The sequence below is a fragment of the Devosia sp. LjRoot16 genome, from assembly GCF_964252795.1.
GTDB lineage: Bacteria > Pseudomonadota > Alphaproteobacteria > Rhizobiales > Devosiaceae > Devosia_A.
Genome location: NZ_CAXUPH020000004.1, coordinates 613,626 through 671,296, shown reverse-complemented (window position 1 = coordinate 671,296; position 57,671 = coordinate 613,626). Strand labels below are relative to the sequence as shown.

The 57,671-nt window shown below is 65.6% G+C and carries 47 protein-coding genes (2 of these 47 cut by a window edge); 20 read left to right on the top strand and 27 right to left on the bottom strand.

Annotated features, from left to right (window positions below; translation table 11 throughout):
- Together ACSQ23_RS21215 and ACSQ23_RS21210 are read left to right on the top strand one after the other, a co-directional pair.
- A protein-coding gene (locus tag ACSQ23_RS21215; protein ID WP_436091783.1) for a type I secretion system permease/ATPase crosses the window boundary here: on the top strand, positions 1-748 show its 3' end. 956 nt of this gene lie to the left of the window's left edge; only the last 748 of its 1,704 coding nucleotides appear in the window; its start codon lies off the left edge, out of view; it ends in the stop codon at positions 746-748.
- Positions 745-2,079, top strand: coding sequence for an HlyD family type I secretion periplasmic adaptor subunit (locus tag ACSQ23_RS21210; RefSeq protein WP_436091782.1), 1,335 nt, complete (start codon positions 745-747; stop codon positions 2,077-2,079). Before ACSQ23_RS21215 ends, ACSQ23_RS21210 begins: the two co-directional genes overlap by 4 nt.
- A gap of 39 nt (positions 2,080-2,118) precedes the next feature.
- Here ACSQ23_RS21210 and dgoD read toward each other — a convergent pair whose 3' ends face one another.
- From dgoD to ACSQ23_RS21195, 3 genes are all read right to left on the bottom strand, one after another.
- Positions 2,119-3,294 carry a galactonate dehydratase gene (gene dgoD / locus ACSQ23_RS21205; protein WP_436091781.1) on the bottom strand — a complete coding sequence of 392 codons (1,176 nt, stop codon included), beginning with the start codon at positions 3,292-3,294 and terminating at the stop codon, positions 2,119-2,121.
- A gap of 222 nt (positions 3,295-3,516) precedes the next feature.
- Positions 3,517-4,665, bottom strand: coding sequence for a mandelate racemase/muconate lactonizing enzyme family protein (locus tag ACSQ23_RS21200; RefSeq protein ID WP_055887400.1), 1,149 nt, complete (start codon positions 4,663-4,665; stop codon positions 3,517-3,519).
- Positions 4,666-4,720: 55 nt separating this feature from the next.
- On the bottom strand, positions 4,721-5,422 hold the full coding sequence (locus ACSQ23_RS21195) for a GntR family transcriptional regulator (protein WP_055887397.1): 702 nt from the start codon (positions 5,420-5,422) through the stop codon (positions 4,721-4,723).
- Between the two features lie 201 nt (positions 5,423-5,623).
- Here ACSQ23_RS21195 and ACSQ23_RS21190 point away from each other — a divergent pair, with 201 nt between their 5' ends.
- The 3 genes from ACSQ23_RS21190 to ACSQ23_RS21180 all read left to right on the top strand — a co-directional run bounded on the left by ACSQ23_RS21190 (position 5,624) and on the right by ACSQ23_RS21180 (position 8,988).
- Positions 5,624-7,105, top strand: a complete 1,482-nt coding sequence (locus tag ACSQ23_RS21190) for an ABC transporter substrate-binding protein (protein WP_055887395.1) — start codon at positions 5,624-5,626, stop codon at positions 7,103-7,105.
- Between the two features lie 112 nt (positions 7,106-7,217).
- Positions 7,218-7,904, top strand: coding sequence for a Type 1 glutamine amidotransferase-like domain-containing protein (locus ACSQ23_RS21185; protein WP_436091780.1), 687 nt, complete (start codon positions 7,218-7,220; stop codon positions 7,902-7,904).
- A gap of 391 nt (positions 7,905-8,295) precedes the next feature.
- Complete coding sequence (locus ACSQ23_RS21180) at positions 8,296-8,988, top strand: L,D-transpeptidase (protein ID WP_436091779.1); 693 nt, start codon at positions 8,296-8,298, stop codon at positions 8,986-8,988.
- A gap of 105 nt (positions 8,989-9,093) precedes the next feature.
- Here the strand turns inward: ACSQ23_RS21180 and ACSQ23_RS21175 are convergent, their stop codons facing one another.
- The 8 genes from ACSQ23_RS21175 to ACSQ23_RS21140 form a co-directional block, all read right to left on the bottom strand.
- Positions 9,094-11,196 (bottom strand): beta-galactosidase, encoded by a 2,103-nt coding sequence (locus tag ACSQ23_RS21175; protein ID WP_436091778.1) that lies wholly within the window; start codon positions 11,194-11,196, stop codon positions 9,094-9,096.
- A gap of 78 nt (positions 11,197-11,274) precedes the next feature.
- The gene (locus ACSQ23_RS21170; RefSeq protein ID WP_436091777.1) at positions 11,275-12,150 is read right to left on the bottom strand and encodes a 2-hydroxy-3-oxopropionate reductase; all 876 of its coding nucleotides are present in this window, start codon (positions 12,148-12,150) and stop codon (positions 11,275-11,277) included.
- The gene (otnI, locus tag ACSQ23_RS21165; RefSeq protein ID WP_436091776.1) at positions 12,150-12,932 is read right to left on the bottom strand and encodes a 2-oxo-tetronate isomerase; all 783 of its coding nucleotides are present in this window, start codon (positions 12,930-12,932) and stop codon (positions 12,150-12,152) included. The genes ACSQ23_RS21170 and otnI overlap by 1 nt, the downstream gene beginning before the upstream one ends.
- A complete protein-coding gene (locus tag ACSQ23_RS21160; protein WP_436091775.1) occupies positions 12,929-14,647 on the bottom strand; it encodes an ABC transporter ATP-binding protein in 1,719 nt (572 codons plus the stop codon). Before ACSQ23_RS21160 ends, otnI begins: the two co-directional genes overlap by 4 nt.
- A gap of 10 nt (positions 14,648-14,657) precedes the next feature.
- Positions 14,658-15,785: an ABC transporter permease gene (locus ACSQ23_RS21155; protein WP_436091797.1), complete on the bottom strand. Its 1,128-nt coding sequence runs from the start codon at positions 15,783-15,785 to the stop codon at positions 14,658-14,660.
- A 47-nt stretch (positions 15,786-15,832) separates the two neighbouring features.
- On the bottom strand, positions 15,833-16,819 hold the full coding sequence (locus tag ACSQ23_RS21150) for an ABC transporter permease (RefSeq protein ID WP_055887373.1): 987 nt from the start codon (positions 16,817-16,819) through the stop codon (positions 15,833-15,835).
- A gap of 9 nt (positions 16,820-16,828) precedes the next feature.
- Entirely contained in the window at positions 16,829-18,937 is a 2,109-nt protein-coding gene (locus ACSQ23_RS21145) for a family 10 glycosylhydrolase (protein ID WP_436091774.1), read from the bottom strand.
- A gap of 83 nt (positions 18,938-19,020) precedes the next feature.
- Entirely contained in the window at positions 19,021-20,958 is a 1,938-nt protein-coding gene (locus ACSQ23_RS21140) for an ABC transporter substrate-binding protein (protein WP_436091773.1), read from the bottom strand.
- 228 nt (positions 20,959-21,186) lie between these two features.
- Between ACSQ23_RS21140 and ACSQ23_RS21135 the strand changes: the two genes are divergently transcribed.
- On the top strand, positions 21,187-22,176 hold the full coding sequence (locus tag ACSQ23_RS21135; protein ID WP_436091772.1) for a LacI family DNA-binding transcriptional regulator: 990 nt from the start codon (positions 21,187-21,189) through the stop codon (positions 22,174-22,176).
- Between the two features lie 439 nt (positions 22,177-22,615).
- Here the strand turns inward: ACSQ23_RS21135 and ACSQ23_RS21130 are convergent, their stop codons facing one another.
- From ACSQ23_RS21130 to ACSQ23_RS21120, 3 genes are all read right to left on the bottom strand, one after another.
- Positions 22,616-23,083, bottom strand: coding sequence for a DUF983 domain-containing protein (locus ACSQ23_RS21130; protein ID WP_436091771.1), 468 nt, complete (start codon positions 23,081-23,083; stop codon positions 22,616-22,618).
- Between the two features lie 517 nt (positions 23,084-23,600).
- A complete protein-coding gene (locus ACSQ23_RS21125) occupies positions 23,601-23,996 on the bottom strand; it encodes a hypothetical protein (protein WP_436091770.1) in 396 nt (131 codons plus the stop codon).
- A 603-nt stretch (positions 23,997-24,599) separates the two neighbouring features.
- Positions 24,600-25,667, bottom strand: a complete 1,068-nt coding sequence (locus tag ACSQ23_RS21120; protein WP_436091769.1) for a nucleoside hydrolase — start codon at positions 25,665-25,667, stop codon at positions 24,600-24,602.
- Between the two features lie 113 nt (positions 25,668-25,780).
- Between ACSQ23_RS21120 and ACSQ23_RS21115 the strand changes: the two genes are divergently transcribed.
- The gene (locus ACSQ23_RS21115; protein ID WP_436091768.1) at positions 25,781-26,722 is read left to right on the top strand and encodes a LysR substrate-binding domain-containing protein; all 942 of its coding nucleotides are present in this window, start codon (positions 25,781-25,783) and stop codon (positions 26,720-26,722) included.
- Between the two features lie 57 nt (positions 26,723-26,779).
- Here the strand turns inward: ACSQ23_RS21115 and ACSQ23_RS21110 are convergent, their stop codons facing one another.
- The 9 genes from ACSQ23_RS21110 to ACSQ23_RS21070 all read right to left on the bottom strand — a co-directional run bounded on the left by ACSQ23_RS21110 (position 26,780) and on the right by ACSQ23_RS21070 (position 37,239).
- On the bottom strand, positions 26,780-28,012 hold the full coding sequence (locus ACSQ23_RS21110) for an amidohydrolase family protein (protein WP_436091767.1): 1,233 nt from the start codon (positions 28,010-28,012) through the stop codon (positions 26,780-26,782).
- A 13-nt stretch (positions 28,013-28,025) separates the two neighbouring features.
- Positions 28,026-28,991, bottom strand: coding sequence for an ABC transporter ATP-binding protein (locus ACSQ23_RS21105; protein ID WP_055887351.1), 966 nt, complete (start codon positions 28,989-28,991; stop codon positions 28,026-28,028).
- Positions 28,984-29,976 (bottom strand): ABC transporter ATP-binding protein, encoded by a 993-nt coding sequence (locus ACSQ23_RS21100; protein WP_436091766.1) that lies wholly within the window; start codon positions 29,974-29,976, stop codon positions 28,984-28,986. The genes ACSQ23_RS21105 and ACSQ23_RS21100 overlap by 8 nt, the downstream gene beginning before the upstream one ends.
- Positions 29,977-29,988: 12 nt before the next feature.
- Positions 29,989-30,936, bottom strand: coding sequence for a succinylglutamate desuccinylase/aspartoacylase family protein (locus ACSQ23_RS21095; protein WP_436091765.1), 948 nt, complete (start codon positions 30,934-30,936; stop codon positions 29,989-29,991).
- Positions 30,937-30,954: 18 nt separating this feature from the next.
- On the bottom strand, positions 30,955-31,797 hold the full coding sequence (locus ACSQ23_RS21090; protein ID WP_436091764.1) for an ABC transporter permease: 843 nt from the start codon (positions 31,795-31,797) through the stop codon (positions 30,955-30,957).
- Between the two features lie 4 nt (positions 31,798-31,801).
- Positions 31,802-32,782, bottom strand: a complete 981-nt coding sequence (locus ACSQ23_RS21085) for an ABC transporter permease (protein WP_436091763.1) — start codon at positions 32,780-32,782, stop codon at positions 31,802-31,804.
- A 325-nt stretch (positions 32,783-33,107) separates the two neighbouring features.
- Positions 33,108-34,280, bottom strand: coding sequence for a M24 family metallopeptidase (locus ACSQ23_RS21080; RefSeq protein ID WP_436091762.1), 1,173 nt, complete (start codon positions 34,278-34,280; stop codon positions 33,108-33,110).
- Positions 34,281-34,567: 287 nt separating this feature from the next.
- Positions 34,568-36,103, bottom strand: coding sequence for an ABC transporter substrate-binding protein (locus ACSQ23_RS21075; RefSeq protein WP_436091761.1), 1,536 nt, complete (start codon positions 36,101-36,103; stop codon positions 34,568-34,570).
- A gap of 95 nt (positions 36,104-36,198) precedes the next feature.
- Positions 36,199-37,239, bottom strand: coding sequence for a GntR family transcriptional regulator (locus ACSQ23_RS21070; protein ID WP_436091760.1), 1,041 nt, complete (start codon positions 37,237-37,239; stop codon positions 36,199-36,201).
- Positions 37,240-37,490: 251 nt separating this feature from the next.
- Between ACSQ23_RS21070 and ACSQ23_RS21065 the strand changes: the two genes are divergently transcribed.
- Both ACSQ23_RS21065 and ACSQ23_RS21060 read left to right on the top strand, forming a co-directional pair.
- Positions 37,491-38,663 (top strand): hypothetical protein, encoded by a 1,173-nt coding sequence (locus tag ACSQ23_RS21065; RefSeq protein ID WP_436091759.1) that lies wholly within the window; start codon positions 37,491-37,493, stop codon positions 38,661-38,663.
- On the top strand, positions 38,663-39,163 hold the full coding sequence (locus ACSQ23_RS21060; protein WP_436091758.1) for a hypothetical protein: 501 nt from the start codon (positions 38,663-38,665) through the stop codon (positions 39,161-39,163). The genes ACSQ23_RS21065 and ACSQ23_RS21060 overlap by 1 nt, the downstream gene beginning before the upstream one ends.
- 201 nt (positions 39,164-39,364) lie before the next feature.
- Here ACSQ23_RS21060 and ACSQ23_RS21055 read toward each other — a convergent pair whose 3' ends face one another.
- Positions 39,365-41,662: a Tex family protein gene (locus tag ACSQ23_RS21055; protein ID WP_056002336.1), complete on the bottom strand. Its 2,298-nt coding sequence runs from the start codon at positions 41,660-41,662 to the stop codon at positions 39,365-39,367.
- Between the two features lie 112 nt (positions 41,663-41,774).
- Positions 41,775-43,766 (bottom strand): family 43 glycosylhydrolase, encoded by a 1,992-nt coding sequence (locus tag ACSQ23_RS21050; protein WP_436091757.1) that lies wholly within the window; start codon positions 43,764-43,766, stop codon positions 41,775-41,777.
- 206 nt (positions 43,767-43,972) lie between these two features.
- Between ACSQ23_RS21050 and ACSQ23_RS21045 the strand changes: the two genes are divergently transcribed.
- The 6 genes from ACSQ23_RS21045 (at position 43,973) to ACSQ23_RS21020 (ending at position 50,929) form a co-directional block, all read left to right on the top strand.
- Positions 43,973-44,593: a hypothetical protein gene (locus ACSQ23_RS21045; RefSeq protein WP_436091756.1), complete on the top strand. Its 621-nt coding sequence runs from the start codon at positions 43,973-43,975 to the stop codon at positions 44,591-44,593.
- A gap of 394 nt (positions 44,594-44,987) precedes the next feature.
- Entirely contained in the window at positions 44,988-46,910 is a 1,923-nt protein-coding gene (locus ACSQ23_RS21040) for an ABC transporter substrate-binding protein (protein WP_056002319.1), read from the top strand.
- 209 nt (positions 46,911-47,119) lie between these two features.
- On the top strand, positions 47,120-48,124 hold the full coding sequence (locus ACSQ23_RS21035; protein WP_055887314.1) for an ABC transporter permease: 1,005 nt from the start codon (positions 47,120-47,122) through the stop codon (positions 48,122-48,124).
- Between the two features lie 6 nt (positions 48,125-48,130).
- Complete coding sequence (locus ACSQ23_RS21030) at positions 48,131-48,988, top strand: ABC transporter permease (protein WP_056002316.1); 858 nt, start codon at positions 48,131-48,133, stop codon at positions 48,986-48,988.
- 4 nt (positions 48,989-48,992) lie between these two features.
- On the top strand, positions 48,993-50,021 hold the full coding sequence (locus ACSQ23_RS21025; protein WP_056002313.1) for an ABC transporter ATP-binding protein: 1,029 nt from the start codon (positions 48,993-48,995) through the stop codon (positions 50,019-50,021).
- Positions 50,018-50,929: an ABC transporter ATP-binding protein gene (locus ACSQ23_RS21020; RefSeq protein WP_055887307.1), complete on the top strand. Its 912-nt coding sequence runs from the start codon at positions 50,018-50,020 to the stop codon at positions 50,927-50,929. Before ACSQ23_RS21025 ends, ACSQ23_RS21020 begins: the two co-directional genes overlap by 4 nt.
- Positions 50,930-50,950: 21 nt before the next feature.
- Here the strand turns inward: ACSQ23_RS21020 and ACSQ23_RS21015 are convergent, their stop codons facing one another.
- Both ACSQ23_RS21015 and ACSQ23_RS21010 read right to left on the bottom strand, forming a co-directional pair.
- Positions 50,951-51,652, bottom strand: a complete 702-nt coding sequence (locus tag ACSQ23_RS21015) for a GntR family transcriptional regulator (protein WP_055887303.1) — start codon at positions 51,650-51,652, stop codon at positions 50,951-50,953.
- Between the two features lie 103 nt (positions 51,653-51,755).
- Complete coding sequence (locus ACSQ23_RS21010) at positions 51,756-52,766, bottom strand: LacI family DNA-binding transcriptional regulator (RefSeq protein WP_436091755.1); 1,011 nt, start codon at positions 52,764-52,766, stop codon at positions 51,756-51,758.
- Between the two features lie 122 nt (positions 52,767-52,888).
- Here ACSQ23_RS21010 and ACSQ23_RS21005 point away from each other — a divergent pair, with 122 nt between their 5' ends.
- The 5 genes from ACSQ23_RS21005 to ACSQ23_RS20985 form a co-directional block, all read left to right on the top strand.
- On the top strand, positions 52,889-53,857 hold the full coding sequence (locus ACSQ23_RS21005; protein ID WP_436091754.1) for a hypothetical protein: 969 nt from the start codon (positions 52,889-52,891) through the stop codon (positions 53,855-53,857).
- Complete coding sequence (locus ACSQ23_RS21000; protein ID WP_436091753.1) at positions 53,854-55,023, top strand: serine hydrolase domain-containing protein; 1,170 nt, start codon at positions 53,854-53,856, stop codon at positions 55,021-55,023. The genes ACSQ23_RS21005 and ACSQ23_RS21000 overlap by 4 nt, the downstream gene beginning before the upstream one ends.
- Positions 55,024-55,118: 95 nt before the next feature.
- Positions 55,119-56,417, top strand: coding sequence for an ABC transporter substrate-binding protein (locus ACSQ23_RS20995; protein WP_436091752.1), 1,299 nt, complete (start codon positions 55,119-55,121; stop codon positions 56,415-56,417).
- A 2-nt stretch (positions 56,418-56,419) separates the two neighbouring features.
- Positions 56,420-57,361, top strand: coding sequence for a carbohydrate ABC transporter permease (locus tag ACSQ23_RS20990; protein WP_436091751.1), 942 nt, complete (start codon positions 56,420-56,422; stop codon positions 57,359-57,361).
- Positions 57,358-57,671: the beginning of a carbohydrate ABC transporter permease gene (locus ACSQ23_RS20985; protein WP_436091750.1), read on the top strand. It continues 511 nt past the right edge of the window; the window shows 314 of its 825 coding nt (coding positions 1-314); its start codon is at positions 57,358-57,360; its stop codon lies off the right edge, out of view. The genes ACSQ23_RS20990 and ACSQ23_RS20985 overlap by 4 nt, the downstream gene beginning before the upstream one ends.

Below are 57,671 nucleotides of genomic sequence, written 5' to 3'. Positions count from 1 at the left end.
CGGCGCGCTGGCGGTCGAGGCGCTGACCTTCGTGCCGCCCAATACGCCGCGGGTCGCCTTGCGCAACGTCAGTTTCCAGCTCGATCCCGGCGACGCGATGGGGCTGATCGGGCCATCGGGGGCCGGCAAATCCACGCTGGTGCGTCACATTGTAGGCGTGCTCCGCCCCACCGGCGGCGCCGTGCGGCTCGATGGCGCCGATGTGCTGACCTGGCCGCGCGAGCAGCTTGGCCAGCATGTCGGCTACCTGCCACAGGATATCGAGCTGTTCTCCGACACCGTTGCGGCCAATATCGGCCGGTTGCGCACCGATGCCGAAGCCGATGCCGAGATCGTCAAGGCGGCGCAGCTCGCTGGTGTGCATGAGATGATCCTCCGCCTGCCCGAAGGCTACAATACGCAGATCGGGGAGGGCGGCGCGGCGCTTTCGGGCGGCTACCGGCAGCGGATCGCCCTGGCGCGCGCCGTGTTCGGCATGCCGAGCCTGGTCGTGCTGGATGAGCCGAGCTCCAACCTCGATTCCGATGGCGATGCGGCGCTGGCCGAGTGCATGGCGCGCCTGCGCGAACTGGGCTCCACGGTGATCATCGTTTCGCACCGACCCTCGACACTCGGCGCGGTCAACAAGATCCTCTATCTGCGCGACGGCGTCATCGAGCTCTTCGGCAAGCGTGACGAGGTGATCGCCGTGCTCAATGACCGAGCCAAGACTGCCGTCATGCCGCGTGGCTCGCAGGTGCCGGCATGAGTGCGTCGCTGACCATCGCCGGGAGTGGCCGCCCACCGGCTCCGGCCGTCTCGGAGTCCGCCGCCGGGCCGATCATTGCCGGCGTGCTGATCCTCGCGCTGTTCTTCGGCGTTCTCGGTGGCTGGGCCGCCCTGGCTCCACTCAACGCCGCGGTCGTCGCCGACGGAATTGTCACCGTCGAGGGCAGCCGCAAGCCCGTGCAGCACCTCGAGGGCGGCATTGTCGGATCCATCGGTATTTCCGACGGCGCCTTCGTTCACGCAGGCGCCACGCTGATGACGCTCGACGACACCACCGCGCGCGCCCAGTACGACATCTACTTCCAGCAACTGGCGCTGGCCCGGGCCATGGAGGCGCGGCTCACCGCCGAGCTGAACGGCAGCAGCGAGATCACGTTTCCGGATGAACTGCTCGCCAGCGACGCGCCCTACGTGCTGCAGACGATCGCCAGCCAGCGCGACGAGTTCAGCGCCCGCAACGACTCGCTGCTCGGCGCGCGGGATATCCTGCTGCGGCGTGTTGATCAGTTGCGGGAACAGGCCAAGGGCAGCACGTCGACCCGGCTGTCCTATGAGGAGCAGCTTGCCTCCCTGACCGCCGAACGCGAACGCCTCGACAAGCTGCTGAAAGATGGGCTGGCCACCCGCGGCCGGGTCAGCGATCTCGAGCGCAGCATGGCCGACGTGCAGGGCCGGCTGGGCGCGGTTGCTGCCGAAGACTCCAGCAACGACCAGAAAATCGCGGAAATCGAGCAGCAGATCAATCAGCTGGGGCGCGACCGGCAGAGCGAAGTGGCCGAAGCGCTGGCGACAACGCAATCCAAGATCCTCGAAATCGTCCCCAGGCTGCAGGATGCGCAGTCCCGCCTGGAGCGATCCATCATTCGAGCGCCGGCGGACGGTCGGATCGTCGGTCTCGCTGTCCATGCCGCCGGCGCCGTGGTCCAACCGGGTCAGGTCTTGCTCGAGATCGTGCCGGAGAAGGCGACGCTGGTCGTCGAAGCGCGGATCCGCGTCGAGGATATCAGCGAGCTGCGGGCGGGGATGCCCGCCGAACTGCGCTTCTCGTCGTTCAAGCAGCACGTATCGCCGCTGATCCGCGGCGCCGTGCTGCAGGTCTCTGCCGATCGCATCACCGACGAGCGGACCCTGGCGGTCTTCTACAAGGCGATGATCGAGGTCGACCCCAAGGACCTGGCCGATCACCCCGAGATTGCGCTCCATGCCGGCATGGGCGCCACCGTGCTGGTCACCACCGAGCAGCGAACCGCCCTCGATTATCTCCTGAGCCCACTGGTCGCCAACTTCGACCGGGCGTTCAAGCAGCGCTGAACACCCCTCGGCCTGGCAGGACGTTTCGCCCGGGATGACCTACCAGTTGGCGATCCGGCCATCGGCGAGCACCGACTCCGTCGCCGGGATCACCTCCTGCGCGAACGGGTAGCGGGCGGCGGCCTTTTCGTCGATCTCGATGCCGAGGCCAGGGGCCTCGGGAATTGGCCAGGCGCCATTCACCAGGTTGAGCGGGTAGCTCGAGCAGATCTCCTCAAACCAGGGGACGATCCCGACCGCCTCTTCCTGGATGACGAAGTTGGTGGTGGCGGCGTCGAACTGCAGCGCTACGGCGCCGGCCACCGGGCCCATCGGGTTGTGCGGGCAGACCCCCATATGCGCCGCCTCGGCGATGGCCGCGATCTTGCGGCCGCCGGTAAAGCCCATGCAGTGGGCGAGGTCGGGCTGGATATAGGCAACGGCGCGAGTCTGGGCCACCTCGAGGAATTCGCGCGGCGTGAACAGCCGCTCGCCGGTGGCCAATGGGCAATCGACCCGGCGAGCGATGTCGGCCATCCCGGCGCTATCGCCGGGCTGGATCACTTCCTCGCAGAACAGCGGTTTGATCGGCTCGATCGCCTTGATGTAGGCGATGGCGGCATCGAGCGAATCCGGGCGGCCGTGGAAATCGGTCATGATCTCGACGCCGTCGCCGACCCGCTCGCGCACCGCCGCAGCCAGCTTTTCGACATGGCGCACGGCGGGCAGGGGAGCATCGTACCCGGTATAGGGGACGAAGCCGAGCTTGATGGCGTTGTAGCCCATCTCGACCGTTTCCTGCACCGCATCGCAGAAGCGCGAGATATCGGTGTTGGGGACGCGCGCCGAGCTGTCGCCGCGCCTCAAATGGGTGTAGACGCGCACGCTGTCGCGCACCCGGCCGCCCAGCAACTGCCACACCGGCACACCCAGCGCCTTGCCCTTGATGTCCCACAGCGCCTGCTCGATGCCGGAGACGGCCGTGAGGCCGATCGAACCGAGCGGCCAGAAGCTGAACCGGGTCATGGTGTTGACCAGGTGCTCGATCCGCATCGGGTCCTCTCCGATCAGGAATGGCAAGAGGTCATCGATGGTGCCCTTCACTGCCCGGGTCTTCCATTCGAGCGTCGCCTCGCCCCAGCCCCACAGGCCCGGCTGGTCGGTCAGCACCTTCACGAAGATCCAGTTGCGGTGCACGGCGTTGACGACGACGGTTTCGATGCCGGTGATTTTCATGGGTGTTTCCTTCGGGGGGATCTGGAACGGCGCTTGTCCTGGAGCGCCGGAAATTTCTCGGATGACTGGACCACCCGCGGTGTCATCCCAGCGAAAGCTGGGATCCAACTCTCCATAGGCGCAGGCTGTGAGATGGGTCCCAGCTTTCGCTGGGATGACAGCCGGCGGGTGAGGTGAGGATCGAGCCCAACTGCTAGGCGGGTTCGATCTATGTGCCCCGTCCTAAGCCGTCTTGATTTCGTTGGCTTCGAGGTAGTCGCGGTTCATTTCGATGCCGAGGCCGGGGACGCGCGGCAGCTTCAGCGCGCCGTTCGAATTGTCGAGCCTTGTGTGCATCAGCTCGTTGTAGCCGGAGAGGTCCCAGCGCGAGGTCTCGAGCCGGTAGAAATTAGGCACCGTCATCATCACATGGGCGCCGGCGAGCACATTGATCGGCCCGCCCGCATCATGCGGCGAGATCGGCACGTAATAGCCCTCGGCGAGGATGGCGATCTTCTTCATCTCGGTGATGCCGCCGGTCCAGGTGACATCGGGCATGATGTAGTCGGCAAGTTTCTGCTCGAGGATCGGCACGAAATCCCACTTGGTGTGGGCGCGCTCGCCCACCGAGATGGCGGCATTCACCTTCTCGCGCACCTGCTGCAGGGCGCCATAGCTCTCGGGCGGCACCGGCTCCTCGAACCAGTCGATCTGGCCGGCCTCCTCGAGCGTGCGGCAGAGCCGGATGGCGGTCGGCACATCGAAGCGGCCATGCGCGTCGATCAGGATTTCGACCTGCGGGCCGGCGGTCTGGCGGATCAGCGCCGTTAGGTCGGCTGCCTTCTTCTCGTCGGCGCGCGACAGCATGCCGTCGAGGTAGCCGTCGCGGCGCTCGCGATCGCCCTGGTAGGGGAAGGGGTCGAACTTCAGCGCCGTGTGGCCGGATTTGACGATATCGGTGATCTCGGCCACCACCGCAGCGTCCGAGGTGAACTTACTTTGGTCAGGGTGGGTATAGAGCGAGATCTCGTCGCGCACCGAGCCGCCGAGCAGCTCATAGACCGGCAGCCCCAGCACCTTGCCGCGGATATCCCAGAGCGCGATGTCGATGGCGCTGACGCATTCGCAAGCGGCGCCGCGGCTGCCCATATAGGTGAAGCTGCGGAACAGCTTGTGCCACAGCCGTTCGATCCGGCTCGGGTCTTCGCCCTCGATCTGGCCGCTCACCTGCTTGAGGATGGCAGCGAGCGCCCGGTTGGCGATCTTGGTGGTCGAGGTGATCTCGCCCCAGCCCGAAATGCCCTCGTCGGTCGTCACTTCGACGAACAGGTACTCGCCCCAGTACGAGCTCGTGGCCTTGACCAACCAAGGCCGCACGCCGGTGATTTTCATGATGAAATGGCTCCCTCAAACCAATTGTGCACGCCGCTCGCGCGCGAAAACTGCCTCAGCCGGCGCGCGCTGAGCTCGCGGCCCGCATCTGCTCGAGCACATGCCGGCCCGCCCCATCGACATGCAGCGCGATCAGCGTCGCGGCGTTCGCCGCATCGCCCGCCTTCACCAGCCGGATCAGTTCGCGGTGGTCGCGGATCACCTGGGCGCGGCGGGAGAGTGTGAAGCTGTAGCGATGTCCGATGGCGCGCAGCACTTCGCGGTGTCGCCACCACAGTTCAGCGGCGAGATGGTTGTAGTGCCGCTCGTACATCACGGTGTGGAACCGCGTGTCGAGCTCGCTGTGGAGGATCGGATCGGCGAAGTTGTTGGCCTCGATCTGGCGCTGGATGTCCTCGAGCTCGGCGATATCGGCGGGGGTTGCCATGTCGACGAACCAGCGCACCATCGAAGGTTCGATCAGGACGCCGATCTCATAAACGTCGCGGACGAAATCCTGGTCGATCGGGCGCACTCGGGCGCTCTTGTTGTGGACGATCAGCACGAAGCCCTGCGAGCGCAATAACTGCAGCGCCTCGCGCACCGCATTGGCCGGTGAGTTGTGCCGTTCCGACAGCTCCGCCACCACGAGCCGGGAGTTCGCTTCCAGCCGGCCCGAGATGATGTCGTCGCGGATCAACTCGTAAACCGCAGCCCCTTCTTCCGACACTCCGGTTGGGTCGATGCCCACGGGTGGCCGGGCCTTGTATGCGCTCATCTCTCAATCGATTCCGACGTTTGGTCTCAGGGGCAGCTTTGCCGGTTTCTCGTAGGATTTCCAGAGAGAGACGCAAGATTTTGCAAAATTCTGATTGCCTGTGTCGAAATCCGGGCGTTAATTCGCGTAACCGGCGGGTTGCCGGGCAGACATTCTCGACCGACGCGAGGGGCGCCGGCCGCGGGTGGAGGGAGGAAATTCATGTCAGAACACGGAATTGGCCGTGCGCTTCTGCGCGGCATGCTGTCGGCCGCGCTGGCGACCAGTCTCATGGCCTCGACGGCCCTGGGGGCAGGCATCGACATCAGCAAGTGGTCGCCCGAATATGTGCGCTCGATCGCTGGCACCGAGACGTTCGACACGGTCGGCCACTGCAACTCGGTCACCCCGACCGACTACACGGGCAAGCTGACCTTCTGGTACCAGGGCATGTTCGAAGCCGATCCGCAGATCATGCACGACAACTACCGCGATTTCTTCGCGGCGTTCCGCGCCACCTACCCGGGCATCGAGCTGACCGAGCAGGGCATCACCTATAACGAGCTGCTCGACAAGTTCCGCACGGCGCTGCTCGGCAATTCGGCGCCGATGGCGATCCGGCTGCAGATCCTCGGTGGTACCGAGTTCGCCTCCAAGGGCTATCTCGAAGAGCTCAAGCCCGAGGATGTCGGCTACCAGCCCGAGGACTTCTGGCCTGGCGCCATGAAGGCGGTGACCTGGGACGGCAAGATCTACGGCATTCCCACCAATAACGAGACGATGGCGTTCATCTGGAATGCCGATATCTTCAAGCGGGCGGGGCTCGATCCGGAAAATCCGCCGGCCACCTGGGACGACGTGGTCAGCTATTCCAAACAGATCCACGACAAGCTGGGCATCTCGGGCTATGGCCTCGTCGCCAAGCAGAACGCCGGCAACACGCCCTATCGCTACATGCCGCAGCTCTGGGGCTATGGCGGCGGTGTCTTCGACGAGGCCGATCCCAACCCGACCTATGGCGAGGTGCGGCTCGACAGTCCCGAGAGCATCCGCTCGCTGCAGGCCTCCTACGACATGTATGTGCGGGACAAATCGGTTCCGGTTTCGGCGCTGACCAACACCCAGGGCGAGAACCAGGCGCCGTTCATCTCGGGCCAGCTGGCGATGATGATCTCGCACCCCTCCGAATATGCCCGGATGGTCGAACTCGCCGGCAAGGCAACCGGCTCGGACAAGGCAGTCGCCGACAGCGTGCTCGAGAACATGCGCTACGGCCTCATTCCGACCGGCCCGACCGGCAAGCGCGCCGTGGTGTTCGGCGGCTCCAACATCCACATCCTCAAGTCGGAATTCGTCGATGGCGGCAAGGTGGATGAGCCCGCGGCCAAGGCGCTGATCTGCATGTGGACCAGCCCCGAATGGTCATTGAAGCTCGCCTGGGCCGGTTCCAACCCGGGCAACGTCAACGGCTTCAAGACCGAGTGGATGAAACAGCGGCTCGACACCATCAAGTTCCTCGACGTCACCACCTCGATGCTCCCCAACGGCATCCCGTTCCCGGCGCTGCCGGAAGCCCCTGAAATCATGAACATCATCGTCCCCGACATGATGCAGAATGCGCTCACCGGCACGATGACGGTCGAGCAGGCGGCCAAGGACGCGGCGGAGAAGGTGCGGAAGATCCACGGTGGCGGCGGCCTCTAGAACGCCGGCGGCAGGGCCGGGCAGCTGCCTGGCCCCGCCGCGCAAGTTTGCCCACGCTCCGCGGTAACGCTGTTCGAGGCGTTGCCGCCGGGCGCTGGAGAGGGAGCTCCCGATGAAGTTTCTTCTGACCTCCGGGGGCGTGAGCAACCCGAGCATCTCGGCCGCCCTGGTTGAGCTCCTCGGCAAGCCGATCGCCGAGAGCTCGGCCCTCATCATTCCGACCGCCATCTACCCCTTCCCGGGCGGCGCCGGCGGTGCCTGGCGGGCAATCTGCGGCCAGCCCCCCAATCCGCTGGCCGGGCTGGGGTGGAAGTCGCTGGGCGTACTGGAGCTCACCGCGCTGCCGACCATCCGACCCGAGAACTGGATGCCGATGGTCGAGGATGCCGACGCCCTGTTGGTCTGGGGCGGCAACGTGCTCTACCTCACATACTGGCTGCGCCAGTCGGGCCTGGCGGCGATGCTGCCGTCGCTCACCGATACGGTCTATGTCGGGGTCAGCGCCGGCAGTATTGCGGTGACCCCCTACAATTGCGACGCCGAGTTCGACCAGCAGTTCGTGCCCGACGGCTCCGACATGTGGCAGGGGGCCGAGCGAGCGCTGGGCCTCGTCGATTTCACCCTCTATCCGCACCTCGATAACCCGGAGATGCCCGACACCACGCTGGCCAACATTGCAAACTGGGCCTCGGGGATCCCGGTCCCGACCTATGCCATGGACGACGACACCGCCATCAAGGTGGTCGACGGCGTGGCCGAGGTGGTATCCGAGGGAACGTGGCGGCTGCTCATGCCGTAGGATTGGGGAGGGCGGCCGGGTCGCCGTTGCTTCCGATGGTCCGTCATCGGGCGCGCTCAGGACGATGCAGGAATTCCAAGGTAACAAGCGGCGGCGCGATCCGTTTCGCTTGGTCGTCGGTAACTCGTAACCGCACAGAGATTCCACCACTAGCCATTCCCCGCGCCGCATTGCCGACAAAGTTCTGGTTCGCTCTTGCTGGCCGGGAGCCGTGGTTCGGCAAGCAACATGGAGCGCCTGGCGCCGCTGGGTTTCTGACGCCCAGCTGGTGCGCGTGGCGACAAGGGGCACGCGTGACTGCGTTTGCTATTTGAACGGGGTGAGACCAGTCTCATCTGCGGCGCGTTCAGCAGCCGGGTGATCGTTGGTCGGGGTTGGGAGGGTACATACCGTGATCGAAGACGATGGGATTTCTGCGCGCCAGGGTGAGCGGGGCGATCGGGCAGGGCGTTACGGTCGTCGCGCGTTTCTGTTCGGGGCCACCGCCAGCCTCGGCGCGCTGGCGCTTGCCGCTTGCTCCCCCGCCGGCATGAGCGTCGCGGAAGCGGAGCGGGTCTACGGGCCGCGGCCCAACGAGCGGTTCCCGATCCCGGCGGTCAAGGTCAGCAAGATCAACCCCAAATACTTCCGCCGCACCGTGCGCTACGACAGCAAGGAAGTGGCCGGAACGATCATCGTCGACCCGCGCAACCACTATGTCTACCGCATCGAAGGCGATGGAAATGCTACCCGCTATGGCGTCAGTGTCGGGCGCGCCGGCTTTTTGTGGAGCGGTGACGCCTATATCGGGCGCAAGGCCGAGTGGCCGATCTGGACGCCGCCCAAGGAAATGATCGAGCGCCAACCGGAAGCAGCCAAATATGCCGGCGGCATGAAGCCGGGCCTCGACAATCCGCTCGGCGCGCGGGCGCTCTATCTCTACCAGAACGGCGTCTACACCCTCTACACGCTCTACAGCACCAGTGTACCGGAAACGATCGGCACCGGCGTTTCGAGCGGCTGTATTGGCCTCCTCACCCAGGACATGCTCGACCTCTATGACAAGACGCCAGTCAATACCAAGGTGATCGTGCTGAAGGCGTGAGCCCGGAGGGTGCCCAGGAGAATACGACACGGGCCGGGCGTAATGCCCGGCCCGTGTCGTTTTGTCATTCGCCGGAGCCGTCGCCCGGCCGTAACCGCACCGGCCTCAGCGGCCCAGCTTCAGCACCAGGACATCGCGCGGCGGGATCACCGTGGCAGTGCCGCCGGCGTCGCCCCAGTAGCTGCCGACGGGTTTCAGGTCGGCATGCGCGGCGCCCAGCGTCAGGGTGACCGGTTGTGGCGAGCGGGTCTGGTTGAGCAGCCACAGCGCGCCGCCGTCGGGCCCCAGGTGCAGCCGCGCATGGACCTGCGGGTTGCCGGTGTCGACGTGCCGGTGCTTGCCGGTCCAGCTGAAGACCGAGCGGAAGTAGTTCAGGTTCTCGGGCGTGCCAGACTTGAAGTAGGCCGCCCCCGGGTGCGTGCCGACCAGCAGCGTACGGCCCTTGCCAAAACTGTTCTCGACCACCGCCTTGCGGCCGTCGGCGAAGCTGCCGAGCAGCCGGCCGGTGGTCGGCTCGTAAGCCTGGAGGAAGCCGCCGCCGGTGATGCCGTCGCTGCCGTCGAACGAGAAGGGGATGCGGTCGGCGATGTCGGGCATGAACTCGACATCGACCTCGCGTGCCCCGAACACCTGGTCGAGCCCGTTATGCGGTTGCACTGTGCCGACCTTGCCGCGATCGCCGAAATAGCCCGGCGTCGCCTCCGAGATCAGCGTGCCGCCCGCCTCCACCCACTGTGCCAGCCGCTGGGCGTGCGCTGCAGTCAGCATGATCGGGTAGGGAGCATAGATGGTGTCGACCTCAGCGATATCGTCGATATGCACCCAGTCGGGCTGGATGCCGATGTCGAGCAGGCCGCGATAGGCTCCCCACATCGCCTCGCGATAGAGCTCCGGCTTGTGGTGGTGGTTGAGCAGGTAGTCCCAGGCCTGCGCCTCGGGGATCACCAGCAGCGCCACCTCGCCCTTCACCGGCCGCGCCTCGAACAGCGGCTGCTGCTCCGGCGCGTTGGCCCACTTGGCCATGGCGCTCGCCATGTCGGAACGCGGGGTGCGCGAGCCGTCCATGCCGTACGAGCCGAAAGCGCCGAACAGCGGCCCGTCGAGCAGCGGCCGGTAGCGCAGGTTGAGTACGCCCGTGGCGCCGGCGGCGAACGAGGTCATGGTGAGGGTGCGGACATCCTCGGGGTCCATGACGCGGCCATCCTCCTTGTCGCGGCCGAGCACCTGCGGCTGCAACCAGAGCGGGCCGCCGGGCCGCTCGGCATGCCACCACTTCTTGCCGCGCGCTGCGGCGCGCGTGATGTCAGGGCCGAAGAAGTTCTGCCACGGCTTGAAGCCGCGCCGGCTCGGCACCCAGGTCAGCCCATAGAGTTCGACCTTGCTGGCCGCCAGCCAATCGTCCGAGCCGCCCGCGGCCATGTTGGGAATGGCGCCGCCCACGCCATGCGCGGCGATCAGGCAGTCCTGGTCGACAGCGCGAATGGTGTCGATCTTGTACTGCATCTGGCCATAGTAGTTCTCACGCTTGAACTCGAGCCAGTCGAGACCCTCGGCGAAGGCGGCGACCTCGGCCGGCGGCTCGATGTCGTCCCACTCGGCATAGGAGTAGCGGTACCAGGCCTCGGCCAGCACCTCGAGTGTGCCGTACTTGGCTTGCAGCCAGCGCCGGTAGTCGGCCTTCATCCACTCCGAGTAGTCGACCTCGGGCGAGTAGTTCACCTCGTTCCAGACGTCGTAGCCGAGCAGCCCCGGGTGGCCCTTGTAGCGGTTGGCGAGCGCAGTGAGGAAATTGCCCACCGCCGCCTTCACCTCGGGGCAGTTCAAGGTCAGCGCGCCGGCGCCGTTATGGGCGAAGCCGCCGCTTGAGGACGACACACCCATGTGGTTGGCGAGCGGCCGTCCGTCCATGCGGATCTGTCGGGCATCGTGCCACTTGCGATAGGCCCAGTCGGGCACCGAGTGGGTGAGCTCGGCGATCACCGTCTTGATGCCGTTCTCGGCCGCGAGGTCCATCTGGCGATCGTAGTCGTCCCAATCGTAGACGCCCGGCTTGCGCTCGATCGCAGCCCACATGAACCAGTGCCGGAAGACGTTGAGGCCGTCCTCGCGCGCCACCCGATAGTCGCGCGACCAATCCTCGCGCGGCGGGTTGGATTTGCGGAAGTAGACAGCGCCGAAGGGCACTTGCGGGATCTTGTCGGTGGGCATCTGGGGCTCCTTGGAGACAAAGCGGCTGGAACGGCGGAGTGAGCCGCCGCGGGGGTGGGCAGGGGCGCTACTGACCGATCAGGGCGTGTCGCCCGCCAGGACCTCGAGAGTGCGGATCAGGCCGGAATGGTCGCGGTCGCCGTCGCCAAGTGCGATGGCGGCGTTCATCAGCTGCAGCGTCGCGGCCGTGTTGGGGAGGCTGAGGTCAAGCGCCCGCGCGGCATCGAGCGCGAGCGACAGGTCCTTGCGATGCAGCCGGATCCGGAAGCCTGGCTCGAACGTGCGCTTGATCATGCGCTCGCCATGCACCTCGAGGATGCGGGAGGCGGCAAAGCCGCCCATCAGAGCTTCGCGCACCTTTGCGGGATCGGCCCCGGCTTTCCTCGCAAAGCTCAGCGCCTCGGCCACCGCCTCGATGGTCAGCCCGACGATGATCTGGTTGGCGACCTTGGCGGTCTGTCCGTCGCCGGCCTCGCCGACCAGCGTGATATTCTTGCCCATCGCCTCGAACAGCGGCCGGGCGCGCTCGAACACCTCGGGCTTGCCGCCGACCATGATGGTGAGCGCGCGATTGCGCGCCCCGACTTCGCCACCCGACACCGGGGCGTCGAGATAGTCGCTGCCCAGCGCCTCGATCCGCGCGGCGAAATCCTTGGTCGCGACCGGCGAGATCGAGCTCATGTCGATCACCAGCTTGCCGCGGCCCAGCCCGTCGGCGACGCCATCCTTGCCGAACAGCACCAGCTCGACATCGGGAGTATCGGGCAGCATCAGGATCACCACCTCGGCGGCCTCGGCCACTTCCCGAGCCGATGCCAGCGCCTTGCCACCCTGGTCCACCAGCTGCTGCGAAGCGGGCTTGACCCGGTGCAGCAACAGCTCGTGGCCGGTGGCGATGAGGTGGCCGGCCATCGGCCGCCCCATGACGCCGAGCCCGATGAAACCGATCTTCATTACGCGCTCCTCAAATAGGGCTGCATCCAGCCCAGGCCCGCGCTGGTGTCGGCCCTGGGCTTGTACTCGCAGCCGAAAAATCCGTCGTAGCCGAGCCGCTCGATCGCCGGCAGCACGAAACCGTAGTTGATCTCGCCGGTGCCGGGTTCGTTGCGGCCGGGAGTATCGGCGAGCTGGATATGGGCGATGCGCTCACGTAGCCGCTGGTAGGTCGGCAGCAGGTCTCCCTGCATCACCTGCATGTGGTAGAGGTCGTACTGGATGTAGAGGTTGTCGTGTCCCACCCGCTCCAGGATCCGCTCGGCGTGCGCTGTGGTCGAGAGGAAGAAGCGGGGGATGTCGCGCAGGTTGATCGGCTCGATCAGGAGCTTGATGCCGGCCTCGGCGCAACGCGGTGCGGCATATCTTAGGTTGTCGACCAGCGTCGCTTCCATCGCCTCGAGGTCGGCGCCCGGGGCGACGAGGCCGGCGATGACATTGAGCTTTTCGCAGCCGAGCGTCGTTGCGTAGTCCAGCGCGGTGGCGATGCCGGTGCGGAACTCGTCGCTGCGGCCGGGCAGTGCCGCGATGCCGCGCTCGCCGCCGGCCCAATCGCCCGAGGGTACGTTGAACAGCGCCTGCACCAGGCCATTGGCGGCCAGCGCCTCGGCAACCCGTTGCTTGGGCTCGGCATAAGGGCCGAGATACTCGACCGCCGGAAAGCCATCGCGCGCCGCGGCGGCGAAGCGCTCGAGAAAGCCGAGCTCGGGATAGAGGAAGGACAGGTTGGCGGAGAACTTCACGGTGTGGCCTCGGCTGTAAATCGCGTACGGTGCAGCATCCGCTTGTGGCGCGGATCGGGGTGGGGCACGGCCGAGATCAGGGCCCTGGTATAGGCCTCATGGGGGGCGGTGCAGACTTGCTCGGCGCTGCCCATTTCCACCACCTTGCCGCGGTGCATCACCGCCACCCGATCGCAGAAATAGCGGACCACCGAGATGTCGTGGCTGATGAAGATGAAGCTGAGGCTCAGCCGCTTCTGGATGTCGAGCAAGAGGTCGAGGATCTGGCTGCGGATCGAGACGTCGAGCGCCGCGGTCGCCTCGTCGGCAATGATGACGCGCGGCTCGAGCGCCAGCGCCCGGGCGATGCCGATGCGCTGGCGCTGGCCGCCCGAAAAGGCGTGCGGATAGCGTTCCATCGACTGCGGGTCGAGCCCGACCAGTTCCATCAGTTCGCCCACCCGCCGTTGCAGCGCCGCGCCCCGCGCCAACCCGGCGACGAACAGCGGGTCGCCGATCACGTCCTTGACGGTGAGGCGCGGGTTGAGCGAGGCGAACGGATCCTGGAACACCAGCCGCACGTCGCGATGGAAGCCGCGCAGGTCGCGCTTGCTGAGCCCGGTGACGTCGACGGCGCGACCCTCGCGGTCGTTGTAGGTAATGGCGCCGGAGGTGGGCTCGACGGTTCTGAGGATCAGGCGGCCGAGCGTCGTCTTGCCCGAGCCGCTCTCGCCGACGATGCCAAGATTTTCGCCTGCGGAGAGGTCGAGGCTGACATTGTCGACGGCTCGGATGGCGTAACTGGCGCCGCCGAACAGGCCGCCACCGCCGCCATAGAATTTGCTCAGCTCGCGCACCGAGAGGACCGGCTTGTTCGAGGGGTCGGACGCCGTGGCCGGGTGGGTCAGCGCGCGCGGGTTCTGCTCGAGCCGTACCGTCGAGGCAAGCAGCTGCCGGGTATAGGCGTGGCGGGCCTCGTGGAAGATCTCGTCGACACTGCCCGCCTCGACAATCCGGCCGTAGCGCATCACCGCCACCTCGTCGGCCACCTCGGCGACCACGCCCATGTCGTGGGTGATCAGCAGCATCGCCATGCCGCGGCTCAACTGTAGCCGCTTGATCAGGTCGAGGATTTCGGCCTGGGTGGTGACATCGAGCGCCGTGGTCGGCTCGTCGGCGATCAGGATGTCCGGATCGCAGGCCAGCGCCATGGCGATCATGGCGCGCTGCCGCATGCCGCCCGAGAACTCGAAGGTGTAGCGGTCGATCATCTTGTCGGGGTCGGGAATTTCGACCTGCCGCAACAGCTCGATGGTCGCGGCCCGGGCCTCGGCCTTGTTCATTGCCTGGTGCAGGCGCAGGGCCTCGACGATCTGACTGCCGATGGTGTGCACCGGCGACAGCGAGCTCATCGGCTCCTGGAAGATCAGCCCGATGCGGCCGCCGCGGATCGAGAGCAGCTCGGCGCTGCGCTCGTTGAGCGGCACGATGTCGGTCTCGTGCCCGGCGCCGCGCAGCAGGATGCGGCCCTCGGTGATGGTACCGTTCTTGTCAATGATGCGCAGCAATGCGCGGGCGGTGACCGATTTACCCGAGCCGCTTTCACCCACGAGGCAGAGCGTCTTGCCGCGACGGAGCTCGAAGCTCACCTCACGCACCGCGTGCAGCACGTGGGTCCTGAGGTTGAAGTCGATGCTGAGGTTCTCGACCGAGAGGATGACATCGTCGTCTGCCATGGCGCCCTCGTCAGTTTTCGTACGGGTCGGCCGCATCGCGCAGGCCATCGCCGAGGAAGTTGTAGGAAAGCACCGTCAGCACCACGGCGCCGGCTGGCCAGATCAGCAGCCACGGTGCGGTGGCGATGGTGCGCACGTTCTGCGCCTCCTGCAGCAACACGCCCCAGCTCACCACCGGCGCCTTGAGCCCAATGCCGAGAAAGCTCAACGCCGTCTCGGCGACGATCATGGTGGGCAGCGCCAGCGTCACCACTGCGAGGATGTGGCTGGTGAGCGAGGGCAGGATGTGCCGGAAGATCAGCCGCCGTTCGCTCGAGCCGTCGAGCCGCGCCGCGGTGACGAAGTCGTCGCTTCTGAGCGCGAAGAAGCGGCCACGTACCTCGCGGGCCAACCCGGTCCAGCCGAACAGCGAGACGATCAGCGTGATGACGAAATACACCTGCAGCGGCGACCAGGTGAGCGGCACCGCCGCCGCGAGACCGAGCCATAAGGGAATAGTCGGCATCGAGGAGATCACCTCGATGACGCGCTGGATACCGAGGTCGACCCAGCCACCGTAAAACCCCGAGATCGAGCCGAGGACCACGCCGAGGCAGAGGCTGATGGCGACGCCGATCAGGCCGATCGACATCGAGACGCGCGTTCCGTAGATCAGCCGGGTAAGCAGGTCGCGGCCGAGCTTATCGGTGCCCAGGAGGTACATGGTATCGCCGGATTTGAGCGGCCCCATCAGGTGCACGTCCATGGGGATGAGACCCCACAGCTTGTAGCCTGGGCCTTCGACGAAGAAGCCGATCGGCACGATCTTGTCCGCATCGATGGTGAAGGTCCGCTTCAGCGAAGCCGGGTCGACGGTCTGCTTGTAGCCCTTGACGTGCGGCATCCAGCTGAGGCTGCCATCCGCCTCGGTGACGAACAGCGCGATGTCCTGTGGCGGTGCATAGGTGAACTGCGGCTTGGCCGCCTCGGGCAGCGCCGGGGCGAGGAACTCGGCGAAGGCGGCGATCAGGTACATCACGAGGATAAGCACCCCCGCGACCACCGCCACTTTGTGGCGCACGAATTTCAGCCAGATCAGCGTCCATGGGCCGGCGACCGCGATTTCGGTCTTGCCGCCGCTCCGCCGGATCGGGGTGATGGCCGGACCGGTTTCCGCCGCACCATCGCTTTCGAGATGTATGTGGGTCAATTGAAGCGGATCCGTGGGTCGAGAATGGCAAGCAGGATGTCCGAGATCAGCATGCCGATCAGCGTCAGGACGCCGAGCAGCAGGATGATCGAGCCGGCGAGGTACATGTCCTGCACGGTCAGGGCGCGCAGCAGCAGCGGTCCCATCATCGGCAGGTTGAGCACGATCGCCGTGATGGTGACGCCGGAGATGAGCTCGGGCAGCACCCAGCCGATTGCCGAGACGAACGGGTTGAGCGCAATCCGCACCGGGTATTTCAGCACCACCTTGTACTCGGGCAGGCCCTTGGCCTTGGCAGTGATGACGTAGGGCTTGTTGAGCTCGTCGGTGAGGTTGGCCCTGAGGATGCGGATCAGCGCCGCGGTGCCGTTGGTGCCGATGACGATGATGGGGATCCACAGGTGCGCCAACAGGTCGACGAACTTGTCCCAGCTCCACGGTGCGTTGACATATTCGCGCGAGAACAGCCCGCCCACCGTCTGCCCCATGTAGCGGTAGGCGAGGTACATCAGCGTCAGCGCCATGATGAAGTTCGGAATGGCGAGGCCGATGAAGCCGAACAAGGTAAAGGCGTAGTCACCCACCGAGTGCCGCCGCATTGCCGAGTAGATCCCGATGGGCAGCGACACGGCCCACACGAACAGCAGCGCCAGCAGCGAGACCGACAGCGTCGGCGCCAGCCGCTCGGCGATCAACCCCCAGACCGGCCGGTTCCATTCGAACGAGTAGCCGAAGTCGCCGCGCAGCACGATGCCGCTGATCCATTTCCAGTACTGGACGACAAACGGATCGTCGAAGCCGTAGATCTCGCGATAGCGCGCGATCTGCGCCTGGTCGACGTTGACGCCGCTGTCGGACATCGAGGCCAGCATCGAGGTGAGATAGTCCCCCGGCGGCAGCTGGATGATCAGGAAGGCGATGATCGACATCCCGACGAGGGTCGGGATCATGTAGATCAGCCGCTTGAGGATATAGCGCAGCATCGCGGGGGCTCAGCCCCAGGTCACGTGCACGGCTTCGAGCGTCTCGAGCCACGGCACGTCGATCTCGACCCGGCCGTCGGCGACTCTGGCGTGCGCCTCGCGGCCGGAAACCAGCAGCTTCGCGCCGGCAAACCGTCGCCCCTCGGGGATGGCGAGGCTCACCACCTGCGGACCGGCCGGGAAGACGCTGCGGATCGGCCCCTTCATCATCATCGGGTTGTTGAGGTTGTGCAGCACCACCGCGGTGCTGTCGGTGTCTTCGCGAACCGCGAGGTCGAGCACCTCGCGCCCATGGACCTCGACGTCGAGCGGCTTGCCAAGCGCCCAGCGCACGGCATTGCCGATCAGCCGGGCATGGTCGGCCGCCAGCACCTCTTTGAAGATGCCGCCGACATTCCATGGGAAGTAGACGGTGCGGCCGCCGCCCTGGTGCCGGCGCGCCACCACGGCGGCGCCGCGCGGCTCCTGGCGCGGATAGACCTCTTCCATCGGCAGGTCCGGGAAATCGGGGACATAGAGGAACGGCACCTCGGCATCGGCCACGGTATCGACCGCCAGCAGCTGAGTGCCGCCGATGATGCGGTTGGCGCCGTCGAATCCCTCCGAAATCGGATGGAGGCCATTGAGGGCCACATAGGTGTTCTTGACCGGGCCGCGCGCCGGCGCGGTGAGGCTGACGCCGAGCAGTGGCCCGAGCCCGATGGCGTGGCGCGGCTGGTTGAGTGCCGTACGGGTCGAGGTCTCGTGCGCCGCGACGATGCTGCCGCCGCGCGCCACATAGGCTTCGAGCGTTCTGATCTGCTCGTCCGAGAGGCAGGTCGAATTGGCCAGCACCAGCACCTTGAAGCGGTCGAGCAGCCCTGATGTCATCGCCTGGTCGGAGACCATTTCGAACGGAATGCGGGCCTCGACCAGCGCGTGGTAGAACCCCAGGTCATCGGCCTCGGCACTGGCCCGGGTCTCCTGGCCGTGATGGCGCAACGTCGTCGCCGGATCGAGGATCGCCACCTCGGCGACCGGCTTCATGGCGGCCAGCACCGGCTCGAGCTCGGCGTGGAGCCCGAAACTGTCGGCCACCGGCTCGACCCAGCGATTGTCGGGGACGACGCCGTTGAACTTGGTGAACCAGGGGAGCAGCCCCTGGGTGGTGCCGTTGTCGATCCAGGCCTGCATCTCGGGCCCGGTCGTCACCGAGTCCTTCCACCGATAGGCCTCTTCGGGGCCGATCGAGGTGATGAGGATGGCCGGGCGATCCGGGAAGGTGGCGCGCATGCGCTTGCCGTTGCGGCCGGCCATCCAGATCGGCTCGGTGCCGCGCCGGCCCTGGTCGTCGACGCACAGGAACGGGCAATAGCGCTGGATGACCTCGAGGTCGAACTCCATCAACGACACCGAGCCCATGTTCGGGATGAAGCTGGTGTGCGGCTTGATCTTTTTCATCGCCGCGTCCCACTCGACGACCAGCCGGGTGAGCAGGGTGCGGCGCCACGCCGCCCATGCCATCCACACCGGGTCCTCGGGATTGGCATGGCGCGGCAGCTCGTAGCCCGAGGCGGCGCCGAAATTCGTCTTGCAGCTTTCGCAGTAGCACACGCCGTGCCCCTGCCAGCGATTGGCAAAGATGGCGTCGATGTCGTAGTCGCGCGTCAGCTCCTCGAGCACCTTGGGCATGAAGCCGAAATTGTAGTCCGAATAGGCGCAGGTCACCCACACCTCGGGGAAGGCCCAGTGACGGCGCCGGTTGCCGTCCTGGTCGACGGCGATCCACTCCGGATGCGCGTCGGCGGCATCCTGGTGGATGGCATGCGGGTCGACGCGCGCCATCACATGCATGCCCAGCCGCCGGGCGCCCTCGACCAGCGTCCCGAACGGGTCGCTGTCGCCGATGAACTTGCTGACATAGTGCAGCGGCACCTTGCTCGGGTAGTAGGCGATATAGCCGCCGGCGCTGAGGCAGGTGGCGTTCGAGCGGGTCCGCTTGAACACCTCGATCCAGAAGGCCGGGTCGAACTTGACCGGATCGTCCTCGGCCAGCGTCAGCTGCGTCCAGCGCGTTGCCGACTTGTACCAGTCGGGCGTCCTCAGGTTGCGGTGGGTATGCGCCTTGGCGTCGAGCATGACGGGCCTTTCGGAGACGACGGTCGGGGGCCGGCCCGCTAGGGGAGCGGGCCGGCGGGGAGGAACAGTCAAATGCCCGGTGGTCAGGCTTTGAAGAACTGCTCCGGGCGGGCTGGGCCGGGGGTCGGCCATCCGAACGAGTTCGGCATTTCTTTCAGCACGTTGACCATGCCGTTCTTGACGACGCCGTAGCCGTCAGCCGGCAGGCTGACACCGAAGGTGAAGAACAGGTTGGCCGCGTTCTGCAGCACCTGCGCCATCAGTTCCTGCTGTTTGGCCGGCTCGGCTGTGGCGACCAGCTGGCGGTAAAGCTCCTGCTGCGCCTTAACCTCGGCCGGCGGCTCGATCGCATCGGCATTGTCCGGCTGGGTGAAGTAGAGCGCCCAGCCCTGGGCGTAGAAACAGTTGTTGTTGATCGGCACGTAGAAGCGCGGGTCGAGCATCGCGGCGATGCCGGAATTGGCGCCGAACTGGTGCGCCGTCGCATCGTATTCGCGGCCACGGCGGACGCGCTGCTCCCAGAGCGAGCGGTCCATGGTGCGCATCTGCGCATCGATCCCCACTGCCTGGAACATCGGGATCGCCAGCTCGAACATGTCGAGGAAGGTGGTGCGAGTCTGGTCGAGCTCGAAGATGATGGAGACGCGTTGCCCGTCGGCGTCGAGACGGTAGCCCTCGCCATCCTTGTTCGGCAGCAGCCCATCCAGCATCTGGTTGGCCTTGGCTGCATCGAACTCGGTGAACTGCTTGGCCAACTGCTCGTTGTAGAGCGGATCGTCGGCGCGCATCGAAGCCTGCGCCGGTGCGCCCTGGCCGACGAATACCGCATCGATCAGCGCCTGCCGGTCAACGGCGATCGAGAGGGCCTGGCGGAACTCGAGGGTGTTGAACAGCTCGCGCCGCGTCGGATTGACATGGTTGAGATTGAGCTGGAACGCCATCACGTTGGCGGCCGTCTCCTTCAGCGTGTAGAAGCCATAGCCCCCGGCGTCCTGGCCGTCGAACAGCACCGGCTTGTTGGTCGGGGTGGCGATGTACTGATCCATCATGTCGATCTCGCCCTGCAGCGTCTTGAGCAACAGGACTTCGGGATCGGCGACCATCTGGTAGACGATGCTGTCGAAGTAGGGCAGCTGCGTGCCGGCCGTATCGACCTTATGGTAATAGGGGTTGCGCACCGCGATCGTGGTCTGCGTGTCCTGGCCGAGCGGGCTGCCGCCCTCCCCGGTGAAGGTCCACGCCGTCAGCGCGGGACGCTTGGTGTTCTGGAAGTAGACATTGGTGTCGAGATAGCCGATCTCCTGCTGGAACAGGGCGATCCAGCTCTCGAGTCCGGCGGCCTTGGCGAGCTTGTCGGCATCCGGGTTGTAGCGAATGTGGAACTGCTCGAGGTAGTGCTTGGGGCAGCGCACCAGCTGGTCCTGGTCGGCCCAGGCCATCTGCTGCAGGAAGAACCCGTTGGGGGCGGTGAACACCACCTTGAAGGTCTGCTCGTCCACCACCTCGATGGTCGCCGGCTTGCCACCCGCCGACCACCAGACGTTGCCGGCCTGGTTGGTTTCGGCATCGGTGAAATAGGCGTCGTACCAGAACTGCACATCGGCGGTGGTGAACGGCTGGCCGTCCGACCACTTATGGCCCTTGCGCAGCGTGATGGTGTAGACGGTCGCGTCCTCGTTGACCGCATAGCTCTCGGCCACGTTGGCTTCGATGCCCGACCAATCCGCGGTGAAACGGATCAGCGGATCATAGCCCTGGTAGCGCACCAGCATCGAGGCCGAGCCACCGCCAACCAGCGCGTGGTCCCACTGTCCGCCCTGCTGGCCGACCTGCTCCCACGGCGTGATCACCAGCGGATTGGCCGGCAGGCGGTCGGCCACCGGCGGCAGCGTGCCAGCGTCGACCTGCGCCTTGAGAAATGCAGATTCCGGGGTCTCTGCAAACACCTGCGGCGCGATCAGTGCGGCGCCTGCGAAAGCCGTGCTGCCGGCAAGAAAAGCCCTGCGGCTGAAACCGTTCATGTCTAGATCTCCTCCCAAAGCTGCGGCCACTTCCCTGGCAGCCGTTAGCTTGCGAAAGGCTTGCAACTCTGATTTGTTAGGTAAAGCGTTATGTGTGGCCGTTACGACGTTTTTCTAAGTCAGCTTGGCTGACATACTGAAGATCGGCGAGAGATTCAGAATTCTCTTACATGCTGTTAGGTTGCGTTAGGTTCGAACCGAACCGCTGTGAAAATCGGGGAAAAATCGTTGGAACGCGTCACGCTCGGAAGCCTCGCTGCCCGCCTGGGTCTCTCCAAGTTCGCCGTCTCGCGCGCCCTGTCGGGCAAGAGCGGGGTCAGCGCGGACACCCGCCGGCGGGTGCAGGAACTCGCCGCCGAGTTGGGCTACGCCCGCCAGCCGGCGCCGAAGGAACTGCGGACGCTCGGCCTCATCTTCCACGATACCGACCTGATCAACAGCGAACTGCACGTGCTGATCCAGAGCGGGGTGCAGGCCGAGGCGCAGCGGCGGGGCTACCAGGTGCGGATGCGCTGGACCCATCTTGCCGAGGAGGTCGAGGCGTTCGTGCGCACCTGCAGCGGCGCCATCATGGTGGGGCCGCACGAGCGCCATACCTATGACCGCGTCTATGCGCTCGACGTCCCGATCGTGCGCACCGGCTGGCTCGACCCCCTGGAGCAGGCCGACTTCGTGGGCGGCAGCGACCATGAGGCCGGCTCGGCCGTGGCGCGCTATCTGGTGGAACTGGGCCACACCGCCATCGCGTTCGTCCAGGGCACGCCCGGCTATCGCGGCCGCATGGAGCGCTATTACGGCGTTCGCGAGGTGCTGGAGCAGCTGCCGCAGGTCAGCTTCCGGCAGATGACCTTCGAAAAGGAGGTGCGCTTCACCGAGCACCTCAGAGCCATCGAGGCTGAAGGCTTCCGCCCCACCGCGTTCTTCTGCGCCCATGACGGGCTGGCGGTGACGGTGATCTCGGAACTGCTCCGCCTGGGCTACCGCATCCCGGAAGATATCTCGGTGATCGGTTTCGGCGATTACTCGGCCGCCACCCAGATCTCGCCGCAACTGACCACGGTGAAGGGGCACGGCCAGCAGATCGGCGCCGGCTGCGTGCGGCTGCTCGACGACCGCATCAACGAGCGCATGGCCCGCGACATCCCGGTCCGCCTGCTGATCGCCAGCCGCATCGTCAACCGCGCGTCATGCGGCCGGGCGAGACGGGTGGCAACGTAGCGGGGGCGCGGCAGGGCTGGCCAGCCAGGGGCCGCGCCGGCCTGCCTTCCCCGGAGGCCGCGGCAGGCCGTCTGCCGCTGACGACAAGACGCCGGTCAATACGAAGGTGATTGTGCTGAAGGCATAGGCACTGCTGCTGAGGCGCCCCGCCTGGCGCTGCCGCGTGAGCACCGGAATGCTCGCGACGCCGAGCAAGGAGGTGCTGGAGACACTGGAGTTCCGCGTCCCGGAGGCGACGGCACTCTACTGCTCAAGGGGGGCGGGCTGATGACGTTTCAATCGGGCCTGTTCGCCTGCCTACGCGAGGCCGGCTGGGGCAAGGTCGACTGGACCGAACTGGATCGGCTCCAGCCCACGTTCAGCATACGCAGCGTCAGAGCCTTTGCTGCGGATCGTCAAGGGTACCACCGGCTCAATGCAGACTTGGCGCTGGTGACGCTCAAAAGCCATGCATACGGTTGGCGAATTGCAGGCCAACGACTGCGCCCTTTATCGAGGGCAAAAGGACTAGCGGTAGGGCGATCGCGGCAAAGCACATGCCAAGAAGGTATACCCAGGGTGGGATGCCCGCCGCCCCAGCCTGAAACTCGAAAAGCCCGACGACCAGAATGTGGCCGACAATCGTTATCGCGATATAGGCGGGGAGATCATCGGCTCGAGCGTTTCCGAGTTCGAGACCGCAGTGCGGGCAAACGTCGGCAATCTTGAGATAAGCCCGGTAGAGCCGACCGATTCCGCAGCGCGGACACCGGCAACGAACGCCGTTGGCGATGGCCGGCCAGAGCTCACGCTTGCCTGTTTCGTCCTGCATCCTGTCCTCCGAGTTCACGACGCGGTGCCGATCCGCGTTTCGTTGAATGTAGGCATCTCGTTCGCCGCCGCTCTTATAGACCTCATGGGCCGTCATCGACGAACGCCAAATACAGCAAGCGGGACAAATGAGTAGTCTCCTCACTTCGTTAACGTTTGACTTCGATGCCCCCAGCGCGCCCTCTGTCTTCAGAGCAGCCTAATCAGCCACACACTGTGCGACGGCGCCGCCCCACCGATGGATTCTCCACGGGGACAGAGCGTCCGGTTCATCTGATACCCTTTGCGTCAGGGTCAGCTCCAGATTGACAGGAAAAAGTGCATGCATCTCGCGCGACGAAGTCGCTGGCAGCCCGTCTTGGCTGGTGGCTGAAGGCATACTTTGTGTTCGTTGCCATACTGGTGCTGGCGGGCTGGCTCGGCGTCACCGCTGGCCAGCTTCTCCCCACGGGTGTGGCGTCGCAGGTCGCCAGCATGGAATGAGCGGTGGTCCGCTGCAACGTGGAGAACCGCTTAGCGCGGCGATCTCATTAACAAAGTGAAGTGACGGTCTGAGGATCGAGCCCCATAGCGTGCTCCCCATTTGGCTTTGGCCTCCTGCGCCGGCCCCCCTTCTATCCAAAGGCCCCATGTCCGAAATAGCCAGTCGAGCGACTCCCCCTGATATCGTCGAGCGGAAGCGCCTGCGGGCAATAGCCCGCCCCTTCACCAAAGACATCATGAAATGGCAGGCGCAGCTTGCCTTCTATCGTCACGGCAGGTTGGCAGCGAAAGCCACGGCCGAGGATGTCGCTACCTGGGGCGTCGGACTGCACGACCTTCTGGCTGAGGTGCAAGAAGCTCAGGCTCGCTTCCGGGAAGCTGTAGCCGGCGAGCCCGTCCGGGGTGCTGTGGAGGATGCAGCGCGCGCACTTGAGCGCCTCGTCGAGCAGATTGCCGAGGAGCTGCGCTGATTCGGGACGTTCGACGAATTCTGATTGGTCCTGCGGTGCTTGTTGCCGGCGCGACATTCGCCGTACCCACCGGCCATTGGCGGGTGGTTGCTCACAGTGGTCGTGATGAAGCCCCTTAGCGACCAAGCGCTCCGGTGTTTGGCAGCGTTTCCCTCGATCGGCAAAAAGATTGCGACTGATGAAGACTTGTTGGTTTTTGGTCGTTCGGGCCCGTGGTGAATGGTGGGTAGACTGTGAGGGTAAGTCGTACGGCCCGTTCGAAAATGTCGATCACGCCACATCGAATGCCGTTCGGTTCGGACAGGTTTTCGGCGACGCCGGCCGTCAGTCCCAAGTCTGGGCGCCGGACGACAGCGGGCGTATGCGACAGGTTTGGAGTGCAGCTGTTCCAAAGCCTAAACAATAGCCCAGCAGAAGAAGACAGCGCCCCGGGCCGACAAGGGCGAACCTGATCGGCAGTCTCCATGGCGACTTCCTCGCGATGCCGCCCACCGCCTCGCCCCCGCCATCGTCGATCTTACCTCAAGGGCCGGTTTCTGACCCAAAGCGGACAAAGGAAGCGCCAGCTTCTTCGTGAATGCTAAACAGATCTCATGGCCGAGCGAGAGTTACCTGCGGCGGTGGTCGCCGGCATTGTTAAATCTCTCCGCTACCCGTCGGCTATTTCGCTGGAATGGCGTCGAGCAGCATTTGACGGAAGCGCGTGGTGTCGAGTTTGGTGGCGATCGTTATGGGTCGTTCGCCGAGGCCGGGGCCCTTGCCGGCGGCATAGGCGACGAGGGTGCCCAACGTCGCACCCGGAGCCAAATCGACATTGACCAGAACGTCTTCGCTGGCCTGAACGAGGCTGGGATCAATCGCCACGGCGGTGGCGATCTCGTCCCACAGTGGTAAGTCCTTCCACGCATACTGCGCGAGGTAGGCAGCCAGCGGCGTGCCTTTGGCGGCGATGTCGGCGATCAGCGCGTCGTCAACGGTCAGAGCTTCAGTCACCGGCCCGACCGAAACGATCGAGGCAAACGGCGCCGTGAGAACGATGCGGGCTGCCTCAGGATCGAACATGACGTTGAACTCGCCGCCGAACCCGGCGATCTCGCCGCTCTCGCTGCTAAAATTGGCGCCAGGATCGCTAGTGATGACGACCTTCTTGATCAGCTTGGGAAACTCGGGATCAAGCCGCGTCGCCAGCGCCAGATTGGTGAGCGGCCCTGCCGCGATGATAGTGATCTCCCCGGGGAACTTGTGCGCCTGCTCGATCAGGAACGCTGCGGCCGAGGCTGCGGCCGCCTTGATGGTCGGCGCTCCTTCGGCCAGCTTCGGTACTGCGGTCGGATCGAAGCCGGCGGCCGTGCCATCCGTCTCGGGCTTGTTCCACGCGCCCTTCCAGCCCAACTTACCGTAGCTCGCCTCCCAGCCCGAGAGGCGCTGCGGGGTGTTGATCAGCGGCAGTACCGCTCCTTCGTGGACCGGGACATCTGGCCGGCCCGCGACTTCGAGAAATCGCAGCAGATGCGCCGCTTCGGTGTTCATCCAGTCATCTCCGGTGACCACCGTGAGACCGAGCAGCGTGTGGTCGGGGTTGTGCAGGAAGAACAGCACCGTCTGCAGGTCGGACCCACCGGGTCCGGAAAAGTCGTTGTCGATGATGAAAGGAGCAGCCGTGGCAGGGGTCGCCAGCATCGCGGCGGCGGCGACCCTCATCAACGCATGGAGAAGGGTGTTTCGCATCGTAGGCCTCGTTCAGTTTTCTGGACAGAAATCGAATGACGACCAAGTTAGCCCGTGTTGCCGAGGGCGCATCTCCGTGAAAAGCTAGACTCCCGTTCGAGATTTTGGACGCCATGCAGATCGATGATATTCACGCGTTCTTCCGCATTCACAGTGCGGGCTCGCTTTCGGAAGCGGCGCGGCGCACCGGCATTCCCAAGGCCACACTCAGCCATCAGGTGCGGCGCCTTGAGGGGCAACTGGGCACCCAGCTGTTTGATCGCAGTGGCAATAGGTTGACGCTGACCCACGCGGGTTCGACGTTCCTGCCCTTTGCTGAGGACCTCGTACGGGCCCTGGCGCGCGCCGAAGATGCCGTGGCGCGCCAGGCCGCCGCGCAGTCCGTACGGCTGCGGGTAGGCACCGTGGATGGCCTTGGCACCAACCTGATGGGTCCGCTGAGCCTCGCCTTCATGGAACAGTATCCCGGCATCCAGCTCGATCTGCTGATCTACGACGCCGTCGATCTGTTCCAACGTGACGCCGGCCTCGACTGCATCCTGTTTGCCGATGTGCCGCCGCCCGAAGACGCCAAGGATATGATTGCCGTGCGCTTGGGCCACTCGGTCAGCCGCCTCTACGCCGCGCCGGGTTACCTCGAGCGTAACGGCACGCCGACTCTGGTGACCGACCTCAAGGACCACCAGCTCATCGACCGGCGACTTGGGGCAACGCCGCCAAGGTGGTCGCTGTCAGATGGCAATCGGCGGGTCGAACTCTTGCCGGACGGCTCGATCTCTACCAACGACCAGTGGATCGCCAAGGTGGCGGTGGTGCAGGGCTACGGCATCGGCTGTTTTCCGGAGTTCTTCGTCGCGGGCGAAGTTGCGGCAGGGGCGTTGGTTTCGCTGCTTCCAGACTGGGAAACTGACCGCACGCCGATCAGCATCCTCTATCCCAGCCACCGTTTCGGCAATCCGCACCTCAAGGCATTGGTGCGGTTCATCCGGTCGCACTTCGAAGGGTTCTTCTATTTCCCCTATCGACGCACCGACGTGGCGAGGCTGCAAGCGTAGTTTCCCTGATCGCGCTTTGAATGACTGCTGTTGGCGCAAAGCCGTCACATACCCCCCTCACACCCGATCCTTGAACACCTCGCCACCCCGCATGATCAGCGGCATATGCGCGCCATCCCCTTGCAGCAGCGCGATATCCGCCAGCGGGTCGCCGTCGACGACGATCAGGTCGGCATGGGCGCCGGCGGCAATCGTCCCGATCTCGCCGGTCATGCGGCAGAGCTCGGCCCCAACCGTGGTGGCGGAGCGGATGATTTCGGCTGGGGTCAGCACCTTGGCGAGGAGTTCGAACTCCATGCAGTGGTACTTGCGCAGGCCGCCCAGTAGATCCGAGCCGAAGGCCATGGGGAGGCCGGCGTCGCGCATGATGGCGAGGGAGTTGAGGCCGCCCGAGCGCACCACCTCGATCTTTTCGAACTCGGCCGGACCGAGGCCGAGCGCCTTGCCTTCGAGCCATAGCGCGTCATAGGCGACGAGGGTGGGGACGGCGATGCAGCCCATCTCGGCGGCGAGCTTGGCCGTCTCGGCGCTGATCAGGTTGCAGTGCTCGAGCGAGTGGACGCCGAGCTCGACGCAGCGGCGGATGGCGGCGTCGGTATAGACATGGGCTGAGACGTAGAGTCCGGCATTCTCGGCCTCCTCGACCATGGCGAGGATTTCCTCGCGCGAATACTGGATCGAGTGGATCGGGTCGTTCGGCGAGGAGACGCCGCCATTGGCCATCACCTTGATGAAGTTGGCGCCCTCCTTGATCATGGTGCGGCAGGCGGTGCGGACGGCGTCGACGCCATCGGCGATATAGCCCATCGAGCCCAGCCGGTCCGACATCATGCCGGGGCGGTCGTCGGTGCGCTTGCGCAGATCGGCGTGGCCGCCGGTGGTGGTGAGACCCTTGCCGCAGATGATGATGCGCGGCCCGTCGATCAGCCCTTCCTCGATGCCTCGGACCAGGCCGTGATCGGCGCCGCCGAGATCGCGGATGGTGGTGAAACCGCGCTGCAGCATTTCTTCCATGACGCGTGCCGAGCGGAGGCCGGCAAGCGAGGAGGGGGCGATCATGTTGCCCCACAGGTCGAGCGTTTCGGCGACCACATGCACGTGGCAGTCGATCAGCCCGGGCATCAGGGTCCGGCCGCCAAGGTCGATGACGCGCGCGTCAGCCGGGCCGGCGATGCCGGCGCCGACTTCGGCGATGCGGCCATCGCGCACCAGCACGGCCAGCCCATCGCGCAGCACGCCCGCTGCAGCATCGAGCACGCGGCCATTGGTGAAAAGCGTCGTCTGGGGCATCGGGGGGAACTCTCTATCTATGGTGGCAGGCGGCAAGGCGCCCGTCGGGTCGTGTGGTCAAAGCCGGCTCGCTGGTGCGGCAAATCTCGGTGGCCAGCGGGCAGCGGGTGTGGAATGGGCAGCCGCTCGGCTTGTTGATGGCGCTCGGCACATCGTCGCTCGAGGCGCTGAAGCTGTGGCGATGGCGCGGGTCGAGCGTCGGGGCCGCGCGGGTCAGCATCTCGGTGTAGGGGTGCGTAGGCGAGGCGAACAGCAGTGCCTTGGGAGCGATCTCAACGATCTTGCCGAGGTACATCACCGCCACCCGGTGCGAGATGTGCTCGACCACCCCGAGGTCATGCGAGATGAACAGGTAAGCAATGCCGAGGTCGCGCTGCAGGTCGGCCAAGAGGTTGAGGATCTGCGCCTGCACTGACACGTCGAGCGCCGAGACCGGCTCGTCGCAGACGATGATATCGGGCTTCAGCGCCAGGGCCCGGGCGATGCCGATGCGCTGGCGCTGGCCGCCGGAGAACTGGTGCGGGAAATTGTCGGCCTGGTCGGGCCGCAACCCGACGCGCGCCATCAGCTGCGCCACCTCGGCATCGCGTTCGGCCCTGGTGCCGACCCCGTGGATATCGAGCGCCACCCGAATGGCGTCGCGCACCCGACGGCGCGGGTTGAGCGAGGAGAACGGATCCTGGAAGACGATCTGCACTCGCCGCCGGTAATCCTTGAGGTCGCGGCGGCGGAAGCTGCCGATCTCGGTGCCATCGAACCGCACTCGGCCACCGGTTGGCTTCACCAGCCCGAGTAGCGCCAGGCCGGTGGTCGACTTGCCGCAGCCGGATTCGCCGACAAGGCTCAGCGTTTCGCCGCGCGCGATCGAAAAGCTCACCCCATCCACGGCCTTGACGGTGGCGGACTGGCGCTGGAACACCCCGGATCGCACCGGAAAATGCACCTGGAGATCGTCGACGGCAAGAAGGGCTTCAGCCATCGACATGCTCCCAGCAGGCGGCGAAATGACCGGGCCGCTTTTCCTCGAGCGGCGGTCGCTCCTCGAGGCAGCGCGCCGAGGCGCGTGGACAGCGCGGCGCAAAGGCGCAGCCCTTGGGCAGGTCCCAGGGCGGCGGCACGGTGCCGGCGATGTCGACCAGCCGATCGGTGGCCGGCCGCCCGGCGACGGGACGCGGGATCGCCCCCATCAGCCCCAGCGTATAGGGGTGGATCGGGTGCTCGAACAGGTCGTAGACGCTGGCTTCCTCGACGCGGCGGCCGGCATACATCACCACCACCCGGTCGGCGACTTCCGCCACCACCCCGAGATCGTGGGTGATCAGCACCAGGGCGGTGCCGAGCCGCTTCTGCAGGTCGGAAATGAGGCCGAGGATCTGCGCCTGCACGGTGACATCGAGCGCCGTGGTCGGCTCATCGGCAACGAGGATTTTCGGGTCGCAGGCCAGCGCCAGGGCGATCATCGCGCGCTGGCGCTGCCCGCCGGACAGCTCATGCGGGAACTGCCTGCTACGGCGCGCGGGGTCAGGCATCTGCACCAGTTGCAGCGTCTCGATGGCCCGCGCCATTGCTGCCTTGTGGCCGAGCTTTTTATGCCGGCGCACCGACTCGGCGATCTGCTCGCCGATGGTCAGCACCGGGTTCAGCGCCGTCAGCGGCTCCTGGAAGATCATGGCGATCTCGACGCCGCGCAGGTCCTCCACCCGGTGCTGCGACATGGCGAGGAAATCCTCGCCATTGATCTCGATCGAGCCCTTGCTGGCGCTCGCCGCCTCGGGCAGCAGGCGCAGCAGCGACAAGGCCGTCATCGACTTGCCGCAGCCGGATTCCCCGACGATGCACAGCGTCTCGCCGCGCTGGACGGTCAGCGCCATGTCGGCGACGACAGGATAGGAGCCGCGGTCGCCGCGGATCCGGATCTCCAGGTCTTTTACGGCAATCGCCGCGCCGACCGTGCTCGTCGCCAACTGCGCCACCCGTTACTGCTCCGCGCCGTCGAGATTGCCGACCATGAAGCCGTAATCGCCGGCTTCGACCAGGTTGCGGCTCAAATGCTGCATCACCATGATGCCGTTCTCGAACGGGGTGGGGATCTCCTCGATGGTCTCGAAATCATACGGGCTGACGACCCGGCCGAGCAGCTGGCCACCCCTGATGATCTCGCCATTGGCGGGGCTGAGCGGCTCGAGCCAGCCGCCATGCTTGGGCCGGATGCCGACCAGCTCGGTCACCACCACTTGCTTGGGTGGTGCGACGACGTCGCCGGCGATGACGCCGAGATAGCGCAGCTGGTTCAGCATGCCGTCGACGGTGCGCTTCACATAGGGGCCCTGGTCGACGATGCCGCCGCCGAGCTCGATGGTGGTCACCTTCATCTCGGGCCGGCGGTCGATGGTCACCGTCTTGGTGGTGCCGGTATAGACCGTGCCGGTCTTGCCGGTGGTCGGGCGGTAGAGGATCTTCGAGCCGAAGGCGCGCGAAAGCCCTTCGTCGCTCCAGATATAGACATAGTCGACGGTCGGGCGATCGGTCCCCGAGTGGAGGTCGATATTGGCGTCGAGCTTGTCGAAATAGTCGCGCGCCAAGGCGAAAGCGAGCTGCTGGGTGTAGTTGCCGCGATCGTCGCCGGGGAACTCGCGGTTGAGGTTCAGCTCGTCGAGCGGAGTGAAGCGGTGGTTCACCGCGAAGGCCTTGGGGTTGGCGACCGGCAGCAGCAGGATGCGGCCCTTGAGCGGCATGTCCTTGAGCGTGCGATAGAGCTCGAGAATGGCCTGTGAGCCGGCATTCTCGTTGCCGTGGATGGAGGCGGAAATGCCGACGGTGGGACCATCCTGTTCGCCGACCAGTTCGTGGATGAACAGCACGGCATCGCTGCCATCGGCGTGGGTGGTGAACTTGGGCCTCAGCTTGTTGATCTGCTTGACCATCGTTTGTCGTCCTTAGTCCTACTTGTTGGCGCCCAGGCGCGTGAGCTGGCGCGGATCGAGGATGTCCCTCAGCCCGTCTCCCAGCAGGTTGAAGCCGAGTACCGTCACCATGATGGTGGCCCCGGCAATGATGGAGAGCCACGGCTCGTCGCGGATGAAGCGGGTGCCGTAGGAAAGGGTCCAGCCCCAGGTCGGGGTCGGCGGCGGCAGGCCGAAGCCGAGAAAGCTCAGCGCCGATTCAATGATCACCGCGGTGCCGAGCCCGAGCGAGGCGAGGACGATAATAGGCCCCAGCGTATTGGGGAGGATTTCCATGAACAGGATACGCGGCCAACTGGCGCCGAGCGCCTTGGCGGCCTGCACATAGTTCTGCTCGCGCAGCACCAGTGTGGTGGCGCGCACCACCCGGGCATATTCGGTCCAGGTGACGGCGATGATGGCGGCCGAAATGTTGACGATCCCCGGCCCCAGCACCGCGACGATGGCGAGGGTCAGCACCACGGCGGGAAAGCCGAGGAATACGTCGGTGATCCGCATCAAGAGCATATCGACCCAGCCGCCGAAATAGCCGGCGGCCAGGCCGACGCTGGTGCCGATCAGCGCCGCGACGGTAACCGAGATGATGCCGATGGAGAGCGAGATGCGCGCCCCGAAGATCAGCCGGCTCCACAGGTCACGCCCCAGGTTGTCGGTGCCCAGCCAATGTGCGGCCGAGGGCAGCGAGAAGCGGTTGCGCATGTCGGGCTGGTCGACGCCGTGCGTCGCCAGCAGTGGGGCGAACAGCGCCAGGAACACGAGAGCGAGGATGATCAGGCCACCGATCACCAGCGAGGGGTTACGCAGGGGCTTGGGAATCCGCATGGCGCTAACCCAACCGCACGCGTGGGTCGACCAGTGCGTAGAGCAGGTCGACGACGAGGTTCACCAGCGCGAAGATCAGCGCGAAGGTCAAAACGATCCCCTGGATCAGCGGCAGGTCGCGCTGCGACACTGCCGAAAAGGTCAATTGGCCAAGGCCGGGCCAGGCAAAGATCATCTCGACCAGCACGGCGCCGCCGAGCAGCGCCCCGAAGCGGAGGCCAATGACGCTCAAGACCGGCAGCAGCGCGTTGCGCAGCGCATGGCGCACCACGACGCGCGGCCGGCGCAACCCCTTGGCATAGGCGGTACGAACGAAATCCTCGCGCAGCACTTCCAGCATCGAGGTGCGCACCAGCCGCGAGATGATCGCCGCTGAATTGGCGGCGAGCGCCAGAGCGGGGAGGAGAATGTGGAGGATGGAATCCCACAGCACCTGCGGCCGGCCGCTCAACGCCGCGAGGATCGCCTCGGGCATCGGCGCGCCACGGCCGATCGCCGGCAGCCAGTTGAGCTGCACGGCAAAGGCCAGCATCAGCAAGAGCCCCAGCCAGTAGACCGGCATGGAGACGCCGAGCTGCGCCAGCAGCATCGTCGCAGTGTCGATCAGTGAGCCCTGCCGCACCGCGGCGAGGACGCCCAGCGTCACGCCGATCACGGTCGCCAGCAGCAGCGCCACCACGGCGAGTTCGATGGTCGCCCCGATGCGCCCGCCGATGATCTCGCTGACCGGCGCGCTCTGGAAGATCGAGCGGCCGAGATCGCCATGCAGCAGCTGCCAGAAATAGGCGCCGAGCCTGATATACCAGGGGTCATCGAGCCCCAGCGTACGCCTCAGGTTGGCGATCATTTCAGGCGACGCCTCGGGGCCGAGCAGCACCGCGGCGGGATCGCCCGGCACCAGCAGCAGCAAGCCGAAGGTAACGACGATCATGCCGACCGCCATCGGGATCAGCAGGAGCAGCCGGCGAACGACATAGGCTAGCATCGCGGCCCCCGGAGAGTGTGGGTGGTCGCGTGCACGGAACTCTCAGTGATCCTCCCCCGCGTGGCGGGGGAGGGGGACCGCCGAAGGCGGTGGAGGGGGCGATCAGACCTTGCGGCTGCGCACGTTTGCCTTCTCCCCTTGTGGGAGAAGGTGGCGCGCAGCGCCGGATGAGGGGTACGCGCAACGCAGTGTAGCGCGATCGGAGCGTAAGCGACGAGCGACTGGAGTGCGCGGAGAGAACCCCTCATCCGCCCTTGGGGCACCTTCTTCCACGAGGGGAGAAGGCCCTCACTGCACGGCCGGTGAGTATGCTGAGCCCCCCACCTCATGCGATGACGATCTCGTCGATCTTGCGCGGATAATGCGTCATGCTGTCCGGTCCCTCTGCCGTGACCAGCACGGTGTCGGCGATGCGGTAGCCGGCAAAGCCGGGGATGGTGATCGAGGGCTCGCTGGAGGCGATCATCCCTGGCTCAAGGATGGTCTGGTCGCCGGCCTCGATCCAGGGGGATTCATGGAACATGATGCCCATGCCGTGACCCACCCGGTGCAGGGCATTGTCGGCCATGCCCTCTGCGCGGATATAGCCGAGCGCCAGGTTGTCCGAGGAGGCGCAGGTGTGGCCGGCAAGCAGCGCGGCGGTGGCCATCCGCTGCGCCTCATAGGCTACCGAGTAGTGCCGTTGCTGTTCAGTTGTCGGCTCGCCGATAAAGAAGGTGCGCTCGCTCTCGGCCGCCCGGCCGCCGACCCGGCAGCCGAGCGACAGGATCAGGCTTTCGCCCAGCTTCACCGGATTGCCGGTCGGCATACCGTGCGGAAAGCTCGAGCGGATGCCGGAATAGACGAGGCCCGAGGCGAGGCCCTGCACCAGCATCAGCTCCTCGTGCTCGGAATACATGATGTTCATGGCGTGCCGCGACACGTGCTGTTCGATGGCGATCTCACTCGGCAGCTCGCCGCCTTTGCGCACGGCCTCGCCGATCAGCGCCACGCCGGCGCGTACCATCTCGTCGGAGATGCGTGCCGCCTCGCGGTGCAGCACGATCTCCTCGGGATATTTCCTCAGTCGCATCTGCTGGACGATGTTGGAGGGCACCACCTTCGCATTGGGGAAGGCCGCCGCGATCTGCGCGATCCGGCCGAACGCAATGCCGTAGCTGTGGGCGACGGTGCCGGTCTGGGCCGGGAGCGCCCGCGCCAGCACGTCGAAGGGTTTGTCGACCCCGGGAAACTCGAAATAGATCACCGGTTCGGCGGCGATGCTCTGGTGTGCCGCATGCCCCTGTTCGAGCCGCGGCAGCAGCAGCCAGGCGCTGGTCTGGCTGATGGCAAAGACCACCGGCCGCTCGGTGGTGTAGTGCGAAAACCCCGTGGTGTAGATGACATCGTCATTGGCATCGAGCAGCAGCAGGTCCACGCCGGTCTCGGCCATGCGGGCGCGGATGTCGCGATGGACGCGGGCATAGAAATCGGCGCCAAGGCGCTGCGAAAACGTCATGTCATCTCCTAGGGCGCTTTGAGGTCAAAAGCGCAAAATCAAACGTCTGCAGTCATGGATGAGGTGATCATCCTCGGTGTTAGGTTCGGCACTCGATCTTCGCCCCACCCACCGGCTGTCATCCCAGCGAAAGCTGGGACCCAACTCACCGCTGGTACGGGCCGCGAAATGGATCCCAGCTTTCGCTAGGATGACACCGGTGGTGGTGTCGGGCATCCGTGGAACCGAAAACCAAAGTTCCGGCCGGCGCCTGGGCAGCGGGCGCCGGCCGGGGGAGGGGCAGGGACTTATTCGTCCATGCCGATCAGGCCGCGGAAATTGCCGCGTGGGGTCGCCTGCACTTCGACCGGGAAGGGCTGCTTGTAGAACAGCTGGTAGCCCTGGTCGGAGATGATGAAGTAGGGGAGGTCCGAGGCGAGGATGGTCGCCGCCTTCTGGTAGGCGGTGGCGCGTGCCGCCTGGTCGAGCGACGAGCGGCCCTCCTGCAGCAGCTTATCGACCTCGGGGTTGGAATAGCCGCCCCAGTTGGTCGAGCCGCCGGTCGACAGCTGGCCGAACAGCAGCCGGTCCGGATCGACGATGTTGAGCCAGCCGAGCAGCGCGATCTGGTGCAGGCCCTTCTGCACGTAGTTGGTGGAGAAGGACGGCCAGTCGGTGATCTGCACCTGCGCATCGACGCCGGCCGACTGCATCAGCGCCTGGGTCAGCTCGACCGACTGCACGCGGTTGGGGTCTTCGCTGTGGGTGGAAAGCGTCACCGTCAGCTTCTTGCCATCCTTGTCGAGGATGCCGTCGCCGTCCGTATCCTTCCAGCCCTGCTCGTTGAACTTGGCCACTGCGCCTTCGACGCTGAAGGTCGGCTGCTTGATATCGGCCGAATAGGCCCAGGAGGAGGGGAGGATGATCGAGGAGGCGATCTCGTCGACGCCCTGGTAGATGTCGTTGACGATCGAATTCTGGTCGATCAGCATCGAGAAGGCCTGCCGCATGCCGGGGTCGGCCAGCAGCGGATCCTTGACGTTGTAGTTGATGTAGGTGACGCCGAGGCCCGCGGTGATGACGTTGCCGAAGCGGGCATCGGCCTTGAGCCGGGCGATGTCGTTGGGCGACAGCGGCGACTGGATCACGTCGAGATCGCCGGCCTCGAAGGCCTGGGCGCGGGCCGAGTTGTCGCCGATGATCTTGACGGTGACATCGGTCACTTCAGGGGCGCCGCCCCAATAGCTCGGGTTGGCCTTGAGCACGATATCGCTGCCGCGGTTCCAGGCGGTGAGCACCATCGGGCCAGCGCCGACCGGGTCGGTGGCCGGGTCTTTGCCGGCCTCGACCGCCGCCTTCGAGACGATCCCCTTGTCGAGATAGCTCAAGAGCGGCGCGTAGGGCGCCGAGAGGGTGAATTTTACCGTCTGCGGGTCGATGGCCTCGATGGCGCTGATCGGGCTGTAGAGCGCCCGGTCCGGGGCGTTGAAATCGGGGTTGATGACGCTCTCATAGGTATAGACCACGTCATCGGCGGTGAGCGGCGAGCCGTCCGAGAAGGTGAGGCCCGAGCGGAGCTTGAAGATGTAGGTCTGCGGGTCGGGCGATTCCCAGCTCTCGGCCAGGTCCGGGACGGCCTCGAGCTTGGCAGTCAAATGCACGAGGCCTGCATAGATCAGGTCGGCGGTGCGGTAGGCGGTGGTGTCGCGCGTCAGCCGCGGATCGAGCGTGCCGGCATCGACGTCGGTGCCGATGACGATGGCTTTGTCCTGTGCCAGCGTGACGGTCGCCGGCATCGCTCCCAGCGCCACGATGGCGGTGGTCAGCAGCAGTAGTTTGTTCATTCCCGTTCCCCTGTGAACTTTGTTGCAGTCATTGCCCTGGCGCCTTCAGGAACAGCTGTGTTCCACCCTCGAAGGCGACAGGGGTTGGTTTGGTCTCACCCCTCGGCGACGCCCCTTTCGGCGGCATCGCTGCCGCTTTCAGGTCCCGTTTCGTTGCCGGCAATCTTGCTGCGGCGGAGGTCGGCGAGGTGCGGCACCAGCACGCCCTCGAGCGCACCGGGATCCGGCGCATGCCGGTATTCGAAACAGGGCACCCCCGGCTGGACCAGGTCGGCCACATGGTCGGCGCCCGAGGCAAAGATCACCGCGTCGCATTGCGCGATGGCTTCGCCGAGGTCCGGCGACGACAGCCAGGTGACGCGGATATCGGAGACGTGCGGCGCGAACTCGCGCACGCTCGGCCGCATGATGGCGATGTATTCCTCGAAATAGGTCACGGCGGCGATGCGGGTGCGCGGGTCGAGCCCGGCCAGCGCCTGGCGCGTGCGCACCGAGGGGATGAAGCGGAGGCCCAGCACCCGCGCCTCGGGGATCAGCGCCTGCACCTCGGCCTCGCGATGGAGGAACGTGAGGACGATATCGGCCTCGGTGCTGATCCGGCGCAGCTCCTCGGTGACCCTGAGGGAGTCGAGCGTCACCAGCTGCACCTGGTCGTTGGTCGCCAGCACCGGTTTCAGCTGCGCCACATAATCCCGCCCCGGCCCCTCGAAGATCGCGACGAACACGATCTTCAGCCCGGCCTTGGGGCGGCGCAGCAGCGATTGGGCGTTGATCATCGAATTGAGCGTCAGGGTCGAGATGCCGAGCTTTTCGGCCTTGCCGATGAGCACCTCGATATCGGCGCGGAGCGAGGAGACCGGCAGGTTGTCGACGCCGTGCTTTTTCATGTCGGAAACGGCAAAGGCGCCGAGCCCGTGCTTCATCTCGACGAGACCGGCATCGCGCAGCCGCTGATAGACCTGAGCCACGGTCATCGGCGCGATGCCGAGCTCGGCGGCGAGCTGGCGGACGGACTGCAGGCGGGTGCCATGGGCAATGCCGCCGAACGACAGCGCATAGCTCAACAGGCCATAGAGCTGCGTGCCGACCGGCACGGGCAGGGACTTGTCGATGCTGTTGGCGTCGATCGAGAACATGTGTTCTAACCACCTGATACACCTCAACGGTAGCGCTCATCTTCGCGGATGACAATCGGGTGACGAGCAAAATTCGTGCACACGTTGTCGACTGCTCAAATGTCATGCAAAACAGCGTGTTATCGGCAGAGCAGGGCCGGTTCCGGCCGCGGTTCGCACCCCATATGCAACGAAAGTCGATCTGTGCCACTGGCGGCGGGCCGTCTGATGGTGTTCTAGTTTGCTATGTCAATCAGGGGTGAGGAACGGCGATGAGCATGCAACTGGGATTGGAACTGGCGCGGCTGACCGCCGGCCTCGACCGGCTCTATCGCGATGTGCCGCGCACCCAGAGTTTTCTTGATCGCGAGGGGCTGATCCCGGTGGCGATGGCGCAGGTCGAGCCCTATGCGCTCGCCAGTTACGCCGAGGCGCGCGACCGGCTCGAGGCGTTTGAGGCGCGGATTCCCGGCGAGGCGGAGAGCGAGCTGCGCCGCGCCTACCTCACCGAAATGGTGGATTCGCTCTTGGCGCTGCTCGACACTTTTGAGGGCCGGCAGATCTCCTATGCCGAGCGGTTGCGCCGGCAGATGCGGGTCGACACGCAACTGGTGAGCGCCGAAATCCTCGATGGCTATCGCCGCACCATCCGCGAGAACCTCGACGAACTGGGCTATCGCGGCGGCTCGCTCGCCGAGGATGTCGGGCGGTTCGAAGCCGATAGCCTTGTGCCGGCCGACCAGGTGCTGGCCGTTATGGGCGAGGTGACGCGCGAGGCGCGCCGCCGCACCAGTGAGATGATGTACCTGATGAACGACGAATGGCTCGAGCCGGTGCGGCTCGATGATGTGCCGTTCACCGCCTATTGCGATTTTCCCGAACGCAAGATGCGGCTCAATCTCGCGATGCCCTTCACCCGCTCAGCCATCAAGCATCTTGCCTGCCACGAGGCGTTTCCCGGCCACCTGGTGCACATGGCGCTGCGCCAGCGCTATGTCGCCGAAGGCAAGATGCCGCTCGATGGCGCTCAGGTGGTGACGAGCTCCGCCAGTAGTGCGCTGTTCGAAGGCATCGCCGATAATGGCTGGTTTTTCCTCGACTGGATCAACACCCCCGAGGACGTCGTCGGCATGACACTCGAGCGGCTGCGCGCGGCGCTCCGCTGCAACGCCGCCTGGATGCTGCATGCCGAAGGCCGCTCGCACGAGGAGGTGGCGCCGATCATCGCCGAGGCAGGCTACCAGGATCTCGAAACGGCGAAGAACCGCATCGCTTTCCTCCGCCACGGCCTCAGGGCGCCGTTCGTTTACGGCTACTGGTGTGGCGATACATCGACCCATGCGGTGTGGGAGAAGGTGCCCAAGGAGAGGCGCACCGAGTTCTGGGCCTATCTCTACGGCAACATGCACACCCCCTCGACGCTACGCGATTTCTGGACGGTGTGATGGCTTCGCTCGACAGGCACTGGCCGGCTTTTCTGGCTCTGGTCCGCCAATCCGGTCCGGCTGAACCGATGTTCGATTTCGTCGCCGGGCTGATCGGCGAGGCGATCGGCAGCAAGCTCACCACCGCCACGCTGTTCGACGTGCCGGCCGGCCGGCTGCGCCGGCTCTACACCCAGAACGCTGAGGCCTATGCGGTCGGCGGCTTCAAGTCGATCCCCGACAACCAGTGGACCGAAACGCTGATCGGCCGGCAGCAGATCTATACCGCACTCAGCCTCGAAGCGATCGCGGTGGATTTCGCCGACTGGCAGCTGATTGGGTCGTTCGGCTGCGAGTCGATCGCCAACCTGCCGATTGTGGTGGGTGGGCAAACCATCGGGGCGTTCAACCTGCTGCATGAGGCCGGGTATTACACGGCCGAGCGGCTGGCCCGGGTGGACGAGGTGATGCCGTTTGCGACGATGGCGTATCTGGCGGCAGTGTTTGGGGAGCGCCGCTGAAGCACGTGCTGACCAGCGGTCCGACCCACGGCAATCACCTCAAACTCGGTGTCATCCCAGCGAAAGCTGGGACCCATTTCACCGCTCGCACCAGCGGATAGTTGGGTCCCAGCTTTCGCTAGGATGACAGCCGGTGGGTAGGAGAGGACCTGCCAGAACGCAGGGCTCCATCACCCCGACTGCAAGTGCGGGCTCTGCGCTCTACTTCTTCCTCTTCATCGCCTCGCTGAGCATGTCCCCCAACGACCCAGTGCTGCGCGGCGCCTGCTGCGGTACGCGCTGGTTGGCGCGCACCGGCGGGTCGCGGGGGCGGTCGCGTGGGGCGGTGGGGTCGATCTCTTTGCGCATGCTGAGGCCAATGCGTTTGCGCGGCACGTCGACTTCGACGACGCGCACCTTGACCACGTCGCCGGCCTTGACCACCTCGTGCGGATCCTTGACGAATTTGTCGGCCAGCTGGGAGACGTGCACCAGCCCGTCCTGATGCACGCCGATATCGACGAATGCCCCAAAGGCGGCGACGTTGGTGACGGTGCCTTCCAGCAGCATGCCGGGCTTGAGGTGTTTGATATCGTCGACGCCGTCGGCAAAGGTCGCGGTTTTGAAGGCGGGGCGGGGGTCGCGGCCGGGCTTTTCCAGTTCGGCGAGGATGTCGCGCACCGTCGGCAGGCCGAAGCGGTCATCGACGAAGCGCTTCGGATCGAGGCCCGCGAGCGCCGACTTGTCGCCCATGATGCTGCGGAGATCGCGGCCGCAGGCGGCGACGATCTGGCGGGCCACGCCATAGGCTTCAGGGTGCACTGAAGACGCATCGAGCGGCTCGACGCCGCCGGTGATGCGCAGGAATCCCGCGCTCTGCTCGAAGGTGCGCTGGCCGAGGCGCGGCACTTCGAGCAGCGCCTTGCGCGAGCGGAATGGACCATTGGCGTCGCGATGCGTGACGATGGCTTCGGCGACGGACGGGCCAAGCCCGGAGATGCGGGCGAGCAGCGGCGCGGAGGCGGTGTTGAGGTCGACGCCCACCGCATTCACGGCGTCTTCGACCACGGCGTCAAGCGAGCGGCCGAGCCGGTACTGGTCGACATCGTGCTGATACTGGCCGACGCCGATCGCCTTGGGCTCGATCTTGACCAGTTCGGCCAGCGGGTCCTGCAGGCGGCGGGCGATGGACACGGCGCCGCGCAGCGACACGTCGAGATTGGGGAACTCGGCCGCGGCCAGTTCGGACGCGGAATATACCGAGGCGCCGGCCTCGGAGACGATGACCTTGGTCGGCTTCGGCGCGGGCAGGCGCTCGATCAGGTCGGCGACCAGCTTTTCGGTCTCGCGGCTCCCGGTGCCATTGCCGATGGCGATGAGCTCAACGCCGTGCTTCTCGATCAGCCGCTTAATGGCGGCCTGCGCACCCAGCGCGTCGTTGCGGGGCGGGAAGGGGTAGATGGTTTCGGTGTCGAGCAGCTTGCCGGTGGCGTCGATGACCGCGACCTTGACGCCGGTGCGAATGCCGGGGTCGAGCCCCATGGTGGCGCGGGCGCCGGCCGGGGCCGCCAGCAGCAAATCCTTGAGGTTGCGGGCGAAAACGCCGATGGCCTCGAGCTCAGCGCGCTCGCGCAGCTCGACCATCAGGTCGATGGAGAGCGACAGACGCAGGCGGGTGCGCCAGGCCCAGCCAGCCACTTCGCGGAGCCATTTGTCACCCGCGCCATTGCCTTGTGCATTGAGCGCGGCAGCAACGAACCGCTCGGCAGGCTTGATCGGATCGGTGACGTCGGCATCCACCTCGATCTCGAGGCTGAGGAACTCCTCGTCGCGGCCGCGCATCATGGCGAGGGCCCGGTGGCCGGCAACCTTGTTCCAGCGTTCGGAATGGTCGAAATAGTCGGAGAACTTGGCCCCGGCCTCTTCCTTGCCCTTCAGCACTTTGGCGCTGAGCATGGCCTTGTCGCGCATATAGGTGCGGAGCTGGCCGAGCAGGGCGGCGTTTTCCGACAGGCCCTCGATGACGATGTCGCGGGCGCCCTCGAGCGCTTCCTTGCTGCCGGGCACCTCTTCAGTGATGTACCCCTCGGCGAGCAACAGGGGATCGGCGCTGCGATTGGCGAGGATGGCTTCGGCGAGCGGACCAAGGCCGCGTTCCCTCGCGATCTCGGCTTTGGTGCGGCGCTTGGGCTTGAACGGCAGATACAGGTCCTCGAGCTCGGCCTTGGTTGCCGCGCCAGTGATGGCGGCGGTCAGCTCGACGGTGAGCTTGCCCTGTTCCTCGATGGATTTGAGGATCGCCGCGCGACGGGCTTCCAGTTCGCGGAGATAAGTCAGCCGCTCGGCCAAGAGGCGCAGCTGGGTGTCATCAAGTCCACCGGTCACTTCCTTGCGGTAGCGCGCGACGAACGGCACCGTGGCGCCGCCATCGAGCAGTTCCACGGCTGCCCGGACCTGGTCGGGGCGGGCTGCGATTTCGGTGGCGATCTGGGCGGCGATGCGGGTGTCGAGTTGGGACATGAGGCTACTTCTTGATTTGGCTGGCGCGACCATAGTCGCCTCGGGCCTGGGGTCACACCCGACGCGAGACGATTTCCTCGGCAAATCCGATGTTGCAGAAGGACGCAGTCCGTCACATGGCTCGCACAAAGCGGAACCGCGTGCCGTCCTTGCCGTCCGGTGTCGGGCCCGGGCTGTCGGCGCGGACTCCGCCGTCCGGCGCGATGCGGAGGAAGCGGTTGGTGGCGAGCGCCATCAGCGTCACCTCGCCGGTGGGCGTTTCCATCCACTGGAACTGCGTCGCCTCACCGGCCATGCCGCCGACGGTGACGACGCCGCCCGCCGTCACCGACAGCACGCCACCGGCGTGACGCAGCGCGACACGGCCGAGACCGACCGGCGTGACGGTGAACGGCTCGGGTGTGCAGCCGATGATGGTGCCCAGCGCCGTGGCGAGGCCGATCTCGGGGACGTTGGCGAGGACGAGCGTCCCGCTCTCGCCGGCCGGGATCGGCTGCATCAGGCCGCGCGGATGCGGCTCGTCGATGCTGACGCGGTCGAAATCGGCGTGACCGCCTTCGCGTCCGACCTCGTTGTAGGCGAACAGCGCATAGCGAATGCCTTGGAAGGTCTTGAGCTGGAACACCATGATCACCGGCTCGCCGATGGGCGTGAAGCTTTCGCCATCGGTTGAAAAGCTGAGCTGGGCCAGCTCGGTCAGGAAGTCGCACTCGGCGCGCAGCCAGACGCGCGGGCCCGCTGCCGGCGCGGTGATGGTTCGGCCGGTCTGGTAGTCGAAGGCGAGGATCTCATCGCCGGCCGCCGTCCGCGCCAGCCCGACCCAGCGCCAGGGCATGCCGAGTAGCGCGAGACCAGCCACGTCGCCGGGAACCAGACCGGAACCGTCGAGCTCGGCCGTTACGATGGAGATCGGCCCGACCGCCCGCTGGGTCAGCGTGTTCCGCGCCTGCCAGAAATCTGCCGCCGGCAGGGTATGGAGCCTGAGGTGGCCGGGGCGTTCGCCGAGCGACCACTTGTCGTCGACCGGCACGTGGTTCCACTGCCAGAGCGGATTGAGCGCGGCGTCATCGAAATCGTCGCTGCGTTCGGGCCAGGGCAACGCGACAGGCGAGGGGGCGGCTGACGGCTTCACCCAGGTGCGCGGGGTACGGCCGAGATTGCCGGGAAGGCCGAAATAGGGCCAGCCATCCTGCCAGGTGATCGGCGACAGGCAGGTCAGCCGGCCGAGCGAGTTGTAATCCATCATCGACCAGCCCCACCATTCGCCGTCCGGCGTGTCGACGATGCCGCCCTGGTGCAGGTTGAGCCGACCGTTGCTGGCGGGGTTGGGTGGCACCAGTTCGAACGGCGGATTGAGAGTGAAGGGGATACCGGCGCCCTTTATCTTATAGCCTTCGACCAGTCCGAAATCCTCGTCGATCGAGATGGCGGGGTTGATCTCCCAGGGGCCATCGAGGCTGTCGGCGCGGGCGCAGGGCATGCGCATCGGTCCGGCGAACCAGGCGCTGGTGATCAGGTATTTGCCGTCGACCTTGTAGAAATGCGCGCCTTCGCCCATCAGGCTGTCGGGCGGCGTCAGGTCGCGTTCGGTGCCGGGGATGACCCGGTGCAGGCTCGGATCCAGCTCGGCGATCCTGAGGTTGCGGTAGCCCCAGACCACATAGGCGCGCCCGTCATCGTCGAAGAACACCGTCAGGTCGTGATAGTTGTACTCGGCTTCGCTGCGCACCCACGGGCCGGCCGGATCGCTGGCGGTGAAGATCTGGGTCTTCTGCCCGTTGACGTTGGAGAAGATGTAAAAGGTGCCGTCGCGGTAGCGGATGCACGGGGCCCAGATGCCCTGACCATAGACCTCCCCACCCTCGAGCCGGAAGGCGGGCCCCAGGTCGAGCCGGTCGAAGGCGTAACAGACGAGGGTCCAGTTCACCAGATCGGTGGATCGCAGCACCGGCAGGCCCGGCATGCAATGCATCGTCGTGCCCGTCATGTAGTAGACGCTGCCGACCCGGATGATGTCGGGGTCGGAGAACTCTTCGTAGAACAGCGGATTGGTGAAGGTCCCGTCGCCGTTATCCGCGGTCCAGGTGGGCTTTGCCGGTGTCATGGAGGTGTTCCGTCAAGAGGGGGGCATATGAATCGGCCGCTGCTTCCGGCCCGTCTCTACCTCAATAGGCGATATGGATCACATACAAGGCCGGACTTGCGATGGATTGCGTAGACATTTTGTCCGATTGTACGCAATCCGTGGCCGGGCCCATAGTGCCCGTGCTAGCATCGTCCCTGATCTGGTTGCGAGTGAGGGTCTGCCGGGTGGAAGCGGGCGGTCTGTTCCAGGCCTCGGTGCCGTTGGGGCTCTATACGAGCTTCAGCGTCTGCGCGCCGTGCGGCTTGCGAGCCGTCGATGGCGTCATCGGTCTGCTCGATATGCCCGATACATTCCTCGATCCGGGACGGGTGAAGGCCGGGCTTCTCTGGTTTACCGGCGGCTTCGTCGAGTATCGCTTCCCTTATCGCTCCGGCCCGCCGGTCCGGGCCCTCGAGTTCTCCATGGAGCTTGGATCCGATGCGCCCGGAACCTCGCCCGATTGGCCGAGTGCGATCTCGATTTGGGTCAATGACGTCGAGCTCGGCAGCTGGACCCTGCGGGCCAGCCGCTATCGTCAGGACGAGCCGAGAGGCGGCTGGGCGCGCTACGGATCCGATCACGGTGAACTGACCAACTGGCGCGTCACCAGCGCCGGCAGCTTTCTCGATGGACAGAAAATCTCGTCGGTGTCGCTGGCCGACCTGCAACTCGATGCGGCCCAATCGATTCGGCTGCGCATCGGCGTCGCCGCCGACGCCACCTGTCCCGGCGGGGTCAACATCTTCGGACGCGGCTTCGGGCATCACGACCAGGAGATCATCATGCGACTTGAGACGCAGGACTGAACCGGGGCAAACGGTACGATCTGTCATATGTACCGTATGTTCCGGTATTAATCGATTCTGGATACGAGACGGGTCAAGCGGCCGCGGGTGGTCGCGATAGCATCCGCCGTGAGGCGGACGATGCTCCGGCCCGACGCCAGATTGATCTATTAGTACGCTGAAACATATACACTATCTGAGATGTCTGGCTTGGCGATTGCGGCTGTTCCCGACGTGACAGGGTGGCGCGATATAGGGACCTCGCCGCTGTCATCATTCATATTAGAATATCCGATGTACATCGAAACACAAGTTGACAAGGAGGGCTTCGCGGATAGGATGGCGCCCGAAAGCGGTGGAGCGCTTTCGGGATGGCAGCGCGAGAGGCGCTGCCGCCGTGGGAGGAAAAAACAAAATGGATAGACGCAGCTTTCTGCTGGGTACCGCTGTCGGTGCCCTTACCGTTGCCGCCAATGGTTTGGCTTTCGCGCAGGACGCCGGAGGTACGGCACCGGATCTGGCGCAGTTCCCGCGCGGCGAGACGGTCATCGTTCACAATCCCGAAGGGATCATCCGCAATCCGAGCTGGTTCAACCTGTGGGCCGTCGGCGCCGGCAACGGCACCAGCAACGGGCTGCACAACCTGACCACCGATACCTTGTGGTTCATCGATCCCGATGCGGGCATCGAAGGGGCCAGCGAGAACGCGGTCTACAACTCACTCGCTGACGATCTCTGGCAATACAATGCCGACTTCACCGAGATGACCGTCAAGCTCAAGCAGGGCATCTTCTGGAGTGACGGGGTCGAGTTCACCGCCGACGACGTGGTGTTCACGGTCGAAAAACAGAAGGCGACGCCGGGCACCCCCTATAATGGCGCCTTCAGTGCGCAGGTCGCCGAAGTCACCGCGCCCGACAAATACAGTGTCCTCTTCAAGCTCAATGCGCCGAATTCGCGCTTCCATGCGCTGTTCTCGGTGCGCTGGACGGCCGCCTGGATCATGCCCAAGCACGTCTACGAAAAGGTCGAGGACATCCTCACCTATGACGCCAACCCGCCGGTCAGCATCGGGCCCTATACGCTGCACTCGTTCGATCCGAACGGCACCTGGTACATCTGGCAGAAGCGTGAAGACTGGCAGCGCACCGCGCTCGGCATGATCGCCGAGCCCAAGCCGAAATTCATCATCTATCGCAACAACATCACCACCGATAACCGCCTGATCGAGATCCGCAACGGCAACCTCGACATGGTGCACGACCTGACCCCGGAAGGCACCTTCGCCGTGGTCAAGGACGATCCGCAGATCCAGGGCTGGTTCCCGGGCTTCCCCTACGCCCATCCCGATCCGACCCTGCCGATGATCATCTTCAACCACCAGAACGAGAAGTTCCAGGACAAGCGCGTGCGCTGGGCCCTGGCGCTGATGCTCGATGCGCGCGCCATGTCGATGGCGTCGTATCGCGGCGCGGCGACGCTCTCGGCCATCTCGGTGCCGCCGACCGGCACGCATCCGCGCGACTATCATGCGCCGCTGCAGGATTTCCTGATCAACTACGAGGTCGACACCGGCACCCGGAAGATCAAGCCGTACGATCCCAATATCGGCCTGCAGATTGCCGACATGGTGCGTCCGCAGTTCGGCGACGCCGTGCCGACCGATGAAGCGGCCGTGCGCAACGCCTTCGGTTACGGCTGGTGGAAGCAGGATGTGGCGGCGGCCGAAGAACTGCTCACGGCAGCCGGCTTCACCAAGAACGGCAACCAGTGGATGATGCCGAACGGCGAGCCGTTTGCCTTCGAGGTGATGGTGCCGCAGGAAGGCGTGATCAACCGTCTCGGCGTGATGATTGCGCAGATGTGGTCGCAGGCCGGTGTGCAGGCGACTGCCCAGGTCGACAGCGACACCTGGGGTCGGCAGCGCGTCGGCAACTACGAAACCAACATCGCCTGGGCGGTGGAAACCTGGGGCGGTCACCCCGACCTCAGCTTCTTCCTCGACAGCTATCACTCGGCTTACGTCGCCAAGCCGGGCGAGTCCCAGCCCGACCGTAACTGGATGCGCTGGACCGATCCGCGGCTCGACACCATCATCGAGAACATCCGCAAGATCGACTTCAACGATCCCAAGGGCATCGAGTACGGCCACGAGTTCGTCAAGCTGCACCTCGAAGAGATGCCGAACATCCCGATCATGGCCTACAACGTGTTCTCCATTCAGTCGAACCGCTTCTGGACCGGCTGGCCCAATGCCGAGAACCCGTACGCCAACCCGGTCACCAACTGGTCGAACGGGCGTTACATCTTCACCCAGATCAGCCCCGTGGCTGGCTGACCGCTCTCCCAGGGTGAGAGGGGGCGCGGCACTTTCCGCGCTCCCTCCCGCCTTCTGGTGGCCTCTCGAGCCCTCGAGGCGCCATCAGAACGCGGGATCGTTGCCGTCACCGAGCGTGCGTCAGCCCGATCTGTAGTAACCCCCGCGACCGAAACGCGCCGGCCGCGGGTGGGGACGGCCAAGTGGCCGCCCCGGGGTGAGGAGTATTTATGCAAGGCTATCTATGGTTCGCCGCCAAGCGGTTCGTTCAGCTATTGGCGGTGATATTCTTCGGCGTGTCGGCCATGTTCGTGGTAACCTACCTGTCGCCGATCGATCCCGTCGAACAGGTGCTCGGCCGGTTGTCCGCCCGCTCCAACCTGTCGCCTGAGGCGATTGCCGCCACCCGCCTGGCGCTGACCGAGATGTTCGGCACCGACCAGCCGGTGCTCACTCAATATGTCAACTTCTGGAGCCGGTTGCTGCGCGGCGACCTCGGCGCGTCGTTGATGGCGTTTCCGACGCCTGCAATGGAACTGGTGCTCAGGGCGCTCCCCTGGACCCTGGGGCTGTTGCTCACCTCGACCGCCATCACCTTTGTCGTCGGCAACCTCGCCGGTGGGCTCGCCGGCTATTTCCAGAACAGCCGCCTGCTCAAGGCCTTCGGCATCGTCACCATGGGGCTGCAGCCGATCCCCTATTACATCGTCGCCTTCATCATCCTGATCGTCTTCGGCTACCTGTGGCCCGTGCTGCCGATCTCCGGCGGTTTCGCCATGGATGTGCGGCCGGGCTGGACGCTGCCTTTCATCCTGTCGGTGCTGCAGCACTCGCTGCTGCCGGCCCTGTCGCTCGTCCTGGTTGGCCTTGGCGGCTGGTTCATCGGCATGCGGGCGCTGGTCTCCAACATCGTCACCGAGGACTACGTGACCTACGCCGAACTCGCCGGTGTGCGACGCGACACCATTGTCGGTGACTACGTGATCCGCAACGCCCTGGTGCCGCAGGTGACGGCGCTCGCCATGGTCATTGGCGGGGTGTTCTCCGGCACCGTCATCACCGAGCAGGTGTTCAACTATCCGGGGATGGGCTCGCTCCTCGTCGATGCGGTCAATGCCGGCGATTACTCGACCGTGCTGGCGGTCTGCACCATCTCGATCGCCGCAGTCGCCCTCGCCATCTTCATCGTGGACTTGCTGCACCCGCTGCTCGATCCGCGCGTTCGGGCGGAGTAAATCCAGATGTTTGCCGTCCTTCGCGACCTCATCCGCTACAATGCCGAATTCACCATCGGGCTGATCCTCGTCGGCATCGTGGCGATCTTTGCGGCCCTCAGCTTCTTCTCGCCCGTCGATCCCACCCAGATCTACCTCGCCATTCCCGACCAGCCGCCCTCGGCGCAATACTGGTTCGGCACCAATTCGCGCGGCCAGGATATGTTCTGGCAGCTCTCGGCGGCGTTCAAGAACAGCCTGCTGTTCGGCATCACCGTGGCGGTGCTGAGCCGCATCATCTCGATCGCGGTAGGGCTCGCGGCCGGTTACCTCGGCGGCTGGGTCGACCGGGTGCTGATGTTCATCAATGACATCTTCGTTGCCGTGCCGATCTTCCCGATCCTGGTGCTGTTCTATTTCGTGCTGCGCAACCACATGGACAGCTTCACGATGGCGCTGATCATGGCCTGCTTCGGCTGGCCGTTCGATGCGCGGCTGATCCGCTCGGTGGCCTTGGGGCTGAAGCATCGCGAGTTCACCCGCCACGCGGTGTTCGCCGGCATGAGCACCCGCAAGGTGCTGCTCGAGGAACACCTGCCTTACGTGATGCCGATCGTCTTCTCGACCTTCATGAACAACATGCTGTGGTCGATCGGCATGGAGGTGACCCTGGCGGTGCTGGGCTTCACCAACATCAACAACCCGACCATCGGCACGGTGCTCTACTGGGCCAACTCGCACTCGGCGATGGTGGTGGGCGTCTGGTGGTGGGTGGTGATCCCGGTGATCCTGATCGTCATCACCTTTGTCGGCCTGTTCCTGCTCGCCGTCAGCATGAACGAATATATCGATCCGCGCAGCCGGCTGCGCCGCATGGGAGCCTGACGCCATGGGCGACAACATTCTCGAAGTCGAGGCGCTCAAGGCCTACTACCAGATGAGCTATTTCGGCGTGAACCGCGAGGTCCGCGCCGTCGACGGCATCACCATGAAGGTGAAGCGCCGCGAGGTCTACGGCATCGCCGGCGAGAGCTCATCGGGCAAGACCAGCTTCATCAAGGTGCTGGCCGCCGCCATCCGCCCGCCGCTGCGGGTGGTCTCGGGCAGCGCCACTTACGATTTCGGCGGGCCGCCGACCGACGTCACGGTGGCGACACCGGCCGAGATCGATGCCATCCGCTGGCGGCACCTCAGCTACATCATGCAGGGCTCGATGAGCACGCTGAACCCGGTGCGTCGCATCGGCCGCATCTTCGAGGATTTCGCGGCCCGGCCGCTGGGGCTCTCGGGCAGCGCCTTCCGCCAGCGCGTGGTCGAGCACCTTGGGCATTTGAAGCTCTCGCCAACCGTGCTCAATGCCTATCCGCATGAACTCTCCGGCGGCATGCGCCAGCGCGTCACCATCGGCCTCGCCACCGTGTGCAAGCCCGATTTCATCATCGCCGACGAGCCGACCACGGCGCTCGATGTGGTGGTGCAGAAGGATGTGCTGTCGCTGATCAAGAACCTGCAGACCGAGATGGGCGCTTCGATCGTCTTCGTCACCCACGACATGAGCGTGCATGCCAATATCGCCGATCGCATTGGCATCATCTATGCCGGCCGTCTGGTCGAGGAGGCGCCGACCCGCACCTTGTTCACTGCGCCCAAGCACCCCTATTCAGCGCATCTCGTCGCCAGTCTGCCGCGCATCGGCGATACGACGCAGCGGCCGGCGCTCGAGGGGCGACCGCCCAGCCTCGCCGCGCCACCGGCCGGGTGCCGCTTCCACCCCCGCTGTCCGCTCGCCATCGACAAGTGCAAGACCGAAGTGCCGCCGCTGGTCGCGGTCGGCACCGACCACCGCAGCGCCTGCTGGCGCGCCAACGACGTCGAGCCGCTGGTGCCGGGTCACAGCCGCGCAGGAGTAGCCGCATGAGTTCGCTGCTCGAAGTTGCCGACGTATCCAAGCGCTTCCAGATGGGGGGCATCCTCGGCCGGCAGGAGGTTCGCGCCGTCGACCAGGTCAGTTTCGCCATCGCCGCCGATAAGCCCGAGATCTTCACCATCATCGGTGAGAGCGGCTCGGGCAAGACCACGCTGGCGCGCATGATCCTGGGGCTCGAGCGGCCGAGCAGCGGCCGCATCCTGTTCCGCGGCGAGCCGGTGCACCATGAGAACAAAGCCGATCGGCTGAAGTTCATGGCCAATGTGCAGCCGGTGTTCCAGAACCCGTTCGAGGCGTTCAACCCGTTGAAGCGGGTCGACCGCTATCTGCAGTCGACGGCGCGGCGCTATCTCGGGGCGCGCGACAAGGCGGCGATCGAGGCCGCCATGGATGGGGCGCTGCAGAAAGTGGGCCTGAGCCTCGCCGAGATCGCCGGCCGCTTCCCGCACGAGTTGTCGGGCGGGCAGCTGCAGCGCGTCGCGATCGCCCGGGCGCTGATCCCCAACCCGCCGCTGCTGATTGCCGACGAGCCGGTGTCGATGGTCGATGCGTCGCTACGCATGGCGATCGTCAATCTCTTGAAGGCGCTGCGTGACGATTTCGGCGTCTCGGTCATCTACATCACCCACGACCTTGCGACCGCCTATTACATCTCGGATCGGCTGATCATCATGCAGAAGGGCAGGGTGGTGGAGATGGGGCCGGCGCGAACCGTGCTCGATGCCCCGGAACACCCGTACTCGCAGTTGCTCAAGGCTTCGGTGCTCTCTGCCGATGACGCCGGCGCCGGCAAGTTGTCGCCGGCCAACGATCTGCTGCAGCTGAGCAACGACCGCCTCGCCCGCGCCGATGCCAGCCGGCTGGAAGACCGCGAGGACGGGCGGCGGGTGCGGGTGTAGCTGGCGCCGCGAGTTTGGCGCCTATCCCGCCCGGGCCGCGGTCGAGGCGCGCAACTGCTCGAGCACGTGCCGGCCGGCTCCCTCGACATGTTGCTCGATCAGCGCGGCGGCTCCGTCGGCGTCGCCCTGCCTGATCAGCTTGATCAGCTGGCGGTGCTCACGCATCAGCTGCGAGCGGCGGGCCAGCGTGAAGTTGTAATCGCGGGTCACGGCGCGCAGCACCTCGCGGTTCTTCCACCAGATTTCCGTCGCGAGCCGATTGTAGTGGCGCTCGTACATCAGGGTGTGGAACTGCGTGTCGAGATCGCTGTGCAGCACCGGATCAGCGAAGTCGTTGGCTTCCATCGCCTGCTGTAGGCTCTCGAGCCCGGCGATGTCCGTTGGGGTGGCCATGCCGACGAACCACCTGACGAAGCGCGGTTCGAGCGCCACCCCGATCTCGTAAATGTCGCGCACAAAGTCCTGGTCGATCGCTCGTACCCGCGCGCCGCGATTGGGCACGAAGGTGACGAACCCCTGGCCGCGCAGCAATTGCAGCGCCTCGCGCACCGGGTTGGACGATGATCGGTGACGACTGGCGAGGTCGGCGACCACCAGTCGCTCATTGGCTTTCAGGCGGCCCGAAATGATGTCGTCGCGGATCAGCTCGTAGACCGTTGCGCCTTCCTCGGATGCGCCTGCAGCGTCAATCCCTAGAGGTGGCTTGGCTTGGTAGTCACTCATGGCGGCTTGGTCGCATCGGCAGTTCCCCGAGGCGCCGGCGCGCCCTCGAAGCCGACCATGTTCCGCCGTCAGTGGTATTTCAAGCTGCGAAAAGACCGAGCGATCAGATCGAAGCGCGAACCACCACCGGCATCGAGATCAGGTGCTCGCCGCTGGCGTCGGGCGACAGCAGCAGCCTGACGGAGGCCCTGCCCATCTCCTCATGCGGCAGCGCAATGGTGGTCAGCCCGGGACGCAGGTAGCCCGCGATCTCGTCATTGTCGAAGCCGACGATGGCGATATCACCTGGGACGGAACGCCCGGCCTCGGCCAATGCCTGGTAGGCGCCGAAGGCGAGCCGGTCGTTGAGGCAGAGCAGGGCCGTTATCTCAGGCCGTTGCGCCAGCACCTTGCGGGCCAGCTCGAAGCCATGATGGGGCTCCCATTCCCAGCAACTCTCTTCCACTGCGAAATCGAGGCCGTGCTCGCGCATCGCGGCGTGAATTCCCGCGATGCGCCGCCCCACCGTCTCCGACCGGAACAGCCCCTGCTCGGCGATCTTGTTGTGGCCAACGAGGGCAATGCCGTCACGATGGCCTGCTGCGTATAGCAGGTCCACCGAGCTGTGACCGCCGGTCAGCTCGTCCGGCAGGACAGAAAGCGGAAACCGCGTGCTGGTGCCGTTCAGCATGACCACCGGGGTTGCCGTCGGCAGGGTCGGCACGAAGATCTCGCGGGCCCGCATGGCGGCGAAGATGATGCCGTCCACCTGCCGGTCGAGGGCGGCCTCGATCGCCTGCACTTCGCGATCGGGCTCGCCGCCGGTTTCGAGCAGCAGCAGCACATGGCCGGCCTCCTGCGCCGCGGCGAGCGCCCCGCGGATCAGGCCGTTGGCATAGCGCGTGGTGGCGACGTAGTCGGAGATGAAGGCAATCGTCCGGGTCTTGTCGGTGCGCAGCGCCTGCGCCGCGAGATTGGGACGGTAGCCCAGTTGCGCTGCCGCTTCATGCACGCGGCGGTGCGCCTCGGCCGAGAGCCTCGTGTCCGGGCGGCCGGTCAGGATCATCGAAGCGGCGGCCGAGGAGAGGCCGGCGAGCCTTGCAACATCGGCGAGGGTTACGCGCTTCTTGGTCAATCCCGCCATCGCTCCAGTTTCGCTTGGACGCTTCTTCATAGAAGGGGCAGACGCGATTTGCCAACTTGGCGTCGCTCACCCCGCCTGCTAAATCCATTTAGCAATTAGCGAGGTTGAAGGCGATGGCTTTTTCACTGCCCGACCATTGGGTCTGGGATTTCTGGCTGGCTGACGATGGTACTGACTATCACCTGTTCTACCTGCACGCGCCGCACGCCTTGGGAAGCCCCGACCTCAGGCATCGCAACGCCCGGATCGGCCACGCCACCTCGACCGATCTGCTCAACTGGCAGAACCACGGCCAGATTCTCGAGACCGGCCCGGCGGGCAGCTTCGACGATACCGCCACCTGGACCGGCAGCGTGGTGCGCGGCCCCGACAGGTTGTGGCGGCTCTACTATACCGGCTCGCGCTTTCTCTCGCCGGCCAGCAACGCCAATGTCGAGACCGTCGGCATCGCGGTTTCCGAAGATCTCTACAACTGGCGGAAGCTCCCCGGCCCGATCAGTGTCGCCGACCCCGAGCATTACGAAACGCTCGGCACGTCGAGCTGGCCCGAGGAGGCCTGGCGCGACCCCTGGGTGTTCGCCGACGCGGCCGGGCAGTGGCACATGCTGATCACCGCCCGGGCCAATCACGGCGCCGACATGGAGCGCGGGGTGATCGGGCACGCCGTCTCCGAGGACATGCAGAGCTGGCAGGCCCAGCCACCGCTCAGTGCCATCAATGGCGGTTTCGCCCATCTCGAGGTGCCGCAGATCGTTACGGTCGAGGGCACGCTGCACCTGATCTTCTGCTGCGACAGTCCCCGGCTGTCGGGCCGGCTGGCCGGGCAGCAGGGCGGCGTGTGGTCAGTGGCCATCCCGGACGTGCTCGGCCCCTATCCGATCGAGCGGGCGAGCCTCTTGGCGCCCGAGGCGCTCTATGCCGGACGCATCGCCACCGATCGCGCCGGCCGGGCCGTGCTGCTCGCCTTCAATAACGTGCAATCGGGCGGCGTCTTTGCCGGCTCGATCTCCGATCCGCTGCCGATCAAGCTCGGCCGGCACGCCGACGGCATGCCGAGGCTCGAACTGGAGGCACAGCCATGAGCGCTCCGATTCAGGGGACGGTGGCGGCGGGGTACGAGCCGATCCGCAGTGTTTTCGAAGCGGCGTTCGACGGGGCGCCGAGCATGGGCGCGGCACTTGCTATCCTGGTCGATGGCGAAGTGGTGGTTAACCTCTATGGCGGAATCGCCGACGAACGCGACGGACGGCGCTGGGACGAGGACACCGCCTCGGTGGTGTTCTCCTGCACCAAGGGCCTGATGTCGCTGCTGGTGGCGCGCCTCGTCGAAGCGGGGCGCCTCGACTACGATGCTCCGGTGGCACGCTACTGGCCGGAATTTGCTGCCGCTGGTAAGGGCGCCGTGACGGTGGCCGAGGCGCTGAGCCATCGCGCCGGGCTCTCGGCGCCGCGCGAGGATTTCGAGCTCGCCGATATTCTCGATTGGCATGCCGCCACCACCAAGCTGGCGGCGCAGGCGCCGCTCTGGCCGCCGGGCGGGGGCTATGCCTACCATGCGCTGACCCATGGCTGGCTGGCCGGCGAGCTGGTGCGGCGGGTGACGGGGCAGTCGCCCGGCGCCTATTTCCGCGAGACGATCGCGCCGCTCGGCGCTGAAGCCTGGATCGGCCTGCCGCGCTCGCGCGGCAATGTCGCGCATCTGCAGGTGGCGTCCGAGCTCGCGGCGCTGTGGGAGATGGACGCCAGCAAGGCCGTGGCGGGCGAGGTCAACTGGCCCTATCGCGCCATGACCCTCGGACGGGCGCTGCCCGCGGCGCTGGTCACCAGCGATGGCGGTTTCAACGATCGGCGCGTGCACCAGGCCGAGATTCCCGGCGCCGGCGGCATTGCCACCGCCAAGGGCCTCGCAACCATCTGGTCGGCGGCAGTCACCGAAACCCGCGGCGTGCGGCTGGCTTCCGCCGAGGTGCTGCAGCGGGCCACCGCGACGGTGACCGAGGGCGCCCCGGTATTTCCCGCCGAGCCGCCCTATCCGCGCTGGGGCATGGGGTTTCAGCTCGATTCTGAAGCACGACGGTTCCTCACCGCCGAAAGCTTCGGGCATGACGGGGCGGGGGGGCAGGTGGCCTTCGCCGATCCCCGGCACCGCGTTGGATTCGCTTTCATCACCAACTGGATGCGCGGGCCGGGCGACACCCGCGGCACGGCGCTGGTCGACGCGCTGCGCCAGCTGCTCGGAGCCTCTTGACGAGAGCCGTGAACCTCGTGCTAAATCCATTTAGCAAATAGAAGCGCCAGCTGAGCAACGCGAAAGCCGGACGCATCCTTGGAGGAGGAATGACCATGAAGCTGAAATCCGTAACTGCCACTGGCCTTGCGGCCCTTACCGCCGCCGCGCTCACGGGCACTGCCATGGCGGCGCCGAGCTGCGGCGCCGACCCGGTGGTGATGAACGCCTATTTCGAGACCGGCTTCCCGCTGCCCAGCAAGCTGGCCGAGGAGTTCACCAGGCAGTTCCCGAACGTGACCTTCGACATCAAGGAAGATCAGTTCGCCAACATGATGGAGAACTCGCCGCGCATCCTCTCCGAGGACAATGCGCCCGACCTGATCCGGCTGCCCTCGATGAGCGACCTCGTTGCCAACGAACTGCTGGCCAATCTCGATGGCTACTTCACTGAATTCGGCTGGGACAAATTTCCGCCGAGCCAGCTGATCCAGTTGCGTGTCGAGGAGGGCGGCCGCCCGCGCGGCGCCGGCTCGCTCTGGGCCATGGGGCTCAACTATTCGATGACCGGCGTGTTCTACAACAAGGAGCTCGCTGCCAAGGTCGGCATGACCGAGCCGCCCAAGACGCTGGCCGAACTCGATGCGCTGCTGCAGAAGGCCAAGGATGCCGGCCTCGTGCCGATCATGCAGTTCAACAAGGGCACCGGCGGGCTTGCCTTCCCGCTGCAGGACCTGATGGGCTCTTACGGCCCGCCCGAGCCGGTCAACGACTGGATCTTCCAGAAGGACGGCGCCACCATCAACACCGAGGCCAACCTCAAGGCGGCCGAGCACCTCGAGAACTGGGTGAAGTCAAGCTATTTCGCCGCCGACACCAACGCCATCGAGTACTTCCAGATGATGAGCCGCTTCACCGGCGGCGAAGGCCTGTTCATGTTCAATGGCGACTGGGAGTCGGGCAATCTCGACAAGAACTTCGCCGGCAAGTTCGGCTTCTTCCTGATGCCGCCGGCCGAAGCTGGCGGCCGCCACGCCGCTATGTCGGCGCCGCTGACTTTCGGCATCGGCGCCAAGGCCGCGCACCAGGATTGCGCCGCCTTCTTCCTCAACTGGGTGGCGACCAACGAACAGGCGCGCCAGATCAACGTCGAAGTCGGCGGTTCCAACCCCGGCGGCCCGGCTGATCTGCCCATTCCGGCAGTGACCCCTGGCTCGGTGACCGAGGCAACGCTCGCCGCCGGCAACGTGGTCGCCACCGAGAACGGCGCGATGGACTTCATCGCCAATGCCACCGGCGCTATCTTCGCCGCCGGCTGGACCCCCGAACTGCAGAAGCTGGTCGGCGGCGTGCAGACCGGCAAGGGGCTGATCGAAGCCGTGCAGGCCGAATACGAAAAAGAATTGTCGCGCTGACCTTGATCGATAGAACCAACCAGATCGCCGGGGCCGCAGCGGCTGCCCCGGCCAAGTCGCGAAGACGCGCCGGCATCGGCCGCCGCACTGCCATTGCGGCGCTGCTGTTCGCGGCGCCCGCCTTCATCATGTACGCGGCCTTCGTGCTGGTGCCGCTCGCGATGTCGGTGTTCTATTCGCTGCAGCGCTGGGACGGCATCGGCAAGATGCGGTTCGTCGGGCTCAACAACTACCTGATCGTGCTGACCGACGCCGACCTGCTGCAGGTGATCAGTAACGCCTTCCTCCTCGCCGCCTGGTTCACGCTGATCCCGGTTGTGCTGGGTCTAGCGGTCGCCGCGGCGATCCGCGAGCATCTGGGCGGACCATTCGGCACTGCCACCCGCACCATCCTGTTCCTGCCGCAGGTGATCCCGCTGGTCGCGGCCGGCATCGCCTGGAGCTGGATGTTTGCCAATACCGGGCTGGTCAACCAGGCGCTGCGCGGCATCGGGCTCGAGGCTCTGGCGCGCGGCTGGCTGGGGGATTTCACCTTCGCCCTGCCGGCGGTGGGCATTATCGGCGCCTGGGTGCTGCTGGGCCTCTGCACCATGCTGCTGGTCACCGGCATCACTAAGATCGACCCCAGCCTCTATGAGGCGGCCCGGCTCGATGGCGCCGGCCCCTGGGACGAGTTCATCTACATCACGCTGCCAGGGCTGCGGCAGGAGCTCGGCGTCTGCGTCACCGTCACGGTGATTGCGGCGCTGGCCAGCTTCGACATCGTCTACATCGCCACCGGCGGCGGACCGGGCATCCAGACCACGGTTCCGGGGCTCGAAATCTACCGGCTGGCCTTCGCGCACCGGCAGGTCGGCCTCGCCTCGGCGCTCGCCATTTTCCTGATGGTGCTGGTGCTGGTCTGCGTGCTGCCGATCCAGTGGCTGACGAGGGTCCGGCGATGAAGGGTCTTACGCTCGACGCGGCCTTGGCGCGCCTGCTCATCATCGTGCTGATGCTGCTGACGCTGCTGCCGTTCCTCTCGATGTTCAGTGCGGCGCTGGCGCCATCGGGCAGCTATCCGCCGGGGCTCGCCTGGCCGGAAAATCCGCAATGGGTGAACTTCGCCAAGGCCTTCGAAGTGGCGAAGATGGATCAGCTGCTGCTCTCGAGCCTGTTGATCGTCATCGGCACGGTGCCGCTCAGCGTGCTGTTCGCCACCATGGCGGGCTACGGCCTCGCCAAGTTCGACAAGGGCCGCGGGCGCTGGTTCTA

What these genes read in the sequence shown, in the direction of transcription:
- ACSQ23_RS21210 (WP_436091782.1), top strand. Translation starts at nt 745, where the DNA reads ATGAGTGCGTCGCTGACCATCGCCGGGAGTGGCCGCCCACCGGCTCCG.
- dgoD (WP_436091781.1), bottom strand. Translation starts at nt 3,294, where the DNA reads ATGAAAATCACCGGCATCGAAACCGTCGTCGTCAACGCCGTGCACCGC.
- ACSQ23_RS21200 (WP_055887400.1), bottom strand. Translation starts at nt 4,665, where the DNA reads ATGAAAATCACCGGCGTGCGGCCTTGGTTGGTCAAGGCCACGAGCTCG.
- ACSQ23_RS21195 (WP_055887397.1), bottom strand. Translation starts at nt 5,422, where the DNA reads ATGAGCGCATACAAGGCCCGGCCACCCGTGGGCATCGACCCAACCGGA.
- ACSQ23_RS21190 (WP_055887395.1), top strand. Translation starts at nt 5,624, where the DNA reads ATGTCAGAACACGGAATTGGCCGTGCGCTTCTGCGCGGCATGCTGTCG.
- ACSQ23_RS21185 (WP_436091780.1), top strand. Translation starts at nt 7,218, where the DNA reads ATGAAGTTTCTTCTGACCTCCGGGGGCGTGAGCAACCCGAGCATCTCG.
- ACSQ23_RS21175 (WP_436091778.1), bottom strand. Translation starts at nt 11,196, where the DNA reads ATGCCCACCGACAAGATCCCGCAAGTGCCCTTCGGCGCTGTCTACTTC.
- ACSQ23_RS21170 (WP_436091777.1), bottom strand. Translation starts at nt 12,150, where the DNA reads ATGAAGATCGGTTTCATCGGGCTCGGCGTCATGGGGCGGCCGATGGCC.
- ACSQ23_RS21160 (WP_436091775.1), bottom strand. Translation starts at nt 14,647, where the DNA reads ATGGCAGACGACGATGTCATCCTCTCGGTCGAGAACCTCAGCATCGAC.
- ACSQ23_RS21150 (WP_055887373.1), bottom strand. Translation starts at nt 16,819, where the DNA reads ATGCTGCGCTATATCCTCAAGCGGCTGATCTACATGATCCCGACCCTC.
- ACSQ23_RS21145 (WP_436091774.1), bottom strand. Translation starts at nt 18,937, where the DNA reads ATGCTCGACGCCAAGGCGCATACCCACCGCAACCTGAGGACGCCCGAC.
- ACSQ23_RS21140 (WP_436091773.1), bottom strand. Translation starts at nt 20,958, where the DNA reads ATGAACGGTTTCAGCCGCAGGGCTTTTCTTGCCGGCAGCACGGCTTTC.
- ACSQ23_RS21130 (WP_436091771.1), bottom strand. Translation starts at nt 23,083, where the DNA reads ATGACGGCCCATGAGGTCTATAAGAGCGGCGGCGAACGAGATGCCTAC.
- ACSQ23_RS21125 (WP_436091770.1), bottom strand. Translation starts at nt 23,996, where the DNA reads ATGTCGCGCCGGCAACAAGCACCGCAGGACCAATCAGAATTCGTCGAA.
- ACSQ23_RS21120 (WP_436091769.1), bottom strand. Translation starts at nt 25,667, where the DNA reads ATGCGAAACACCCTTCTCCATGCGTTGATGAGGGTCGCCGCCGCCGCG.
- ACSQ23_RS21115 (WP_436091768.1), top strand. Translation starts at nt 25,781, where the DNA reads ATGCAGATCGATGATATTCACGCGTTCTTCCGCATTCACAGTGCGGGC.
- ACSQ23_RS21110 (WP_436091767.1), bottom strand. Translation starts at nt 28,012, where the DNA reads ATGCCCCAGACGACGCTTTTCACCAATGGCCGCGTGCTCGATGCTGCA.
- ACSQ23_RS21105 (WP_055887351.1), bottom strand. Translation starts at nt 28,991, where the DNA reads ATGGCTGAAGCCCTTCTTGCCGTCGACGATCTCCAGGTGCATTTTCCG.
- ACSQ23_RS21095 (WP_436091765.1), bottom strand. Translation starts at nt 30,936, where the DNA reads ATGGTCAAGCAGATCAACAAGCTGAGGCCCAAGTTCACCACCCACGCC.
- ACSQ23_RS21090 (WP_436091764.1), bottom strand. Translation starts at nt 31,797, where the DNA reads ATGCGGATTCCCAAGCCCCTGCGTAACCCCTCGCTGGTGATCGGTGGC.
- ACSQ23_RS21085 (WP_436091763.1), bottom strand. Translation starts at nt 32,782, where the DNA reads ATGCTAGCCTATGTCGTTCGCCGGCTGCTCCTGCTGATCCCGATGGCG.
- ACSQ23_RS21080 (WP_436091762.1), bottom strand. Translation starts at nt 34,280, where the DNA reads ATGACGTTTTCGCAGCGCCTTGGCGCCGATTTCTATGCCCGCGTCCAT.
- ACSQ23_RS21075 (WP_436091761.1), bottom strand. Translation starts at nt 36,103, where the DNA reads ATGAACAAACTACTGCTGCTGACCACCGCCATCGTGGCGCTGGGAGCG.
- ACSQ23_RS21070 (WP_436091760.1), bottom strand. Translation starts at nt 37,239, where the DNA reads ATGTTCTCGATCGACGCCAACAGCATCGACAAGTCCCTGCCCGTGCCG.
- ACSQ23_RS21065 (WP_436091759.1), top strand. Translation starts at nt 37,491, where the DNA reads ATGAGCATGCAACTGGGATTGGAACTGGCGCGGCTGACCGCCGGCCTC.
- ACSQ23_RS21060 (WP_436091758.1), top strand. Translation starts at nt 38,663, where the DNA reads ATGGCTTCGCTCGACAGGCACTGGCCGGCTTTTCTGGCTCTGGTCCGC.
- ACSQ23_RS21055 (WP_056002336.1), bottom strand. Translation starts at nt 41,662, where the DNA reads ATGTCCCAACTCGACACCCGCATCGCCGCCCAGATCGCCACCGAAATC.
- ACSQ23_RS21050 (WP_436091757.1), bottom strand. Translation starts at nt 43,766, where the DNA reads ATGACACCGGCAAAGCCCACCTGGACCGCGGATAACGGCGACGGGACC.
- ACSQ23_RS21040 (WP_056002319.1), top strand. Translation starts at nt 44,988, where the DNA reads ATGGATAGACGCAGCTTTCTGCTGGGTACCGCTGTCGGTGCCCTTACC.
- ACSQ23_RS21035 (WP_055887314.1), top strand. Translation starts at nt 47,120, where the DNA reads ATGCAAGGCTATCTATGGTTCGCCGCCAAGCGGTTCGTTCAGCTATTG.
- ACSQ23_RS21030 (WP_056002316.1), top strand. Translation starts at nt 48,131, where the DNA reads ATGTTTGCCGTCCTTCGCGACCTCATCCGCTACAATGCCGAATTCACC.
- ACSQ23_RS21025 (WP_056002313.1), top strand. Translation starts at nt 48,993, where the DNA reads ATGGGCGACAACATTCTCGAAGTCGAGGCGCTCAAGGCCTACTACCAG.
- ACSQ23_RS21020 (WP_055887307.1), top strand. Translation starts at nt 50,018, where the DNA reads ATGAGTTCGCTGCTCGAAGTTGCCGACGTATCCAAGCGCTTCCAGATG.
- ACSQ23_RS21015 (WP_055887303.1), bottom strand. Translation starts at nt 51,652, where the DNA reads ATGAGTGACTACCAAGCCAAGCCACCTCTAGGGATTGACGCTGCAGGC.
- ACSQ23_RS21005 (WP_436091754.1), top strand. Translation starts at nt 52,889, where the DNA reads ATGGCTTTTTCACTGCCCGACCATTGGGTCTGGGATTTCTGGCTGGCT.
- ACSQ23_RS21000 (WP_436091753.1), top strand. Translation starts at nt 53,854, where the DNA reads ATGAGCGCTCCGATTCAGGGGACGGTGGCGGCGGGGTACGAGCCGATC.
- ACSQ23_RS20995 (WP_436091752.1), top strand. Translation starts at nt 55,119, where the DNA reads ATGAAGCTGAAATCCGTAACTGCCACTGGCCTTGCGGCCCTTACCGCC.